Raw genomic sequence first — 57671 nt, forward strand, 5'->3', positions numbered from 1 at the left:
TTGCCAACATGGGCAAGGGCAAGAAGAAAGCCCGCAAGCTCAAGGTCAAGGAAGCGCTGAAGCTGGTGCGTGACGAAGAAGCCGGTCGCCTGGTCAACGATGAAGAGTTGAAGGCCAAGGCCCTGGAAGCGGTCGAGCAGCACGGCATCGTGTTCATCGACGAAATCGACAAGGTCGCCAAGCGTGGCAATTCCGGTGGCGTCGATGTATCCCGCGAAGGCGTGCAGCGCGACCTGCTGCCGCTGATCGAAGGCTGCACCGTCAACACCAAGCTGGGCATGGTCAAGACCGACCACATCCTGTTCATCGCGTCCGGTGCGTTCCACCTGAGCAAGCCGAGCGACCTGGTGCCCGAGCTGCAAGGTCGCCTGCCGATTCGTGTCGAGCTCAAGGCCCTGAGCCCTGAAGATTTCGAGCGCATCCTCAGCGAACCGCACGCCTCGCTCACCGAGCAATATTGCGCGCTGCTGAAAACCGAAGGCTTGGGCATCGAGTTCCAGCCGAGCGGCATCAAGCGCATCGCGGAGATCGCCTGGCAGGTCAACGAGAAAACCGAAAACATCGGTGCCCGTCGCCTGCATACCCTGCTCGAGCGCCTGCTCGAAGAGGTGTCGTTCAGCGCCGGCGACCTGGCCAGCGCCCATGACAGCAAGGTGATCCAGATCGACGCCGACTACGTCAACAGCCACCTGGGCGAATTGGCGCAGAACGAAGACCTGTCCCGTTATATCCTGTAGGTCATGTGACTCCTTGTAGGAGCCGGCTTGCCGGCGATGGCGGACCCGAGATCGCCATCGTCGGCAAGCCGACTCCTACAGGGGGCAGACCACGCATATCAACGGACATCCGGCCATGATCCCCACCGATATCAAACTGCACAAAGCCTCGAAAACCCTGTCGCTGAAATACGCTTCCGGCGAGGAATACACTCTGCCCGCCGAGTTCCTGCGCGTGCACTCTCCTTCCGCCGAGGTCCAGGGCCACGGCAAACCCATCCTGCAATTCGGCAAGATCAACGTAGGCCTGAGCAAGGTAGAACCGGCCGGTCAGTACGCACTCAAACTGACCTTCGACGACGGTCACGACAGCGGTCTGTTCACCTGGGAATATCTGTACGAGCTGGGGCGACGTTATGACGCACTCTGGGAAGATTATCTGGCCGAGCTGAAAGCCGCTGGAAAAACCCGCGATCCGAACGAATCCGTCGTCAAGCTGATGCTCTAATCCAAGCCTCTCGCTCTTTAGAGGGCATTTTCTAATTTCATCTGTTTGAATGCTCCGCTCCAGGGCCGTCGATTGGCCTGCTTGCGAAAAAAATTAAACTCGGGTAACCAATGGAACTGGCAAGTTCCCTGCAGTGCTCTCTGCGAACAAAAAGCAGCGATGCAGTATTAACGGTCACCCGAGCAGCAGTACCTGGAATTGATTGTGTGACTGCACAGCAGGACCCGGGTACTCGTCTCAGGACATTGGAGCGTCGTAGATGAGTAACAAGAATAACGATGACTTGAAGCAGCAAGCCTCCGAAAACACCTTGGGGCTTAATCCTGTCGTTGGATTGCGTGGAAAAGATCTACTGGCTTCTGCTCGCATGGTGCTCAGGCAGGCCATCAAACAACCGATTCACAGCGCAAAGCATGTCGCTCATTTCGGCCTTGAACTCAAGAACGTACTGCTGGGCAAATCCGAGCTGCTGCCGAACAGCGATGACCGTCGCTTCGCCGATCCGGCCTGGAGCCAGAACCCGCTCTACAAACGTTATCTGCAAACCTACCTGGCGTGGCGCAAGGAACTCCACGACTGGATCGACGACAGCAGCCTGCCGGCCAAGGACGTCAGTCGCGGCCACTTCGTGATCAACCTCATGACCGAAGCCTTCGCCCCGACCAACACGGCGGCCAACCCGGCGGCGGTCAAACGCTTCTTCGAAACCGGCGGTAAAAGCCTGCTCGACGGCCTTTCGCATCTGGCCAAGGACCTGGTACACAACGGCGGCATGCCGAGCCAGGTCAACATGGGCGCGTTCGAGGTCGGCAAGACCCTGGCCGTGACCGAAGGCGCAGTGGTGTTTCGCAACGACGTGCTGGAGCTGATCCAGTACAAGCCCATCACCGAACAGGTGCACGAACGCCCGCTGCTGGTGGTACCGCCGCAAATCAACAAATTCTACGTTTTCGACCTCAGCCCGGAAAAAAGCCTGGCGCGGTTCTGCCTGCGCAGCAACGTGCAGACCTTCATCGTCAGCTGGCGCAATCCGACCAAGGAGCAGCGCGAGTGGGGCCTGTCGACTTACATCGAGGCGCTCAAGGAAGCGGTCGACGTGGTCACGGCGATCACCGGCAGCAAGGACGTGAACATGCTCGGCGCCTGCTCCGGCGGCATCACCTGCACCGCGCTGCTGGGCCATTACGCAGCGATTGGCGAGAACAAGGTCAATGCCCTCACCCTGCTGGTGAGTGTGCTCGACACCACCCTGGACAGCGATGTGGCGCTGTTCGTCGATGAACAAACCCTCGAAAGCGCCAAGCGCCACTCCTATCAGGCCGGCGTGCTGGAAGGCCGCGACATGGCGAAAGTCTTTGCCTGGATGCGCCCCAACGACCTGATCTGGAACTACTGGGTGAACAATTACCTGCTGGGTAACGAGCCACCGGTATTCGACATCCTGTTCTGGAACAACGACACAACCCGGTTACCGGCCGCGTTCCACGGCGACCTGATCGAAATGTTCAAAAGCAACCCATTGATTCGTCCGAATGCACTGGAAGTGTGCGGCACGCCGATCGACCTGAAGCAGGTCACCGCCGATATCTTTTCCCTGGCCGGGACCAGCGACCACATCACTCCGTGGCGCTCCTGCTACAAATCGGCGCAACTGTTCGGCGGCAATGTCGAGTTCGTGCTGTCCAGCAGCGGGCATATCCAGAGCATCCTGAACCCGCCGGGCAATCCGAAATCGCGCTACATGACCAGCACTGAAATGCCTGTCAACGCCGATGACTGGCAGGAAGAGTCGACCAAGCACGCCGATTCGTGGTGGCTGCATTGGCAGGCCTGGCAGGCACAGCGTTCGGGCAACCTGAAAAAAGCTCCGCTGAAACTGGGCAACAAGGCTTACCCGGCGGGTGAAGCTGCACCAGGCACATACGTGCACGAGCGCTAGACCCGCAGACCTGTAGGAGCCGGCTTGCTGGCGAACGCATCACCACGGTGAGACTGGCAAACCGAGGTGACCGCATCGCCAGCAAGCCGGCTCCTACAGAATACGTGTCAGGAACCAAGATCCACCCACAGGGCCAGAAGCATGCCGCAACCCTTCATATTCCGTACCGTCGATCTGGATGGCCAGACGCTCCGCACGGCAGTACGCCCCGGCAAGCCTCACTTGACGCCCCTGCTGATTTTCAACGGCATCGGCGCCAACCTGGAGCTGGTATTCCCGTTCGTCGCGGCACTGGACCCGGACCTGGAGGTCATCGCCTTCGACGTACCCGGCGTCGGCGGTTCGTCGACGCCGAACCGGCCGTATCGCTTTCCTGGGTTGGCCAAGCTCACGGCGCGGATGCTCGACTATCTCGACTACGGGCAGGTCAACGTCATCGGCGTGTCCTGGGGTGGCGCCCTGGCCCAGCAGTTCGCTTATGACTATCCGGAACGCTGCAAGAAGCTGGTGCTGGCCGCCACGGCGGCGGGTGCGGTGATGGTGCCGGGCAAGCCGAAGGTTTTATGGATGATGGCCAGCCCGCGACGCTACATCCAGCCGTCCCATGTGATCCGCATTGCGCCGATGATCTACGGCGGCTCTTTCCGCCGTGACCCGACGCTGGCCGCGAGCCACGCCGCCAAGGTGCGTTCGGCGGGCAAGCTCGGTTACTACTGGCAACTGTTCGCCGGCCTCGGCTGGACGAGCATTCACTGGCTGCACAAGATCCGCCAGCCGACCCTGGTGCTGGCCGGCGACGATGACCCGTTGATCCCGTTGATCAACATGCGCTTGCTGGCCTGGCGGATTCCCAACGCCCAGCTGCACATCATCGATGACGGCCATCTGTTCCTGATTACTCGGGCCGAAGCGGTGGCGCCGATCATCATGAAATTCCTCGAAGAGGAACGCCAGCGCGCGGTGATGCATCCGCGTCCGGCGCCATTGGGCGGCTAAACGCTGCATTCGCGGTCGGCAGGACGCCACGCCGCGCAGCAACCCGCTACAGCGTCTATGGTGTTCTGGTTCAGTGTGTTTGTTTTTGGCCTGAAGACGAAGGAGTGTTCAATCATGCGCGAGAAACCAGCGAGGGATTCCCTACCGACTCCCGCCGCCTTCATCAATGCACAGAGTGCGATTACCGGCCTGCGTGGTCGGGATCTGCTGTCGACCCTGCGCAGTGTGGCCGCCCATGGCTTGCGCAATCCGCTGCACAGCGCCCGACACGCCCTCAAACTCGGTGGTCAGCTTGGCCGTGTGTTGCTGGGTGAAACCCTGCACCCGACCAACCCGCAGGACGCCCGTTTCGCCGATCCGGCGTGGAGCCTCAACCCGTTTTACCGGCGCAGCCTGCAGGCCTATCTGAGCTGGCAGAAACAGGTCAAGAGCTGGATCGACGAGAGCAACATGAGCCCGGACGACCGCGCCCGTGCGCACTTCGCCTTCACCCTGCTCAACGACGCCGTATCGCCGTCCAACACCTTGCTCAACCCGCTGGCGGTCAAGGAACTGTTCAATTCCGGCGGCAACAGCGTGGTGCGCGGCATCAGCCATCTGGTGGACGATCTGCTGCATAACGACGGCCTGCCCCGACAAGTCACCAAGCAGGCGTTCGAGGTCGGCAGGACGGTCGCGACCACCACCGGTGCCGTGGTGTTTCGCAATGAGCTGCTGGAGTTGATCCAGTACAAGCCGATGAGCGAAAAGCAGTATTCCAAGCCCCTGCTGGTGGTGCCGCCACAAATCAACAAGTACTACATTTTCGACCTGAGTCCGCACAACAGCTTCGTCCAGTACGCCCTGAAAAACGGCCTGCAAACCTTCATGATCAGCTGGCGCAACCCGGATGTGCGTCACCGCGAATGGGGGCTCTCGACCTACGTGGAAGCCGTGGAGGAGGCCATGAACGTCTGCCGGGCGATCACCGGCGCTCGCGAAGTCAACCTGATGGGCGCCTGCGCCGGCGGGCTGACCATTGCCGCGCTGCAAGGCCACTTGCAGGCCAAGCGGCAGCTGCGCAGGGTGTCCAGTGCGACTTATCTGGTGAGCCTGCTCGACAGCCAGATGGACAGCCCCGCCACGCTGTTCGCCGACGAGCAGACGCTGGAGGCGGCCAAGCGCCGCTCCTATCAGAAAGGTGTGCTGGACGGCCGCGACATGGCCAAGGTCTTCGCCTGGATGCGCCCCAACGATTTGATCTGGAGCTACTTCGTCAACAACTACCTGTTGGGCAAGGAGCCACCGGCGTTCGACATCCTCTACTGGAACAACGACAACACGCGCCTGCCGGCCGCCCTGCACGGCGACCTGCTGGACTTCTTCAAGCACAACCCGCTGACCCACCCCGGCGGCCTGGAAGTGTGCGGCACGCCGATCGATTTGCAAAAGGTCACCGTCGACAGCTTCAGCGTCGCCGGCATCAACGATCACATCACGCCGTGGGACGCGGTGTATCGCTCGACGCTGTTGCTCGGTGGCGAGCGGCGCTTCGTGCTGTCCAACAGCGGGCATGTGCAAAGCATCCTCAACCCGCCGAGCAACCCGAAAGCCAACTACATCGAGAACGGCAAACTGAGCAGCGACCCCCGTGCCTGGTACTACGACGCCAAACATGTCGACGGCAGTTGGTGGACCCAATGGCTGAGCTGGATTCAGGAACGCTCCGGCGCACAGAAGGAAACCCACATGGCGCTCGGCAACCAGAACTATCCACCGATGGAGGCAGCACCCGGTACTTACGTGCGCGTGCGCTGACGTTCAACGAGCCACGGCCGCTGTCGGCCGTGGCAAGACCCGATCATTAAGAAGACTGGATGAAAACCCGCGACCGGATCCTCGAATGTGCCCTGCACTTGTTCAATCAAAAGGGCGAACCGAATGTCTCCACCATGGAAGTTGCCAACGAAATGGGTATCAGCCCGGGCAACCTCTACTACCACTTCCACGGCAAGGAACCGCTGATTCTCGGGCTGTTCGAGCGCTTTCAATCCGAGCTGCAACCGCTGCTCGACCCACCGTCCGACGCCGAACTGGGCCCCGAGGATTACTGGCTGTTCCTGCACCTGATCGTCGAACGCCTGTCCCACTACCGGTTTCTGTTCCAGGACCTGTCGAACCTCGCCGGACGCCTGCCGAAACTGGCCAAGGGCATTCGCAATCTGCTCAATGCACTCAAGCGCACACTGGCGTCGTTGCTGGCGCGCTTGAAGGCTCAAGGGCAGTTGGTCAGTGACACTCAGGCGTTAGGGCAACTGGTGGAACAGATCACCATGACCCTGCTGTTTTCACTGGATTATCAGCGGATTCTTGATCGCGAAGGTGAGGTGCGGCTGGTGGTTTACCAAATCATGATGCTGGTGGCGCCGCACTTGCTGCCGGCGATGAAGGTGGCGACTGAACAGATGGCGATGGAGTATCTGGACGACCACGAATAACTCTGGCCACCGCTCCCACAGGGGATTGTCATTCACAAACAAAAACGCCCGACCTTGGCAGGCCGGGCGTTTTCTTGAGTCCCGAAAAATCAGGACTGACTGGTTGGCGTCGATGGAGCTGGCGCGACAGTCGGGGTGACCGCAGGGGTCGGTGCAGTAGCGGAGTTCGACGCACTGACCGGAGCTGCTGCCGGAGTTGCCGGTTTGGCAGCTGCCACTGCCGGCTTGGCGGCGGCCTTTGGCGCAGCCGGTTTTTTCACCGCTGGTTTCTTTGCAGCAGCAGGCTTGGCCGCTGGCTTGGCGGCTGCAGTTTTTGCGGCTGGCTTGGCGGCTGGCTTGGCGGCTGGCTTCGCTGCCGGTTTGGCTGCTGGCTTGGCGGCAGCTTTGGCGGCGACCGGTTTGGCGGCCGGCTTGGCTGCTGCAGGTTTTGCCGCGGCAGTTTTGGCGGCTGGTTTGGCAGCCGGTTTCGCCGCTGCTTTTACCAGTGGCTTGGCTGCGGTTTTGGCGGCCGGCTTGGCAGCAGGCTTGGCTGCCGCGGTTTTCGCCGCAACAGGCGCAACCTTGGCACCGGTCAGTTTTTCGATTTGCTTGGTCAGGGTTTCGACCTTGCTGTGCAGTGCCTTGACTTCATTGCGGCTCGGTACTCCCAGACGCGAAATGGCACTGTTGAGACGCTTGTCGAAAGCGCCTTCGAGCTCATCCCACTTGCCCAGTGCGCGATCTTTCACGCCGCTGATGCGCGACTTGGCCGAAGAAGCGGAGTCCTTGGCGGCGTCGACTTTTTTGCCCACGGCACTCTTGGTGAGCTTCTCGGCTTTCTCGCCGTCCTTAACCAATGCATCGAAGAGTTTGCTGCCGTCAGTGTCGATCTTCGAGTACACGCCCAAACCAGCCAGCCAGATTTTTCGGGAGTAATCTTCAACTTTCCCGATCCACGAGCTGCCTTCTTTTTCGGTGTTCTTTTTAACAGCCATCCCGTTCTCCTTAAGATTTACGCGCGACACGTTCGAGCAATGCCGTCAGCTCATCGAGCTTAGCAGAGAGTGTCTCAACGTCATGTTTAGACGGAATGCCGATACGATTCAAGGCACTTGCGACACGCGTGTCGAACGCCTTCTCGACCTTGTCGAGTTGAACTTCAACCTTGCCTTTGAAAGTACTGACTTCACTCTTGACGTCATCAATCTCGGCATTGGCCGCTTCAAGTTTCTCAGCGACTACTTTTTTGCCTTTCTTTTCAACAGTTTGACCAGCTTTTACCAACTCTTGAAAGTAGTCGGCGCCCTCTTGGCCGACCTTGGCGTAGGCACCCAGGCCTGCCAGCCAGATCTTGCGGGCATAGGATTTGACGTCGCCCAGCGTGCTGGTCGATGCGTCGGTTTTTTTCTTCAAAATAACTTTGGCCATGGTGCACCTCACGCGCAGAAGGTTTGAGGAACTGCCCGGACAAGTGTCGGGCTCTGGCATAAAGTAGGGAGAAAAATTAGAAACGGCACCCTAACAAATGACATAAACAGCAAGCAGGGCAAACACGAAACCTGTGGGAGCGGGGCTTGCCCGCGATGGCGGTGGGTCATCCAATAAAGATGCTGGATGTGCCGACCTCATCGCGGGCAAGCCCGCTCCCACAGGGACCTCATTTCATGGAAAGCACCTGATCAGACCAGCGCTTTATCCAGCGCCTTCTCGATTTCCGCCTTGATCATGCCGCTCATGGCCGACATCATCAGGCCCAGCTCCACGTCGACCTTGATCGAATCTTCACTGACATGCACCGCGCCCTTCACACCCGAGCGCTTGAGGTTCAGGGTGTCGCCGGACCACTGCGGCTCCAGGCCATATTGATCGGACAGTTTCTGCGCCAGCTTGTCGGCCTTCTCGCGAGCTGCTTCCTTACCCAGGCCATGGGCACGTTCAACACTAATACGGGCCATCGAATGACTCCTGCTTTATGGATGCTTTCCCCAGGCATCTTGACCTCTGCTGCGTCAAAACGTCCCGATGGTTGCCCATCTTACCTTCAGCCTTGCCAAGACAAAGCATGCCTTGGGGATTAGAATGTCGCGCATTCTCTTTTGGTGACAGCGATATGACTGATCAGCGCAAAGGCAGCGATGCCGAACCCACCACTCACTTCGGCTTCAAAAACGTTCCGGAAAGCCAGAAAGCGGAAAAAGTCGCTGAGGTTTTCCACTCGGTAGCCGCCAAGTACGACCTGATGAACGACCTTCTGTCGGGCGGCATGCACCGTCTGTGGAAGCGCTTCGCGATCGAACTGTCGGGCGTGCGCACCGGTAACCGCGTGCTGGATATCGCCGGCGGCACCGGCGACCTGACCCGCAAGTTCTCGCACCTGGTAGGCCCGACCGGCCAGGTGGTGTTGGCCGACATCAACGAATCCATGCTCAAGGTCGGTCGTGACCGCCTGCTGGACCTCGGTGTCGCCGGCAACGTCGAATTCGTCCAGGCCGATGCGGAAAAACTGCCGTTCCCGGACAACCATTTCGACTGCGTGACCATCGCCTTCGGCCTGCGCAACGTGACCCACAAGGAAGATGCCCTGCGCTCGATGCTGCGCGTGCTCAAGCCGGGCGGCCGTCTGCTGGTGCTGGAATTCTCCAAGCCGACCAACGCGCTGATGTCCAAGGCCTACGACGCTTACTCGTTCGCCTTCATGCCGCTGATGGGCAAGCTGATCACCAACGACTCGGAAAGCTATCGCTACCTGGCCGAATCGATCCGCATGCACCCGAACCAGGAAACCCTGAAGTCGATGATGGTCGAGGCCGGTTTCGACCGCGTGACCTATCACAACATGACCGCAGGCATCGTTGCCCTGCACCGCGGCATCAAGCCCTGATGCTGCTCGCCGGCCTGCTCGCCAGCGTTGAACTCGGCCTGAACCGGGTGCTGCGTCTCGACAGCACGGCGCTGCCGCGGCTCGCGCATCTGACCGGCAAGGTGATTGCCGTCGATTGCCGCAGCCCGGCGCTGCAACTGTTCATCCTGCCCAGCGACGAAGGCCTGATGCTCGCCTCCCAGTGGGAAACCGGCGCCGACTGCACCTTGCGTGCACCGGCCTCGAGCCTGCTGAAGCTGGCCATGAGCAAGGACAAGACCTCGGTCCTGCATGCTCCTGAAGTCGAACTCGACGGTGACAGCGGCGTGCTGCTGGAACTGGCGGCGATCCTCCAGGACCTCGAACTGGACTGGGAGTACGAACTCGCACGCGTGCTTGGCCCGGTGGCCACGCAACTGGTCGGCGGTCACCTGCGCAGCCGCGCCCGTTGGTATCAGCAAGGATTTGCCAGCCTGGGCCAGAACCTGGGCGAATACCTGGCCGAAGAATCGCGCACCCTCGTCGGCCAGCGCGAAGCCGAAGCCCGATTCAGTGAACTGGACCAGATCAAGCTTGATCTGGAACGTCTCGAGGCGCGTTTCGAGCGCCTTTCCCGATCCCTCGACCCAAGCGATAACGCATGAAGCTGCTTGCCGTCCGCCGTTTGTTGCGCATCCAGCGCGTCGTGATCCGCTACCGCCTCGATGACCTGCTGTTCGCCCTGCCGCTGCCCTGGTTCTTGCGGGCGCTGCGTTATGTGCTGCCGTGGCGCTGGTTCCCGCGCAAGACCCTGGACCTGAGCCGTGGCGCGCGCTTGCGCCTGGCGCTGCAGGACCTTGGACCGATTTTCATCAAGTTCGGGCAGATCCTGTCCACCCGCCGCGACCTGTTGCCTGAAGACATCGCCGATGAGCTGATGAAGCTGCAGGACCGCGTCCCGCCGTTCGATTCGCAAGTGTCGGTCAACCTGATCGAAGAACAGCTCGGCAAGAAAATCAGCGAAGTGTTCAGCCGTTTCGACGTTGAACCGCTGGCCTCGGCGTCGGTGGCACAGGTGCATGCCGCGCAACTGAAAACCGGCGAAGAAGTGGTGGTCAAGGTGATCCGCCCGGGCCTCAAGCCGGTCATTGCCCAGGACCTGGCGTGGCTGTTCATCCTCGCCGGCGCCGCCGAAAAACTCTCGGCCGATGCGCGCCTGCTGCACCCGGTGGACGTGGTCAGCGATTACGAAAAAACCATCTACGACGAGCTCGACCTGCTGCGCGAGGCGGCCAACGCCAGCCAGTTGAAGCGCAACTTCGAAGGCTCGCCGCTGCTGTACGTGCCGCAAGTCTATTGGGACTGGTGCCGGCCGAAAGTGCTGGTGATGGAGCGCATCTACGGCATCCAGGTCACGGATCTCGCGACCCTGGCCGACCAGCGCACCGACATGAAAATGCTCGCCGAGCGTGGCGTGGAGATCTTCTTCACCCAGGTTTTCCGCGACAGCTTTTTCCACGCCGATATGCACCCGGGCAACATCTTCGTCAGCACCGTGAATCCGTGGAGCCCGCAGTACATTGCGATCGACTGCGGCATCGTCGGCAGCCTGACCCCGGAAGACCAGGATTACCTGGCGCGCAACCTGTTCGCCTTCTTCAAGCGCGATTACCGGCGCGTGGCGCAGTTGCACATCGATTCGGGCTGGGTGCCGGCGGAAACCAAACTCAACGAATTCGAAGCGGCGATCCGTACCGTGTGCGAGCCGATCTTCGAAAAACCGTTAAAAGATATTTCCTTCGGCCAGGTGCTGATGCGCCTGTTCCAGACCGCGCGGCGCTTCAACATGGAAGTGCAGCCGCAGTTGGTCCTGCTGCAAAAAACCCTGTTGAACATCGAAGGCCTGGGCCGTCAGCTGTACCCGGACCTCGACCTGTGGAACACCGCGCAACCGTTCCTCGAGCGCTGGATGCGTGAGCGGGTCAGCCCCAAAGCCCTGCTCGGCAACGTGCAGAGCCAGTTCGAACAGCTCCCGCACCTGGCCAACATGGCCCGCGACCTGCTCGAACGCATGTCCCAGCCCCATGCCTACGACCCGCCGCCACCGTGGCATCGACGCCGCGACGAGTGGTTCCTGCGCCTGCTCGGCACGGCGCATCTGGCCGGTGGCGCGATCCTCGCCGCTGGCGGTCCGCTGAACCAGTTGGCGTATTGGCCGGCCGGCATCATGATGGCCGTCGGTTTGTATCTGGTCGTTCGCCGATAGCCAGTTGTGTTGCGCACTGGCACACTGTTTCAACGCCTGAGCTCGGCTATTGAAGTGTCGAGCCCGCTGTCGGAGTCAAAGATGAAAAACTGGCTGGACGAGATCAAGTGGGACGCAGATGGCCTGGTGCCGGCGATTGCCCAGGATCACAAGACCGGGCGCGTCCTGATGATGGCCTGGATGAACCGCGAAGCACTGCAACTGACCGCTGCCGAGAACCGCGCAATCTACTGGTCGCGCTCGCGTGGCAAGCTGTGGCGCAAGGGCGAAGAGTCCGGCCATGTGCAGACCCTGCACGAGATGCGCCTGGACTGTGACGCCGACGTCATCATCCTGATGGTCGAGCAGATCGGCGACATCGCCTGCCATACCGGCCGCCAGAGCTGCTTCTACCGCGTTTACGAGAACGGCGACTGGACAACCGTCGACCCGGTCCTCAAAGATCCGCACGCCATCTATTCCGCAGGACATAAACATGAGTGACACTCTCACCCGCCTGGCCCAGGTGCTGGAAGAGCGCAAAGGCGCCGCCGCCGACAGCTCGTATGTCGCCAGCCTGTACCACAAGGGCCTGAACAAGATTCTGGAAAAAGTCGGCGAAGAGTCGGTCGAAACCATCATTGCCGCCAAGGACGCCGCCATCAGCGGCGACTGCAGCGATGTGATCTACGAAACCGCCGATCTGTGGTTCCACAGCATGGTCATGCTCGCCCAGTTGGGGCAGCATCCACAGGCTGTACTCGATGAACTGGACCGTCGTTTCGGTCTCTCCGGACACGCCGAGAAAGCCTCGCGCCCGTCCGCCTGAATAACTATTAGAGAGGAGCAGCAGCATGGGCATTTTTGACTGGAAACACTGGATCGTCATCCTGGTCGTCGTGGTACTGGTGTTCGGCACCAAGAAACTGAAAAACCTCGGCACCGACGTCGGCGAATCGATCAAGGGCTTCAAGAAAGCCATGAACGACGATGAAAAACCGGCCGACCCGAATGCGACCCCGGCCCAACCGGTACCACCGGTGCAGCCACAGGCTTCCGTGAACCAGCCGCACACCATCGACGTGCAGGCCCAGAAAGTCGAAGAGCCGATCCGCAAAGACGTGTGAGCACTGACTAATGTTTGGTATCAGCTTCTCTGAACTGCTGCTCGTCGGCCTCGTCGCCCTGCTGGTGCTGGGCCCCGAGCGCCTGCCGGGCGCTGCGCGCACCGCCGGCCTGTGGGTCGGGCGCCTGAAGCGCAGCTTCAACGCAATCAAACAGGAAGTTGAACGTGAAATCGGTGCCGACGAGATTCGTCGGCAACTGCACAACGAGCACATCCTGTCGCTTGAGCAGGAGGCGCGGAAAATCTTCACGCCAGTCCAGCAGGAGCCAACGCCGGTGGAGCATGTGGGCGCGCAGACGATTCATGCGCCTGCCGCTGCCGCCGAGCCGACACCTGCTCCCGTTGTCGTGCCGGTCGAACCTGCGCCTGTTGTTGCAGCCACTCCGGTTGAACCTGTTGCACCTGCGGCTGCGCCCGTTGCGCCGGCCCCTCATGACCCAACACTGCCGCCGCGAGCCCCATGAGCGATCTTCCTGAAAACGACCAGCACATGCCGCTGGTTTCGCACCTCACCGAACTGCGTACCCGACTGCTGCGCTGCGTAGCGGCGATCTTCATCATCTTTGCCGGGCTGTTCGCCTTCACCCAGCAGATCTACACCTTCGTCTCGACTCCGTTGCGTGCGTACCTGCCCGCCGGCGCGACGATGATTGCCACCGATGTGTCGTCACCGTTCCTGACGCCACTGAAGCTGACGATGATGGTCTCGCTGTTCCTGGCCATCCCGGTGATCCTGCATCAGATCTGGGGTTTCATCGCCCCGGGCCTGTACAAGCATGAAAAGCGCATCGCCGTGCCCTTGCTGGTTTCCAGCATCTTTCTGTTCTACGCCGGCATGGCCTTCGCCTACTTCCTGGTGTTCCCGCTGATCTTCAAGTTCTTCGCCGCCGCCACCCCGGCCGGTGTGGAAATGATGACCGACATCACCAGCTACCTCGATTTCGTCATGACGCTGTTCTTCGCCTTTGGCGTGGCGTTCGAAATCCCGGTGGCCGTGGTGCTGCTGGTGTGGATCGGCGTGGTCGACGTCAAATACCTGAAGAAGATCCGCCCGTACGTGATCATCGGCTGCTTCGTGGTCGGCATGATCCTGACCCCGCCGGACATCTTCTCGCAGACCCTGCTGGCAGTGCCGATGTGGCTGTTGTTCGAGATCGGCATCCTGTTTGGCAGCCTGATCAGCAAACGTGGCGAGCATCCGGACGACCAACCGGCTGACGATCACAACGACCAGCCGCCAGCGACCCAAGCGTGAACCTGCTGCTCCTCATCGATGCCGATTTCATTGCGGCCGACCGGGTGGTCCTGCGTGATCGCCGGTTGACCCACATGCAGGAAGTCCACCGCTGCGAAGTCGGTGACAGCATGCGCGTCGGGCGGATCGGCGGGTTGATGGGCTCGGCCGAAGTGCTGCGCCTGGACGCCGACGAAGCGGAATTGCGCGTCACCCTCGACCAGCCACCACCGGCCAAGCTGCCATTGACCCTGGTATTGGCCCTGCCACGCCCCAAGATGCTGCGCAGGGTGTTTCAGACCGTGGCCGCCATGGGAGTGCCACGGATCGTGCTGGTCAACAGCTATCGCGTCGAGAAGAGCTTCTGGCAAACGCCGTTTCTGGAGCCGGAAGCGATTCGCGAGCAGTTGATCCTCGGCCTCGAACAGGCGCGGGACAGCGTGCTGCCGGAAGTGGTCATCGAGAAACGCTTCAAGCCGTTCGTCGAAGACCGTTTGCCGGCGATCACCGAGGGCACCCTCGGCCTGGTGGGGCACCCGGGCAACTACCCGCCCTGCCCTCGCGCCTTGAGTGAACCCGTGACCCTGGCCATCGGCCCCGAGGGCGGCTGGATTCCCTACGAGATCGACCTGCTGGGCAAGTCCGGCCTGCAACCGGTGCAACTGGGCGAGCGCATCCTGCGCGTCGAAACCGCCGTGACTGCGCTGCTGGCACGACTTTTCTAAACTCCTCGCCACAGATCACCACACATCTGAAAAATCCTGTGCACCTATAGATCCACACAGCTCTGCCGATACACCCCCCATAAAACCAAATTGTGGGACGGGGAGTTTCAGCATGTATCAATGGCTAGCCGAGAATCTGGGAAACGTCAGCGTCAAGCGCAAACTGGGGATCGGCTTCGGTCTGGTGCTGCTGCTGACCCTGCTGATCACCTTCACTGGCTGGAGCGGCCTGAACGGCGTGACTAGCCGTGGCGACAAGCTGGGGTTCATCGCCAGCCTAAACGACCTGACCAAGGACCTGCGCATTGCACGCCTGGATTACGAGATGCGTCGCGGCGAACAAGGTCCCGGCGCCGTCAATGACCTGCTGGGCAAGCTCGAAAGCGGTCTGCAGACCGCTCGCGGGCTGATCGAGCAACCGGCGGATACGGCCATGGTCGATCAACAACTGGCCGCTGTCGCCGAGTACCGTCGTGCATTCGGGGACATGACCCAGGCCGGCGCCCACCGCGAAGACGCGCGCAGCAAACTCGGCGCCACCGCCGACAATGCCGTGGCCCGCGTTGCCGAAGTGGAAAAATCCATGCTGCAAGGCGAGAGCGTGACGGCGTTCAACAGCGTGATCGATCTGAGCAAACTGATCCAGCAGGCGCGCTTCCAGGTTCGCGGCTACACCTACAGCGGCAAGAGCGAAGCCGAACAACCGGCCCTCGACGCGATCGACAATGCCCTGAAGAACCTCGAAAGCCTGCCGGCCAAACTGCCTGAAGAACACATCGCCAACCTGCAGCAGGCGACCGACTCGCTGAAAGCCTATCGCCTCGCCGTCAGCCAGTTCCGCGACTCCCAGGTGGCCAGCGCCAAGGCGCTGGTACGCATGGCTGCCCAAGGCGACATCCTGCTGGACATGAGCCAGAAACTCACCGCCTCGCAAACCGTCGTGCGTGACGCCGTTGCCGCCAACGCCAGGAACATGCTGACCCTCGCCACGCTGCTGGCCATCGCTTTCGGCCTGCTGGCCGCCTGGGCGATCACCCGGCAGATCATCATTCCGTTGAACCAGACCCTGGCCGTCGCTGAACGCGTCGCCAGTGGCGACCTGACCCACAACCTGACATCGAAGCGCCGCGACGAGCTTGGCCAGTTGCAGCGTGCCATGCAGAGCATGACCCAAGGCTTGCGTGAACTGATCGGCGGCATCAGCGATGGTGTCACGCAGATCGCCAGCGCTGCCGAAGAGCTGTCCGCCGTTACCGAGCAGACCAGCGCCGGGGTCAATAGCCAGAGGGTCGAGACCGATCAGGTCGCCACCGCCATGAACGAAATGGCCGCCACCGTGCAGGAAGTTGCGCGCAACGCCGAAGAGGCCTCGGAAGCCGCCGTCGCCGCCGACCAGCAGGCCCGTGAGGGCGACAAAGTGGTCGGCGAAGCCATCGCCCAGATCGAACGCCTGGCCGCGGAAGTCGGCCACTCCACCGAAGCCATGGGCGAGCTCAAGCGCGAAAGCGACAAGATCGGCAGCGTGCTCGACGTGATCAAGTCCGTAGCCCAGCAGACCAACCTGCTGGCGCTCAACGCGGCGATTGAAGCCGCCCGCGCCGGTGAAGCCGGGCGTGGTTTTGCCGTGGTGGCCGACGAAGTTCGCAGCCTGGCCCAGCGCACCCAGAAGTCCACGGAAGAGATCGAAGAGCTGATCGTCGGCCTGCAAAACGGCACCCAGCAAGTCTCGGCCATCATGGACAACAGTCGCATCCTGACCGACAGCAGTGTCGAACTGACCCGACGCGCCGGCGGCTCGCTGGAAAGCATCACCCGCACCGTCTCGGCGATTCAGGCGATGAACCAGCAGATCGCCGCTGCCGCCGAACAGCAAAGCGCCGTGGCCGAAGAGATCAACCGCAGCGTGCTGAACGTGCGCGATGTGTCGGACCAGACCTCGGCAGCCAGTGAAGAGACCGCCGCCTCCAGCGTCGAGCTGGCGCGGCTGGGGACGCATCTGCAGATGCTGGTGGGCAAGTTCAGGGTTTGAGGTGATGCGCACACCTCGGCCGAATAAAGACCGCGGTGATGCCTTCGCGGGCAAGCCCGCTCCCACAAAATTTCCGGTGTTCATGCGGTTTGTGTAACACCACCGAACCTTGTGGGAGCGGGCTTGCCCCGGGCGGCGTTCCGACGATGGCGTCCGACCAGACGCTGCTGTTACAGAGTCTGATGCAAGTTCAAGAACAATCTTGAAGCCATAAAAAAACCCGCTTTCGCGGGTTTTTTCATTACGCCATCTGAGGCTGTACGCTCATCGGCTTGAGCGGCAACAGCGGGGCGTGGGGGTCGGCATTGACCGACTTGCGCCATGCGCCCAGCCACTCGGCGTGGCCCTCGCTCCAGACCTGCTCGTGCAGGCGAGCCAAGGCAACCGGATCGCTCAGCAGTTGCACTTTCTCGTTGTTGGTCAGGCCTTCAGGTCCGACCTTCATCGCGTGCCGCACCCGCTCGATCCGCAGCCATTCGATCGGCTCGGCCTGATTGTGCCGGGAGGTCGCCAACGAGCACGCCAGGGCGTTCTGCTGTGGATCGACCACCGAACGGACGAAGCCGTCGTTCAGCGCGTGCCAGCGGTTTTCGTGGGTGTACTGGTCAGTGGCCAGCAACGCCTGCGGCGGATTGTATTCCTCAGGGATCAGGAACAGGCTCTCGTCACGGGACTTCAGGCCCAGGCCGACACGGCTGGAGATCACCGACACCGGGATCGACAGCATCAGCGAACCGACGATCGGCACCAGCCACCACAGGAAGCTCGGGTTCAGCCAGATCACCAGCATGGCCCAGAAAAAGCCCAGCAGGGTTTGCGGACCATGGCGCTTGATCGCTTCGCTCCACGGCGTGGAGTCGTCGTCACGTTGCGGCGAGTTCCAGGTCGCGGCCCAGCCGAGGAACGCGGCGAGGACGAAGCGGGTGTGGAAGATCATCCGCACCGGCGCCAGCAGCATGGAGAACAGCATCTCCAGCAGCATCGACAGGGTCACCTTGAACTTGCCGCCGAACTCTTTCGCGCCCTTGGCCCAGATCAGGATGATGCTCAACAGCTTCGGCAGGAACAGCAGCACGATGGTGGTCGAGAACAACGCAATCGCCTTGTCCGGGTGCCATTGTGGCCACAGCGGATAGAGCTGGCGCGGTTCGAGGAAGTACTGCGGCTCCATCAGCGTGTTGACCGCCAACAGCGCTGTCGACAACACCAGGAAGAAGAACCACAACGGTGCCGACAGGTAGGACATCACGCCGGTCAGGAACACCGCGCGGTGTACCGGGTGCATGCCCTTGACCAGGAACAGGCGGAAGTTCATCAGGTTACCGTGGCACCAGCGACGGTCACGCTTGAGTTCGTCCAGCAGGTTCGGCGGCAGTTCTTCATAGCTGCCCGGCAAGTCGTAGGCAATCCACACGCCCCAGCCGGCACGGCGCATCAACGCGGCTTCAACGAAGTCGTGGGACAGGATCGAGCCGGAGAACGCGCCTGTACCCGGCAACGGCGCCAGGGCGCAGTGGTCGATGAACGGCTTCATGCGGATGATCGCGTTGTGGCCCCAGTAGTGCGACTCGCCCAGTTGCCAGAAGTGCAGGCCGGCGGTGAACAGCGGGCCATACACGCGAGTGGCGAACTGCTGCATGCGCGCATACAGGGTGTCCATGCCCGACGCACGTGGCGCGGTCTGGATGATCCCGGCGTCCGGCGTGGCTTCCATCAGGCGCACCAGACTGGTCAGGCACTCGCCGCTCATCACGGAGTCAGCGTCGAGTACGACCATGTACTTGTAGTCACCGCCCCAGCGACGGCAGAAGTCGTCGAGGTTGCCGCTTTTACGTTTTACGCGACGACGACGGCGGCGATAGAAGATCTTGCCGAAGCCGCCGGCTTCGCGGCAGACGTCCAGCCAGGCCTGCTGCTCGGCAACACAGATATCGGCGTCGTTACTGTCGCTGAGGACGAAGAAGTCGAAACGATCCAGGTCACCCGTGGCCGCCACCGACTCGAAGGTCGCGCGCAGGCCGGCGAATACCCGGGGCACGTCTTCGTTGCAGATCGGCATCACCAGGGCGGTGCGTGCATCCTTCGGAATCGGCTCGTTGCCGGCACTTTTCCCGGAGATACGGTATTTATCGTGACCGGTGAGCAACTCGAGGAAGCCCATCAGAGCGGTCCAGAAACCGGCCGAGACCCAGCAGAACAGAATCCCGAACAGGATCAGGATGCTGGTCTGCAAGGCATACGGCAGCACTTGCGTGGCGGTTTGCAGCAGCGGTTGGTGCAGCACTTCGTTGAGGTCGACGAACGACCAGCCCTGGTACGGCATGATGCCTTTCATGTACCAGCCGGCGACGATGGTCTGGCCGAGCATCAGCAACAGCAGAATGTAGCGACGGATCGAACCAACGGTACGCCAGCGCGCAGCCGGCAGGACACGTTCGTCCTTCGGCGGCTTCGGCGGGTTGGTACGACCGGTCATCCGGCGCCAGCCACGCACCAGAATGTTGGTGCGCCACGGCTCCGGCACGACCTTGGTCCGCCGGATCGGCGGGGTCGCCTTGAGGCAGACCCGGCCGTTGGCGTCGAGCACCAGCATTTCCGCGTCCTGCAGCTCTTCGGCCGTGCTCAGGGTCAGGCGTTTGCCGACCGAAGCCTGGGCGGCTTCGGTCGGGGCGTCGAACGTCGAAGACGACAGGCGTTCGTGCAATTCGCTGAAAGACTGGCAGCCCGCGAGTTCCGCGCGCTGCTGGTCGGTCATCGGCAGATGCGCCAGATACTCCGAAAGAGTTTCTGGCCGTACTTGAGAGTTACTCATCGGCAGGCAACTGATAGCTCCAGGTCTCGGTCAGGACTTCTTCAGTCGGGGCCGATTCCGGTGTGGCTGGGGCCGCGTCGGCAGCGACAGGCTGCTTGGCGTCTGTATTGGCCTTGTCCTTGGCATCTGCAACAGGCTTGGCTTCGGCCTGCTTGGCTTCCGCTTGCTTGGCTTCCTTGTCCGCTTTCTCTTGTTGCTTGGCGGCGACCTTGTCGGCCTTGGCAACCGACGAGTTCGACGACGGAATCGACGTCTTGGCCAGGTCCGCAGGCACGATGTTCTGCACCAGCGCGGCACGCATCTCGGTGGACTTGCCCGGATCCTTGATCTTCATCCGCAGGGTCAGGCGCCAGCCCTTGGTTTCAGGGTTGTAGCGCACGCTGTTTTCCACCAGCTCGGCGTTGTCGCCGACGCTGACCTGGCTGCGAACTTCCGCATCGGCCGGCAATGCCGCCAGGGACGGGCCTTCGAAGTCCACCAGGTAGGCAACGCTGCCATCCGGCTGACGAATCAGGTTGGACTGCTTGACGTCACCGGTCGAACGCAGGGTCTGCTTGACCCAGGCGCTGTCCGGCGCGTGAATCGAGGCTTCATCCATGGTCCAGTGCATACGATAAGCGACATCGAGCGGCTGGCCGGGTTCCGGCAATTTTTCAGGGTTCCAGAAAGCAACGATGTTGTCGTTGGTTTCGTCGGCGGTCGGAATTTCGACCAGGTCGACCGTACCCTTGCCCCAATCACCCTTCGGCTCGATCCAGGCGCTTGGGCGCTTGTCGTAGCGGTCGTCGAGGTCTTCATAGTGGCTGAAGTCGCGACCACGCTGCAGCAGACCGAAGCCGCGCGGGTTCTCTACCGAGAAGTTGCTCACGGCCAGGTGTTTCGGGTTGTTCAGCGGACGCCAGATCCACTCGCCGTTGCCGGCATGGATCGCCAGGCCGCTGGAGTCGTGCAGCTCGCGACGGTAGTTGAGTACTTTCGACGGCTGGTTGGCGCCGAACAGGTACATGCTGGTCAACGGGGCGATACCCAGCTTGCCGACCTTGTCACGCAGGTACATCTGCGCCTTGACGTCGACGATGGTGTCGCTGCCCGGACGCAGGGTCAGGCGATAGGCGCCGGTGGCACGAGGAGAATCGAGCAGGGCGAAGATCACCAGGTGCTTGTCGCCTGGCTTGGGCTGCTGAATCCAGAACTCGCGGAAACGCGGGAATTCTTCGCCGGACGGCAATGCGGTATCCAGCGCCATGCCGCGAGCGGACAAACCATAGACGTGACCCTTGCCGACGACGCGGAAGTAGCTCGCGCCGAGCATGGTCATGATTTCGTCTTGCTTGTCGGCCTTGTTGATCGGGTACAGCACACGGAAACCGGCATAACCCAGTTGTTCAGTGGCCTTGGGATCGAACTGCATGTCGCCGAAGTCGAAACGACTCGGGTCGTATTTGATCTCTTCGACGGTGTTCGCCGTGATTTCGTTGATTTTCACCGGCGTATCGAAATGCATGCCCTGGTGATAGAAGGACAGCTTGAACGGCGTCTTCTGATCAGCCCACTCGGCTTTTTCCGTCAGAAAACGAATTTTCTGATAGTCCGCGAATTTCATGTCGCGGAACTCGTTCGGCAGGTTACTGCGCGGCGCTTCGTACTTCTGCGCGGCCAGCTCTTTTGCCTTGACCGATACATCGTCCAGACTGAATGCCCAAAGCTGGCCGGCGCTGAGCAGGCAGAGCAGTGCAGAGCCCGCTACCAGGGCGCTGCGTAACCGTTTGGCAGACAATTTTGGTGCGTTACAGGGACTAACAATCACGAGCAACCCTCGCCGAAAACAGATCAAAAAACCAACGGCCAGTTAAAGGGTCTGCACGGTGTACGGTATGAAAAAACCGCCCTTGCAAACCACTCTTGCCAAGTTGGCGAGCATTGTTCCGACTCCGCTGGGGCGAAATGATTCCCCAATCGGATCCAGACAAGTCTCTACCTAAGTCAAAATGGACCAACGAACGCTGATCCCCGTAGCGCGCGATTATCTAGCAGGCCGCGTTACAACGCATCAGGGGTAACAAAGTATTTATCGAGATAAAGCCCTGTTTTCAGTCGAAATGAGCCTAAAAACTTGTTTCAAGCGCTTTCAGGTCTGTAACAGGAAGGTTACCGGGCCATCATTGACCAGGTGCACCTGCATATCCGCGCCGAATCTACCTGATGCCACAGTGCCATGCACCTGTTTCGCTTTGCTTAATAGATAGTCGAACAACTCCTCTCCCAACGCCGGAGGGGCCGCCGTCGAGAAACCGGGACGCAGCCCGCTTCTGGTATCGGCAGCCAGGGTGAACTGAGAGACCAGCAGCAGCCCGCCGCCCACATCCGCCAGGGACAGATTCATCTTGCCCTCGGCGTCACTGAACACACGATAGTTAAGCAGCTTATTGAGAAGTTTGTCGGCGCTGGCCCGCGTGTCGTCGGGCTCCACCGCCACCAGGACGAGCAATCCCTGATCGACGGCACCCACGACCTCGCCCGCCACCTCGACTCGCGCGCCACGCACCCGTTGCAGCAGGCCCTTCATGCTTCGTCAGGCGCCAGATCGAGCAGACGTCGCGCCATCTGATCAGCGGCGCGGACCAGCGCGTCGGTGATGCCCGGCTCGGAAGCGGCATGTCCGGCGTCGCGGATGACCTGCAGTTCGCTGTTCGGCCAGGCTTGGTGCAATTCCCAGGCGTTGTCCAGCGGACAGATCACGTCATAACGGCCATGGATGATCACGCCGGGCAAATGGGCGATCTTGCCCATGTCGCGGATCAACTGGTTCGGCTCCAGGAAGGCGTTGTTGCTGAAGTAGTGGCATTCGATGCGGGCAATCGACAATGCACGCTGTGGCTCGGAGAAGCGGTCGACCACCAGCGGGTTCGGACGCAGGGTCGCAGTACGGCCCTCCCAGGTGGACCAGGCCTTGGCCGCATGCATCTGGGCAATCTGGTCGTTGCCGACCAGGCGTTTGTGGAACGCGGTCAGCAAGTCGCCGCGCTCATCCAGCGGGATCGGCGCGATGTAGTCCTGCCAGTAATCGGGGAACAGACGACTGGCGCCAGCCTGGTAGAACCATTCGATTTCCTGCGGCCGGCACAGAAAGATCCCGCGCAGGATCAGCCCGTGAACCCGCTCAGGGTGGGTTTGCGCGTAAGCCAGTGCCAGGGTCGAACCCCAGGAGCCGCCAAACAGCACCCATTTGTCGATGCCCAGGTGCTGGCGGATTCGCTCGAGGTCGGCGACCAGATCCCAGGTGGTGTTGTTTTCCAGGCTGGCGTGTGGCGTGGAACGACCGCAGCCGCGCTGATCGAAAGTGACAATGCGATACAGGTTGGGATCGAAGAAGCATCGACTCTGGGCATCACATCCGGCACCGGGGCCGCCGTGGATGAACACCACCGGCAAACCTTCCGGTGAACCGCTTTCGTCGACGTACAGGGTGTGGGTCGCATCGACGGCCAGATCGTGCCGGGCGTAGGGTTTGATCTGCGGGTACAAAGTCTGCATTGCGCGCTCCGTAAGGGGTCGAGGTCATCCCTGGGGGGACTTCTATTATTCTGCCGTGGGGCATCATAAACCCGAATTACGTCAATGAGCATGTACATGTAGGAGCGAGCCTGCTCGCGAAGAACGTGAGGACGCCGCTTTCATCCAGATAGCCCACGTCATCGTTAACGTCCATCGCGAGCAGGCTCGCTCCTACAGGCTTCAGTGCTTGTAGTGTTCCTGCCCCCAGGCGAGCAAGCCTTGCAGCAACTCCTTCAACACCACCCGCGTCGGCTCCGCCAGGTCCGGGCGATAACGGAACGGCTCGAACTCTTCCATATAAGTGCACTGGCCCAATTCCAGTTGCACGGCGTGGATGTTCTCGGCCGGGTTACCGTAATGGCGGGTGATGTGGCCGCCCTTGAAGCGTCCGTTCAATACGTGGGTGTAATTGTCGTGACGCGTGCAGATCGCTTCCAGTTGGGTCGCAAGTTGAGGGTCGCAACTGGCGCCATTGAAAGTGCCGAGGTTGAAGTCCGGCAGCTTGCCGTCGAACAGGTGCGGAATGATCGAGCGGATCGAGTGCGCATCGAACAGCAGGGCGTAGCCGAACTCGGCTTTCAGACGCGCCAGTTCGTTTTGCAGAGTGCTGTGATAAGGCGTCCAGACCTTTTCAAGATACGTGGCGCGCTCTTCTTTCGAAGGCTCCAAGCCCTCTCGGAACAACGGAATTCCGTCAAACAATGTCGCCGGATACAGGCCAGTGGTCGCGCCCACGTACAAAGGCTTGTCGTCGGACGGCCGGTTCAGGTCGATGACGAACCGCGAATACTCGGCGGCCAGGGTACTGGCGCCCAGTTCGGCGGCGAAATCGTACAGCTGCGGAATGTGCCAGTCGGTGTCCGGCAGGCTTTTCGCGTCAGGGATCAATCCGGCTTCGACCGCCGGGGTCAGGCGCACACCGGCATGCGGCATGCTGATCAGCAGCGGTACGCGGCCTTGTTTGAAGTTCAGAACCTTATCCACAACTGCTCTCCTACAGATTTGTCTCGACGCCGTGGCGCACGACGCGTTTTTCCAGGTCACCGCCCAACCAGTAAGACAGGTCGGCCGGACGATCGATTTGCCAGGCGACGAAGTCCGCGACCTTGCCGGCCTCCAGCGAGCCGTGCGTATCGGCCATGCCCAGCGCGGTAGCGGCGTGAATCGTGGCGCCAGCCAAGGCTTCTTCCGGGGTCATGCGGAAACAGGTGCAGGCCATGTTCAGCATCAGGCGCAACGACAGTCCGGGCGAGGTGCCGGGGTTGAGGTCGGTGGAAATGGCGACTTTTACACCGTGCTTGCGCAGGGCTTCCATCGGCGGCAGCTGGGTTTCACGCAGGAAGTAGAACGCGCCGGGCAGCAGCACAGCGACCGTGCCGGATGCGGCCATGGCGATGGCGTCTTCCTCGGTCATGAATTCCAGGTGATCGGCCGACAGTGCGTGATAACGCGCCGCCAGGCTCGAGCCGTGCAGCGACGATAATTGTTCGGCGTGCAGTTTTACCGGCAATCCGAGCTTGCCGGCGCTGATGAACACCCGCTCGACTTGCGCCGGGGAAAACGCCAGGTACTCACAGAATGCGTCCACGGCATCCACCAGTCCCTCGGCGGCCAGCGCCGGGAGCATCTCGGTGCAGATGTGCTCGATGTAGTCATCGGCGCGGTCGGTGTATTCCGGCGGCAAGGCGTGGGCCGCCAGGCAGGTGCTGCGCACGCTGACCGGAAGCTCGGCACCAAGGCGTCGGATGACCCGCAGGGTCTTGCGTTCGTTGGCCAGGTCCAGACCGTAGCCGGATTTCATTTCGACCGTGGTCACACCATCACGCATCAGACTTTTCAGGCGCTTGGCGGCACTGGCGAACAGCTCATCTTCGCTGGCCGCGCGCGTGGCGCGCACGGTGCTGGCGATGCCGCCACCGCTGGCGGCGATTTCCGCGTAGCTGACGCCTTGCAGGCGCTTTTCGAATTCGCCGCTGCGGTTACCGCCGAACACCGTATGGGTGTGGCAGTCGATCAGGCCCGGCGTGACCCAGGCTCCTTGCAAATCGTTGACCAGCGGGTACTCGCCCGCCGGCAGGTCAGCGCGCGGGCCGACCCACTCAATGAGCGCACCTGACGTCACGATGGCCGCGTCCTCGATGATCGAGTAGACGCCTTGCGCCATGGTTGCGACGTGGCAGTGTTGCCAGAGAGTTTTCATCCGTGGCCTCCGTTAGGTTATCGATGAGAAAAAGTAGGGTCCTGCGTCACCAGGGCTGCCTGGCCCGCCGCCGGTTTCACCCACGTCAGGTAAGCCAGCACCAGCAACACGATCCAGACCACGCCGACAATCAGCGCTGCTTGGGTGTCCGGGAAGTAGCCCAGCACGCCGAAAATGAACAGCATGAAGGCAATCGCCGCCGCCGGCGCATAGGGCCAGAGCGGTACCGGGAATTTCAGTTGTGCCACCTGCTCGGCGCTCATGGAGCGGCGCATGGCCACTTGGGTCACCAGAATCATCATCCAGACCCACACCGTGGCAAAGGTCGCGATGGACGCGATCAGCAGGAACACGTTTTCCGGGATCAAATAGTTCAGCAACACGCCCAGCAACAGCGCGGCACTCATCACCACGACCGTCATCCATGGCACGCCATTGCGCGACAGGCGGGCGAAGCCCTTGGGTGCATGGCCTTGCTGGGCCAGACCGAACATCATGCGGCCAGCGCCGAAGATGTCACTGTTGATCGCCGAAATCGCCGCCGTGATCACCACGATATTGAGAATGGTGGCCGCCGAGCTGATCCCCAGCTTGTCGAAAATCTGCACGAACGGGCTGCCCTGGCTGCCGATCTGCTGCCATGGAAAGATCGACATCAGCACCAGCATCGTCAGCACGTAGAACAGCAGGATCCGTAACGGCACGGCATTGATCGCCCGGGGCAGCACGTGCTGCGGGTCCTTGGCTTCACCTGCCGTTACACCGATGATTTCAATACCGCCAAACGCAAACATCACCACCGCGAACGACGCGATCAGACCGCCCATGCCATTGGGCATGAAGCCGCCCTGGGTCCAGAGGTTACTGATGTCGGTCGCCTGGCCTGGGGCCGAGCTGATGCCGAACCACATGATGCCGAAACCGCCCAGGATCATCGCGACGATGGCCGCGACCTTGAGCAGCGACAGCCAGAACTCCATTTCACCGAAGACTTTGACGTTGCACAGGTTCAGGCCGCCGACGATGGAAACGACACCCAGCACCCAGATCCAGCGGGAAACCTCCGGGAACCAGAAGCCCATGTAGATACCGAATGCGGTGACATCGGCCATGCCGACGATGACCATTTCGAATGCGTAGGTCCAACCGAGGATGAAGCCCGCCATCGGTCCCAGATAGGTGCTGGCGTACTGGCCAAAGGAACCGGCCACCGGATTGTGCACCGCCATCTCACCGAGGGCGCGCATGACCATGAACACCGCCGCGCCACCGATCAGGTACGCAAGCAGGACCGCAGGCCCGGCCATTTGAATGGCCGAGGCAGAACCGTAAAACAGCCCGGTGCCGATAGCCGACCCCAGCGCCATGAAGCGAATATGTCGGGCAGAGAGCCCGCGTTTCAAACCCTTTTCAGACTGTTGCATTTCTCGTCCCTAATTATTGTTATTCGACGTTAAATCGAATCGCCGGCAAGCCGGCTCCTGTAGGAGCTGGCTTGCCGGCGAGGGGCCCTTACAGGCTAGGCAGCAACTTCGCCGCCACCAGCTCGTTCAGGCAACGCGAGGCCAACAGCTCAGTCGCCGCATTGATGTCCGGCGCGAAGAAGCGGTCCTTCTCGTAGAACGGCACTTCGTTACGCAGGATGGCACGGGCCTTTTCCAGTTTCGGTGAGGTCTTCAGGCCGTTGCGCAGGTCCAGGCCCTGGGCCGCCGCCAGCCATTCCACGGCGAGAATGCCACGGGTGTTCTCGGCCATTTCCCACAGACGCTTGCCCGCTGCCGGCGCCATCGACACGTGATCTTCCTGGTTGGCGGAGGTCGGCAGGCTGTCCACCGAATGCGGATGGGACAACGCCTTGTTCTCGCTGGCCAGTGCCGCCGCGGTCACCTGGGCGATCATGAAGCCGGAGTTCACGCCACCGTTGGCCACCAGGAACGGCGGCAGTTGCGACATGTGCTTGTCCATCATCAGCGAGATACGGCGCTCGCTCAGCGAGCCGATTTCGGCGATGGCCAGGGCCATGTTGTCAGCGGCCATGGCCACCGGTTCGGCGTGGAAGTTGCCGCCGGAGATCACATCGCCTTCAGCGGCGAACACCAACGGGTTGTCCGAGACGGCGTTGGCTTCGATCGCCAGCACTTCGGCGGCCTGGCGGAACTGGGTCAGGCAGGCGCCCATCACTTGTGGCTGGCAGCGCAGGGAGTACGGGTCCTGGACCTTCTCGCAGTTTTCGTGGGAATCGGACACTTCGCTGCGCTCACCCAGCAGATCGCGATAAGCGGCGGCTGCGTCGATCTGGCCTTTCTGGCCTCGGGCGGCGTGGATGCGTGCGTCGAACGGCGAGCGCGAGCCCAACACGGCTTCAACGGTCAGGCCGCCGAGGGCCAGGGCACCGGCGAACAGGTCTTCACCTTCGAACAGGCCACGCAGGGCAAACGCGGTGGATACCTGGGTGCCGTTGAGCAGCGCCAGGCCTTCTTTCGCGGCCAGGGTCAGCGGGGTCAGACCGGCAACTTTCAGCGCTTCGGTGGCTTCCATCCACTCGCCTTTGTAGCGCGCCTTGCCCTCGCCCAGCAGCACCAGCGACATGTGCGCCAAAGGCGCCAAGTCACCGGAAGCACCGACCGAGCCTTTCAGTGGAATGTGCGGGTACACCTCAGCGTTGATCAGGGCGATCAGCGCGTCGATCACCACGCGGCGGATGCCGGAGAAACCACGGCTCAAGCTGTTGACCTTGAGCACCATGATCAAACGCACCAGCTCGTCGCTGATCGGCTGGCCGACGCCGGCGGCGTGGGACAACACCAGCGAGCGCTGCAGGTTTTCCAGGTCTTCGCTGGCGATGCGGGTCGAGGCCAGCAGGCCGAAACCGGTGTTGATGCCGTAGGCGGTGCGGTTCTCGGCGAGGATCTGTTCCACGCAGGCCACGCTGGCTTCGATCTGGGCCGAGGCGCTGTGGTCGAGGGTCAGCTTCACCGGCTGCTGATAGACGTCGCGCAGTTGGGCGAGGGTCAGTTGGCCGGGAATCAGGTTTAGCGCAGTCATTTTGTGCTCCTTTTGAGAGTTAGCTATTAACTAACCAGACGCTCCGGAGATGTCCGTTGTCCGTCGCTTCCCCCTTTTTGAGGAGGGTGGCGCCTTGGCACGCTGGTTTTGTAGGGAAATCAGTGCAAATTCGGTAAGGCTTTCTGCAGCAAGACAGGGTCTTTCAGAACACTGGCAGCAGCGGCGATGTCGGGTGCCAGCCAACGGTCCTGGTCGTAGGCAGGAACTCGTTCACGCAGCAGACGCCAAGCGGTATCGGTGCCCGCGCCGAAGCGTTGTTCTTTCAGGAATTCAAATGCCTGGGCCGCGAGCAAATACTCGATGGCGAGGATCTGCGTGCAGTTTTCCAAGGCACGATGCAGCTTCAGCGCAGCGTTGGTGCCCAGGCTCAGGTGATCTTCCTGAAGGCCGGAAGTGACGTAGTTGTCGAGCACCGCCGGTTGCGCCAGTTGACGGTTTTCCGCACACAGCGAAGCGGCCACGTATTGCACGATCATCATCCCGGAGTTCACCCCCGGGTTGGCCACCAGGAACGCCGGCAGGCCGCTGACGTGCGGGTTGATCAAACGGTCCAGGCGACGCTCGGCGATGGAGCCGATTTCCGCCATGGCGATCGCCAGCAAATCCGCCGCCATTGCCACGGACTGACCATGAGGGTTGGCCTGGGACACCACGCGATAGTTGTCCGCGGTGCCCAGCACCAGCGGGTTGTCGGTGGCGCCGTTGAGTTCGGTTTCGATCTGCTTGATCGCGTGTACCAGTTGGTCGCGAGCGGCGCCGTGCACCTGCGGGATCGAACGGATGCTCAGGGCATCCTGGGTGCGAATGCCTTTGCTCTGGGCGATCACTTCGCTGCCGTCGAGCAAGGCCCGCAGGTTGATCCCGACCTGTTGCATGCCCGGGTGCGGCTTGAGCGCGATGATCTCGGCATCGAACGCGTCGATCTGCCCGCGCTGGGCTTCGAAGCTCATCGCGCCGATCACGTCCGCCCATTCCAGCAGGCGCGTGGCATCGGCAATCGCCAGGCAGCTGAGGCCACTCATGCACGGCGTGCCGTTGACCAGGCACAAACCGTCCTTGGCACCGAGCTTGACTGGTTGCAGGCCTTCTTCGGCCAGCGCTTGCTGCGCGCAAATGATCTGCCCGCGATAGCTGACATTGCCCACGCCCAGCAGCGCGATGCCGATGTGGGCCATGTGGGTCAGGTAGCCCACGGAACCCTGGGACGGCACCTGCGGGGTGATGCCCCGGTTGAGCAGCGCCAACAGCGCTTCGACGACCTGGCGGTGCAGGCCGGATTTGCCGTGGCTGTAGTTGACGACGGCGGCGCACATGATCGAGCGGGTCTGCTCGTTGGTCAGTGGGGCGCCGACGCCACAGGCGTGGCTGAGCAAGGTGTTGCGCGACAACTGGCTGAGTTGTTCGTCCTGCAGCGAGATGTTGCACAGCGCGCCCAGGCCGGTGTTGATGCCGTAGGCACGTTCGCCGCTGGTGACGATGCGCTGGACGATCGCCTGCGCGTTTTCGATGCGCGCCCAGATCGGTGCCGACAGCTCAAGCTGTGCGCCATGACGAGCAACGGCGACCACGTCCTGCCAACTGACCTGAGCCTCGGTGATAACGATTTTTTCAGCCTGGGACATCTTCAACCTCATCCAAATATTGATGCAGCTTCACCGCCGCCATCGCTGGCAAGCCAGCTCCCACAGTGTTCTGGGGGGTGCACACAATATGTGCAACACAACCCACTCCTGTGGGAGCTGGCTTGCCAGCGATGGGGCCGGCACAACCACCGCAAACTTCTTAAACCACCGCCGCCCGACGCTGCACAAAGCGGTCGACATACTCATCCGCCGGCGAATGCAGGATCTCTCGCGGCGTGCCGACCTGGATCAGGCGGCCGTCCTTGAGGATGGCGATGCGGTTGCCGATGCGCACGGCCTCGTCGAGGTCGTGGGTGATGAAGACGATGGTCTTGTGCAGGGTCTTTTGCAGTTCCAGCAACTGGTCCTGCATCTCCGCGCGGATCAGCGGGTCGAGGGCGCTGAACGCTTCGTCCATCAGGATGATGTCGGTGTCCGCCGCCAGGGCGCGGGCCAGGCCCACACGCTGGCGCATGCCGCCGGAGAGCTGGTGCGGGTATTTGTTTTCGTAGCCCTTGAGGCCCACGGTGTTGATCCAGTGCAGCGCACGCTCGGTGCACATGGCTTTGCTTTCACCACGGATCTTCAGGCCGTAGGCGACGTTGTCGAGCACGCTCTTGTGCGGCAACAGGCCGAAGCTCTGGAACACCATGCTGATCTTGCGCCGGCGAAATTCGCGCAGGGCTTCCATGTCGTATTGCAGGATGTCCACGCCGTCCACCAGGATCGCGCCGCTGGTCGGGTCGATCAGGCGGTTGAAGTGGCGGACCAGGGTCGACTTGCCGGAACCCGACAGGCCCATGATCACGAAGATCTCGCCGCTGCCGATGCTCAGCGACAGGTCGTTCACGCCGACCACGCAGCCGGTTTCGGCCAGCACCTGATCCTTGGTCTTGCCCTGGCCGACCATGGCCAGCGCTTCCTTGGCACGGTTGCCGAAAATCTTGAAGACGTTCTTGACTTCGATCTTGCTCACGGTTGCGTTGTTCATTTGCTCACCTCATGCCGTGCGCGACCGTACGCCTGTGTAATGCGGTCGATCACCACAGCCAGAATCACGATCGCCAGACCGGCTTCAAGGCCGCGTCCGACGTTGAGGGTCTGAATGCCCACCAGCACGTCTTCACCCAGGCCACGGGCACCGATCATCGAAGCGATTACCACCATCGACAGGGCCATCATGGTGGTCTGGTTGATGCCTGCCATGATGCTCGGCAGGGCCAGCGGCAGTTGCACGCCGAACAGTTGCTGCCAGCGGTTGGCACCGAAGGCGTTGATCGCTTCCATCACTTCGCCGTCGACCTGGCGAATGCCCAGGTCGGTCAGGCGGATCAACGGCGGCGCGGCATAGATCACGGTGGCGAAAATCGCCGGGACCTTGCCCAGGCCAAACAGCATCAGCACCGGGATCAGGTACACGAAGCTCGGCATGGTCTGCATGATGTCCAGCAACGGCATCAGTATCGAACGCAGGCGGTTGCTGCGCGCCGAGAGAATGCCCAGCGGAATGCCGATCAACACCGAGATGATCGTCGCCACCATCATCAGCGCCAGGGTCTGCATCAGCTTGTCCCAGAGGCCGACCGCACCCACCAGGAACAGCAAACCGACGATGACGGCAGTGGTCACGACCTTGCGGGTCGCGTGCCAGGCCACGCCCGCCACGATTGCCAGCATCAGCCACCAGGGCGCTGCGCGCAGCACGCTTTCAAGATTGACGATGGCCCACAGCAGGGTGTCGGAAATGCTGCGGAACACGTCGCCGTAGTTGGTGACCAGCGAATCGACCCAACCGTTGACCCAGTCGGCGATGGAAAAGGTAAAGCTTTCGGGAAACATAAGAGACTCTCAATCAAGGGGTTGCGATCAAGCATCCGACTGTCGTTGCCGACAGCCGGAGAAGCCCAACCTACAAGGCCGCGTCGATTTTCTTGGCTGCGTCTTCGCTCACCCATGCGTGCCAGACTTCAGGATGTTCCTTAAGGAAGATCTTGGCCAGTTTTGGTGATTCGATCCGCTCTTTGGTCATGCGTCCCAGGTTCTGGTTCAGCAGGTCGATTGGCACGTTGACCTTTTCCAGCACGGCCACCAGTTCCGGCGCTTCGTCGTGGAACGTCTTGGACAGGCCGACCTTGATGGTCACGGTCTTGTTCACGCCTGGCTTCTCTTCGAGTTTCACTACGTCAACCTGGCCCATCAGCGGGGTTGGCGACCAGTAGTAGAACAGGATCGGCTCGCCACGCTTGTAGCTCGACAGCACGGCGGCATCCAGCGCCGGGCCGGTGCCTGGGCGGAAGTTGGTGTAGGTGCTTTCCAGACCGTAGCTCTTGAGCATTTCGCTGTTGTCCAGCTCACAGGTCCAGCCGGCGGGGCAGTTGTAGAAACGGCCCTTGGAGGGCTCTTCGGCGTCCTTGAAGATCGCCGAGTACTTGCCCAGGTCAGCAATGTTCTTCAGGTCCGGCGCTTTAGGTTCCAGCTTGCGCTTGGCGTCGCCTTCGATCACGTAGCGCGGCACGTACCAGCCTTCGATCGCACCAACAACCGGCGCGCCGACACCGACGACCTTGCCGGCCTTCTCGGCCTTGTTCCAGACTTCGCTGCGGCCGACCCATTCTTCGGCAAACACTTGAATATCGTTGCTGCCCAGGGCGTTTTCCATGGTGATGGAGTTGCCTGGCAGGCTGTCGGTCTTGCAGTCGTAGCCTTTCTCCAGCACGACTTGCATCACGTCGGTCAGGAGCATGGCGCTTTCCCAGTTCAAACCGGCGAATTTCACCGGTTTGCCCGATTCGCACCAACCCGCCGCCTGAGTGGCACCGGCGCTGGCCAGCAGGCCCATGGAAAGCAATGTGGTCAGCAGGGTCTTGTTCGATTTCATTGTTGTGACGCTCCTAATCATGAATTGGCTTACGGCAGTCAAGAGGCATCCAGCCCTGTCCACGTCCAATCAGGCCTGCGCCGCAGCGCGACCCACATTCAGCTTTTGTTCGGTGACCGCGTCCTGCTCGACCGGCAGGATCAAACGATCAGGCACTGAGCCGTGCCATTTTTTTGCGCATACGTAATACAGGGCGGCGGGAAGCACCAGACCGATGACCCAGGAAATATCCACATCACCCAGGGCAGCCACCAGCGGACCGGTATAGAACTTGGTGGAGATGAACGGCAGTTGTACCAGCACACCGAACACATAGACGCTGATACCAAGCAGGTTCCAACGACCGTAGCGGCCATTCGGATCGGCCAGGGCCGGTACGTCATAGCGTTCGCGAGTGATGCAGTAGTAGTCCACCAGGTTGATCGCGCTCCAGGGAGTAAAGAACGCCAGCAAGAACAGGATGAAAGACTTGAACGCACCGAGGAACGAGTGCTGGCCGAGCAACGCCATCAGGGTCGCGGCACCGACGATGACCAGCACGAAGACCAGACGCTGCAAGCGCGTTACCTTCAGGTCACCACGGAAACCGCTGATGATGGTCGCAATGCACATGAAGCTGCCGTAGGAGTTCAGCGTGGAGATGGTGACCTTGCCGAACGCGATGCTGAAGTACAGCAGCGCAGCAGTGGCACCGGTACCACCCAGACCCACGATGTAGGCCACTTCGTGGCCGGCGTATTGCCCGTTGGCCGAAGCGGCCGCGAACACACCGAGGACCATCGCCACCTGCGCACCAATGACCGAACCTGCGCCTGCGGCAAAAAAGGTTTTCAGCGCGGACGTCTTGCTCGGCAGGTAGCGAGAATAGTCAGCCACATAAGGGCCGAAAGCGATCTGCCAGGACGCCGCGAGCGACACCGCAAGCAGGAAACTGCTCCAGCTGAAGTGGCGGATTTGCAGCAGTGCGCCAACGTCAACCTGGTTCATCAGACGGCTGAACAGATAAACAAAGGCAATCACGCCAATGACACTGGCAATGCGGCCGATCCAATGGATCACCCGATAGCCGAGCACCGTGACCAGCACAATGACACTGGCGAAAATGAGGATGCCGACGGTGTCGCTGACGCCAAACAACTGGCCCAGCGCCTGGCCGGACAACACGGTTCCCGTTGCGGTGAAGCCCAGGTACATCAAGCAGACCAGCACGATCGGGATGGCCGCGCCGTATACACCGAACTGTACCCGGCTGGAAATCATCTGCGGCAGGCCAAGCTTGGGACCTTGCGCCGCATGCAGCGCCATCACGCCGCCACCCAGCAATTGACCGATCAACAGACCGATCAACGACCAGAACACATCACCGCCAAGGACCACCGCCAAGGCACCGGTGACAATCGCGGTGATTTGCAGGTTGGCCCCCATCCACAGGGTGAACTGGCTTAACAGACGACCGTGTCTTTCCGCTTCCGGGATGTAGTCGATCGAACGCTTCTCGATCAACGGCTTGTTGCTTGCACGATCGCTGTTAACAGCCATGGTTCAACCTCTATGGATTGTTATTGTCGGTTTACTCAATCCCTGTGGGAGCTGGCTTGCCAGCGATGACGTCAGCACCTTCAACATCAATTCCAGCAGTGCCACCGCTATCGCTGGCAAGCCAGCTCCTACAGGGCAAGCATTACTTGCCGGTAATCATCGGCAGGTTCAGCCCTTGTTCCTTGGCGCAGTCGATGGCGATCTGGTAACCGGCATCGGCGTGACGCATGACGCCAGTGGCCGGGTCGTTGTGCAGCACGCGAGCGATACGCTCGGCCGCTTCGTCAGTACCGTCGCAGACGATCACCATGCCCGAGTGCTGGGAGAAGCCCATGCCGACGCCGCCGCCGTGGTGCAGGGAAACCCAGGTCGCGCCGCTCGCAGTGTTGAGCAGAGCGTTGAGCAGTGGCCAGTCGGACACGGCGTCGGAACCGTCCTGCATCGATTCGGTTTCGCGGTTAGGGCTGGCTACCGAACCGGAGTCCAGGTGGTCGCGACCGATCACGATTGGCGCCGACAGCTCGCCGCTGCGCACCATTTCGTTGAACGCCAGGCCCAGCTTGGCGCGCAGGCCCAGGCCAACCCAGCAGATACGTGCCGGCAGACCCTGGAAGCTGATGCGCTCGCGAGCCATGTCCAGCCAGTTGTGCAGGTGGGCGTCGTCCGGGATCAGTTCTTTGACCTTGGCGTCGGTCTTGTAGATGTCTTCAGCGTTGCCCGACAGTGCAGCCCAACGGAACGGGCCGATACCGCGGCAGAACAGTGGACGGATGTAGGCCGGTACGAAACCAGGGAAGTCGAATGCGTTTTCCACGCCTTCTTCCTGCGCCATCTGACGGATGTTGTTGCCGTAGTCGAAGGTCGGTACGCCCATTTTCTGGAAGTCCAACATCGCTTTGACGTGCACGGCCATCGATTGCTTGGCGGCTTTGATCACAGCGGCTGGTTCGGTCTTGGCGCGTTCGCGGTACTGATCCCAGGTCCAGCCGGCTGGCAGGTAGCCGTTGAGCGGGTCGTGGGCGCTGGTCTGGTCGGTGACCATGTCCGGGCGCACGCCGCGCTTGACCAGTTCCGGCAGGATTTCTGCCGCGTTGCCCAGCAGCGCGATGGAGATCGCCTTGCCTTCAGCAGTGTATTTGGCGATGCGAGCCAGCGCGTCGTCGAGGTCGGTAGCCTGCTCGTCGACATAGCGGCTTTTCAGGCGGAAATCGATGCTGACCTGCTGGCATTCGATGTTCAGCGAGCAAGCACCGGCCAGGGTTGCAGCCAGAGGCTGAGCGCCACCCATGCCGCCCAGGCCAGCGGTCAGTACCCACTTGCCTTTGAGGTCATCGTTATAGTGTTGGCGACCGGCTTCGACGAAGGTTTCGTAGGTGCCCTGGACGATGCCCTGGCTGCCGATGTAGATCCAGCTGCCGGCGGTCATCTGGCCGTACATGGCCAGGCCTTTGGCGTCGAGTTCGTTGAAGTGCTCCCAGCTCGCCCAGTGCGGAACCAGGTTGGAGTTGGCGATCAGTACGCGCGGGGCATTGCTGTGGGTCTTGAACACGCCGACCGGCTTGCCGGATTGCACCAGCAGGGTCTCGTCGTCGTTCAGGTTGGTCAGGCTTTCGACGATCTTGTCGTAGCATTCCCAGTTACGCGCAGCGCGACCGATGCCACCGTAAACCACCAGTTCCTTTGGGTTCTCGGCGACTTCAGGGTCGAGGTTGTTCATCAGCATGCGCAGCGGCGCTTCAGTCAGCCAGCTCTTGGCGGTCAGCTTGTTACCGCGTGCAGCGCGGATTTCAACGTCACGAAATTTAGTCACGAAAAGAACTCCTCAGCAATCAATCCAAAACCAACCCAGGCAGTGGGCGAGCAAGCCAATGGGCATCAGTGCACACCGGCGAATCAGTGGACGATGGTTGAGTCCTCGTGACTCATACACATACGTCTTTACTTGTACATACAAGCATATGCAATCAAGCGGCCAACTTGTTGGATGAGCATTCAAGAAAAATTCTGAAATGGCTGGAGAGCGCCTGGAACAAGGGTTCTGGCGTAGATGAAATTTTTTGAGGGGGATTTTTGTGGGGAGAGGCTTTTGTTACTTGAACGTGGTTTTGCGCCACGCTGGGGCGTTCGGTAACAAGTTGGTGCGCGATGGGAAACGGCTTTGAAGTGGCAAAAAGCATCGCGGGCAAGCCCGCTCCCACAATGATCGTGGCTGGATCATAAACATACAATCCAACCCAAAACCTGTGGGAGCGGGCTTGCCCGCGATGGAGGCGACTCGGTATTGAATCAGTGCGCGGACAGTTCGATCACGCAGCACGGGGCGTTGACGGAGATTTCCAGCAGGTCGGTGTTACCGTCCAGTTGCAGGCAGTCATGACGACCCAATTGCTGGGCACTGTTACCGACCTTCAACTCCAGCGCATCGCTGATGCTGAACACCAACACCGTACCCGCCGAGCTGAAGAACCGCTGCTCGCCCGACAACCACTGCAACCGCGCAGCGTAACGCTGCGGCGCATAAATGAGGTTGAAATCGCGAATCGGACCGTCGAGCAATGCGCAGGCGACCTTGCTCTCGCCGCTGAAGGCATACGGGTCCAGCGGTAACAGTGGCCGCGTGTTCTGACCGTCGACCGACAGGGTCATACCGTCGCCTTGCAATACGGTGATCACCCGCTCGTAGCCAGCGAACGTGGAAAACCCGCCCGACTCGCCAATGTCGGCAATCGACAGGCGCCAGCCAAAGCCATCCAGGCCGGTGCCGGCATCACGGGTGATTTCTTCGGTGCTGCCGCCGCCGTTTTTCCACGGCATGCGCGGGTAATCTTTGGCACGTAGAACTTTCAGACTGATCATTTGTGAAACCGACCTTCCAGACGATGACGGGAACCGGGGTGGATCAAGCGAGCGGCGGTCACCGGCTGACGACCGGACCAGGTGCGGCGACGGATCAGCAGGCACGGCTCGCCTTTTTCAATCTGCAGCAATTTGCATTCGGACGACTCGGCCAGGATCGCCTCGACCACGTGCTCGCCTTCGGTCAGCGGCGCAACCTGGTTCAGATAGGCGTAGGGCGTTTGCAGGGTGAAGTCCTGCTTGAGGTAGTCCGGCGCCACCAGCGCATTGACGAAACGGTCTTCGATTTGTACCGGAATATCGTTTTCGAAATGCACGATCAGCGAGTGGAACACCTTCTGCCCTTCACGCATGTCCAGGGCCAGGGCGCGCTCCGAGCCGGCGGCCTCTTCTTCAAGGGTGATCACCTGACAGGTATGGCGGTGCCCGCGCGACGCGATCTCGTCGGCGATGTTGTGCACTTCGAACAGGGCGGACTGGCTTTTCGGCTCGGCGACGAACGTACCGACGCCTTGCATGCGCACCAACAGACCGTCGGCAGTCATCTCGCGCAGCGCGCGGTTGATGGTCATGCGGCTGAAGCCCAACTGGCTGACCAGCTCGCTTTCCGAAGGAACGCGGTAGTGCGGCGGCCAGTTTCCGCTGTCGATTTGCTGGGTGATCATCTGTTTGACGCGGGCGTACAAGGGCGCCGGACTGTCGCCCATGTTCGCGGCCAACGGAGAGACTGGAGGCGGAGTCGGCACGGTTAATCCTTGGTCGTTTAGTGAATGTCGCTAGCTTGCCGGAGTTTACCGGGCAGGCAAACGTCTGTATATGTATATACAAATAACACACGATGGGGTGCTGAACCATGTCCGCCTTCTTTGCCGAACGCGCGCTGCTGCCTAGTGGATGGGCCAACAATGTACGTCTTGAGGTCAGCGCCGACGGCGTATTGACCCATATCCAGGCCGATTCCCACGCAGATGGCGCCGAGCGGTTAAGCGGTCCGCTGCTGCCTGGCATGCCGAACCTGCACTCCCACGCCTTCCAGCGGGCCATGGCCGGGCTGGCGGAAGTGGCGGGCAATCCGAACGACAGTTTCTGGACCTGGCGCGATTTGATGTATCGCCTCGTCGGAAAAATCAGCCCGGAGCAACTCGGCGTCATCGCCCGTCAGCTGTACATCGAAATGCTCAAGTCCGGTTACACCTCGGTGGCGGAATTTCACTACGTGCACCATGACGTTGACGGTCAACCTTATGCCGACCCGGCCGAACTGGCACTGCGTATCAGCCAGGCCGCCAGTTCCGCCGGTATCGGCCTGACGCTGCTGCCGGTGCTCTACAGTCACTCCGGTTTCGGTGGCCAGGCGCCAAACGACGGTCAGCGGCGCTTTATCAACAGCACTGAAAACTACCTCAAGCTGCAATCGCGCTTGCAGCCGATCCTTGCGCAACAAAAAGCGCAGTCGCTCGGTTTGTGTTTCCACTCGTTGCGCGCGGTCACGCCGCAGCAGATCAGCGAAGTGCTGGCGGCCAGCGACAAGCAATGCCCGGTGCACATCCACATCGCCGAACAGCAAAAAGAAGTCGACGACTGCCTGACCTGGAGCGGTCGTCGGCCGCTGCAATGGCTGTATGAAAACGTCGACGTCGATCAGCGCTGGTGCCTGGTCCACGCCACCCACGCCAACCCGGAAGAAGTCACCTCGATGGCCAAGAGCCGCGCCATCGCCGGCCTGTGCCTGACCACCGAAGCCAACCTGGGCGACGGGATTTTCCCGGCGGTGGACTTCCTCGCCCAGGGCGGCCGCATGGGCATCGGTTCCGACAGCCATGTGTCGCTAAGCGTGGTGGAAGAATTGCGTTGGCTGGAATACGGCCAGCGTTTGCGCGACCAGCGGCGCAATCGGCTGTATGGCGCGGATCAGCCAATGGTCGGCCGTACGCTGTTCGATGCGGCGCTGGACGGCGGCGCTCAAGCCTTGGGCCAGCCGATTGGCGCGCTGCAAGTCGGCAAGCGCGCCGACTGGCTGGTGCTCGACGGCAACGATCCGTATCTGGCGACAGCCAATGGTGACGGGATTCTCAATCGCTGGCTGTTTGCCGGTGGCGATCGTCAGGTGCGGGACGTGCTGGTGAACGGCCAGTGGGTTGTGCGTGATGGACGGCATGCGGGCGAAGAGGAAAGCAATCGCGCGTTTACCAAGGTCCTGCGCGAACTCCTGGGCTGATACAAAACCCTTGTAGGAGCCGGCTTGCCGGCGATGGCGGACTGTCAGGCAACATTGATGTTGAATTTGACGGCGCCATCGCTGGCAAGCCAGCTCCTACACAGGGTATGCGTGATCAGTTCGAGGTCTTCGCCATCTGCTGTTCCGACGCCCGCCAGATCAGCCGCGTGGTGTCATAACCCTGCTGACGCGCCCTGCTCAGCAGCTCTTCACGCACCACACCATTGACGGTCGGCGTGCGCGACAGCAGCCACAAATACTTGCGGCTTGGATCACCGACAATGGCGGTCTTGTAGTCATCGCTGACATACAGCACCCAGTAATCGCCCTTCGCCACCCCAGGAATCAGCCTGGAGAACCAGGTGTCGAACTCGACCCGCAGCTTGTCGTTCTTGCCGGGTACCTCTGGATACGCCGTGCCCTTGACCTCTTCCCATTGCCACTGCGCCGTCAAGCAGCGGTTCAATACCGCGACGGTGCCGTCGGGCTTGAGCGTGTAATGGGCTTCGGACTGCGCACAGTCGCGCTGGAAGTACATCGGCAGACGGGCCAGCTCGTACCAGGTGCCCTGGTAGCGCTTCAGATTGACATTATTGGCAGTCTTGGGTGCCAACGGGTCCTGGCCAGACGTGGCACAGCCGGCCAACACCAGGCCGGCAAAAAGGATGATAAACAACCGCTTCATTATTTTTTTCTCCCGTGGGCAACACGCCCCGGTTTACTTCAGGCCTTGGCCGGAAAACATCAGCACTTTGTCACCGGCATACTGCACGCTGATAAAGCTGTTCTTGTCGCCCCAGGTGCAGCTGGACATGCCGAGCGCGCCTGAACAATCGGCGGGTTTGCCCAACAGGGTTTCCACGTCGGCCTTGGCCATGCCGGCCGAGAGCTTCGAGTAGTTTTCCTGATTGACCTTGCTGCAGGCAGCGAGCAATACGCAGAACGAAAGCAGGGCGATGGAACGCAGCGACATGGTGGAACTCCGGGGGCGTAGGGGATTGGCATGGCTGCCAAGCTGAAGCTTAGAAGAGAAAACCCCTGTCAGGTTCCCTGCCCGGCAGGCTATTTGTCGGGCCACTCGTCTACCTTTTGCCGAAAATCAGCCAATTTCCGTTCTTACCGAGCATTTCGTCACCTTTGAGAAAATCCGCCTAATCTTTGGCGCCGCCCGGTCGACATAAATGCAACGCAAAACCACGTCGGTGGCATTTGCTCCTCCTTTTGTAGACCCGACCCTCTGCGGTAGCTCATCCATGACCCGAAACATGAAGTTCAGCCACAAGATCTTGTTGGCTGCCGCCCTCGTGGTGGCCGTCGCATTCGCTTGTTTCATCCTGTTCAACGACTATCGCCAGCGCGAAACCCTGCGCAACAGCACAGAAGCCTCGATGCAGGAACTCGGCAGCCTGACTACCAGCAACATCCAGACCTGGCTGGAAAGCCGCATGCAATTGCTGCAGTCGATGGCCCAGCAGATCACCACCGATGGCAATGCGCCCGCCGGCCTGAAACGGATCATCGACCTGCCCGCCTACACCGGCAACTTCCAGCTGAGCTACTTCGGTGGCGCCGACGGCGTGATGTTCTCGGTCCCGGCGGGCAACCGCGCGGCGGACTACGACCCGCGCGCCCGTGGCTGGTACAAGGCGGCCAATGGCGCACAACAGACCATCGTCACCGAACCCTACATCGCTGCGTCCTCGGGCAAACTGGTGATCACCGTGGCCACCCCGGTGCAGCACCAAGGGCAGATGATCGGCGTCGCCGGCGCCGACATCGATCTGTCCAGCGTCAGTGCGATCATCAACTCGCTGAACTTCGGCGGCCACGGCCATGCGTTCATCGTCGGCGCCGACGGCAAGATCCTGATTCACCCGGACAGCAAGCTGGTGCTCAAGAGCCTGGCCGAAGCCTATCCGGGCGATACGCCGAAAGTCAGCCCGGGCATGCAGGAAGTCGAGATCGACGGCAAGCGCCAGTTCATCTCCTTCACCCACGTCAACGGCGTGCCCTCGGCGGACTGGTATGTAGCGCTGGTGCTCGACCAGGACACGGCGTTCTCGATGCTCAGCGAATTCCGCACTTCGGCGATCATCGCCATGGTGATTGCCGTGGTGATCATCATCGTCTTGCTGGGCATGCTGATCAGCCTGCTGATGCAGCCGCTGCTGACCATGGGCCGCGCCATGCACGACATCGCCGAAGGCGAAGGTGACCTGACCAAACGCCTGACCATCCACGGCCACGACGAATTCGGCGCGCTGGGGCTGTCGTTCAACCGCTTCGTCGAACGCATTCACACCTCGATCATCGAGGTGTCCTCGGCCACCGGCCAGGTCAACGAAGTGGCGTTGCGTGTAGTCGCCGCCTCGAACTCGTCGATGTACAACTCCGACCAGCAAGCCTCGCGCACCAGCAGCGTGGCCGCGGCGATCAACCAGCTCGGCGCCGCCGCCCAGGAAATCGCCCAGAACGCCGCCCTCGCCTCGCAGCACTCCAGCGATGCCCGCAGCCTGGCCGAAGACGGCCAGCAGGTGGTGGATAAAACCATCGCGGCGATGCAGCAACTGTCGGCCAAGATCAGCGATTCGTGCGGCAACATCGAAACCCTCAACAGCAACACGGTCAACATCGGGCAGATTCTGGAAGTGATCACCAGCATCTCCCAGCAGACCAACCTGCTGGCACTGAATGCCGCCATCGAAGCGGCACGGGCCGGTGAAGCCGGTCGTGGTTTTGCCGTGGTGGCCGATGAGGTGCGCAATCTGGCCCACCGCACCCAGGATTCGGCGCAGCAAGTGCAGACGATGATCGAAGAGCTGCAGGTCGGCGCCCGCGCAGCGGTGGGCATCATGACCGACAGTCAGCGCCAGAGCGAAAGCAGCGTCGGCATCGCCAACCAGGCCGGTGAACGCCTGGGCAGCGTGACCCAGCGTATCGGCGAGATCGACGGCATGAACCAGTCGGTTGCCACCGCCACTGAGGAACAGACCGCCGTGGTCGAGTCGATCAACGTCGACATCACCGAGATCAATACGCTGAACCAGGAAGGCGTGGAGAACCTGCAGGCCACCTTGCGTGCGTGTGCCGATCTTGAGCAGCAGGCGGCGCGGTTGAAGCAGTTGGTGGGTAGTTTCAGGATTTAAAAGCATCGCTGGCAAGCCAGCTCCCACAGGGATCTTTATTGCACTGGAGATCTACTGTAGGAGCTGGCTTGCCAGCGATGGCGGCATCAGCAACAACAAAAATTCAGAACCGAGAGCCCGGCTTCGACAGAAACTCGAGCTCCTCAGCCGTAGACTCCCGCCCCAACACCGCATTGCGATGCGGAAACCGTCCAAACTGCGCAATCACCTTCTGATGCCGCTCGGCATAGTCCAGGTAATCACTGAACAACGCCCGATCGCTGGCTGGCTGCTGCGCCACCAGTTCGATATAACGCGAGATGCATTCGTTCTGCACCGCAAGGTTCTCGCTGTGCTCGAACACCAGGTAGATGAACACCCGCTGGATCGGTTGCAATTGCCGATCGAAATCCGCAGCAATGCCTTGGGCTACCAGCTTCTGCGCCCGGAGATCGCCGGAAAAGGCTTTGGGAGATTCGCGAAAGATCATTCGCGGAAGTTGATCGAGCAGCAGCACCAATGCCAGCCAACCTTCGGGACGTTGCGCCCACTCGGTCAATCCGCCGGCCAGTGCCTGCTCGACCCAGTCCCCGAAACGCTCGCGCGCTTCGAGGTCCTGGCTGTCGCGCTTGCCGAACCATAACTTGCCCTTGTCAGCCGCGATTGCCCTGGAGGTTTCGGCTGTACCGAACCACCAGTCAAGCAACGGCTGCCAGGGCGCGGTCATGGTTTATTCCTTGTGGTAAGCCGTGACGCGGGCCACTTCTTCTTTCGAACCGAGGAACACCGCTACACGCTGGTGCAGGCCTTCGGGCTGGATGTCGAGGATGCGCTGGTGACCGTCGGTGGACGCGCCGCCCGCTTGTTCCACCAGGAACGACATCGGGTTGGCTTCGTACATCAGGCGCAGTTTGCCCGGCTTGGAAGGCTCGCGGCTGTCGCGCGGGTACATGAACAGACCGCCACGGGTCAGGATGCGGTGCACGTCGGCGACCATCGCGGCGACCCAGCGCATGTTGTAGTTCTTTTTCAGCGGGCCTTCATCGCCTGCCAGCAATTCGCCGACGTAGCGCTGTACCGGGGCTTCCCAGTGACGCTGGTTGGAGGCGTTGATGGCAAATTCCTGGGTGGCCTCAGGAATGGTGATGTTTTCGTGGGTCAGGACGAAGCTGCCCATTTCACGGTCCAGGGTGAAGCCTTTCACGCCGTCGCCCAGGGTCAGGATCAGCATGGTCTGTGGACCATAGATCGCGTAGCCGGCGGCCACTTGCTGGGTGCCTGGCTGCAGGAAGGCCTTTTCGTTCAAAGGCTCGTTCTGGCTCAGGTATTCGTTCGGGCAACGCAGTACCGAGAAGATGGTGCCGACCGGGGCGTTGATATCGATGTTCGACGAACCGTCCAGCGGGTCGAATACCAGCAGGTACGCGCCTTTCGGGTATTTGCCAGGGATCTGGTAGGCGTTGTCCATTTCTTCGGACGCCATGCCGGCCAGGTGACCGCCCCATTCGTTGGCTTCGAGCAGGATCTCGTTGGAGATCACGTCGAGCTTCTTCTGCACTTCGCCCTGGACGTTTTCAGTGCCCATGCTGCCCAGAACGCCACCGAGGGCGCCTTTGGACACGGCGTGGTTGATCTCCTTGCAGGCACGCGCCACCACTTCGATCAGGAAGCGCAGATCGGCAGGAGTGTTGTTGCTGCGGGTCTGCTCAATCAAATAGCGACTCAAGGTAACGCGGGACATGGAAGGCTCCGGGGGAATGGGGGGCTAAAAACCCGCGCAGTTTAACGCGAGTCGGGGCGCATTTCCTCCTATCAGACGTGATCGACCGAAGAGAGTTCATGTGCGGGGTTGAGCGTAGATGGAAATGGGCTGGATGTGAGGCGCCGATAAATGGCAATTTCGATAATTTAGTGTCAGCTCCGACGCCATCGCGAGCAAGCTCGCTCCCACAGGGACAGCGTAATACCTGTGGGAGCGAGCCTGCTCGCGATTGGGTGCGCAGCACCCACTATCAGGATTTGGCTGATGGCTTGCGCAGCAAACTGAACGCCATCGCCGCCAGGAACACGACACTGAGCAACAACACCGCCCACAAGCCGAACTTCTTCCAGTGGGTCTCGATCGGCGCAGAGGCGGCGCTTGTAGACGGCATCGTGGCCACCGCCCCGACATCCACCCTGGCCCGGCCCAAAGTCGCGAGCTTCGCCGGGCTGTAATCGGGAATCAGCGTCGACAGCGGCAAGTTCGCGGCCTTAGCCGTCGCATTCCCCACGACCAGCGTGTAAGGCCCAGGCCCACGCGCCAGGAACACCAGTTGCGTGGCGCGCACGGCAAACTTCAGGGTCGGCGCCTGATCACCCAGGCCGCCGCCGCGTTCGTCTACGGTCAGCTTCAACTGCCGGACGATTTGCCCCGGCAGCTGCAATTGGTTCTGCACCACGTCCTGACCGTTCTGGGTCAGGCGATAGAGCAAGCCACTGGCCAATGGCTGCCAGGGCAGGCTGCTGTCGCGCCGCCCGGCCAGGTTCACCGGTGCCAGGCTGTTGGGCTGGTTCAACTCGACCTGCACCCGCTCGACATTCAGTCCCATTGGCAACTGCCAGGTGTATTCCCCCGCCTTCTCGCTGCTGCCGGTCAACGCCTGCGACCAGACCAACGGCAGCGGCAGGCTGCGGGTAGTGGTGCTTTGCAGCTGCACCGAAGTCAGTGTCGGTGCTGAATGCGGTGCAATCCACAACAACCGCAAGTAGCGCGCCGATTGGCCCGGCAGGCTGATTTCATGCTGCTCGACCCGCTCGTCGGCAAAGGTCAGGCGCGCCACCTGCCCTTCACCCCACGACTGCCAATGCTGCAAATCGTCGCTGGCTTCAAGGGTGAAGCGCTGGAAGCCGTCACGCTCGCTGGTCCAGTCGAGCATCAATCGCTGCAACGGCGCCTTGATCGCGGAAGCGTCGAGCAACCAGCCGTGCAACTCCTCCTCGCCCGCCTCCAACTGACTGGACGGCTGTACCTCGACCAAGGTGCCGTTGGCGCTCGACTGCACCCGTACGCTCGGCGCGGTTTCAGTGGCGTCCACCGAGTTGTACAACGGAAACCATTTCACCTCGGTCATGGTGGGCGTTTCATTGCTCTGCGCCGACTCCCGGGCCAGGGCATACGCCTGAACATCGCCCACGGCATTGAACACACGCACATCGCTCAGGTCGGCCTGGCGTGCATTCAGTTGCACGCTCAGGGGCAGTTCAAGGCGATACCAGGGGCCTTCGCCCGTCACCGACAAGGGCACCTGGGTGGTGAAGTCCGCCGGTTTTTCCTGGGCAGCCACCGACAACACCACAGCCATGGCAACAGCGCCCAGCCAACCCGGGTTCAACTTCTGACTCAAGACGACACTCCTTCGGATGGCGCGACCGGTTTGCCGGCATCCGGCACCGCTTCGGCACGCTTGGGCGGCAGCGGGGCGAAATAGCCCACCACCAGCAGCAACACGCCGACTCCAATAAACGACACGATTCGCGCCAGCCCGCCGCGATTACTCAATTCGACAAAAAACAACTTGGCCACGACCACGCCGATCAGGGCCGCACCGATCAGCCAGACCTCGCGGCGGCCACGCAAATGGCCGCCGATCATCAGGCTCAGGGCCATCAAGGTCCAGACAATGGACAGGCCGGCCTGCACGCGCATCGACTCCAGCAACGGATCCAGCTCGAACGGCACCCCGCTCCAATGGTGCGCCGTGCGCATCACCAGTGCGGTAAAGAACACGAACAGCGAGGCGCCTGCGATCCCCTGCGTGGCGATGGCGGCGTAATCCTCGCGGACCGCCAGTTGCGTCATGCTGTTGCGCGACCAGACATAGACGCCGAACAACGCGAACAACAGGCCCAGCTCCAGCGGGTTGATCAAAGGCACGTAGGGCAGTGGCTCGGCGTTGCCGTCGCTGGCGACATTCGCCAGCCAGAACCAGCCGAGCATCAGCAACGCCAGCGGCGCGGCGGCGTACACACGGTATTCACGCGAATACGCCGACACCGGCCATGGCCACGCGCGGGGTGCCGCCATCAGCAGCAGATACAGGCTTGGCAGGATCGCCCAGCCCAACCAGCGCCAGGCATTGTATTGCTCGGACAACAGCAGCAAGGCGTAACGCAGTTCCAGGGCCAGAACCCCCATCAACAGCCAGCAGCCGAGCACATGAGCGACGCTCGTCACGCGCGCCGGCAGCATGGACGCCAAACGTCGCAGAGAGACGAAATGCACGACGAACACAGCGGCCCACGCCAGCCAACCAAAATCGGCCGCCGGGTGATAACGCGGGTGCCAGGCCGCCAGCAGCACCAGCGCAGCCGCCGGCATCAACACCGTGCAGAGCACGCCCAGTGACGGCCATCTCAGGCGCAGCGCCAATACCGTCCACAGCGCCACACTCACGGCAGCGATGCCCAACAACAAAGTCGCCTGCAGCGGCAACGGCGCAAAATTCATTACTTCGATGACCCACGCCAGCACCCACCAGCCTGCACCCCACACCAGCAACGCCTGGGACAACCGCAACAGACTCAGGCCTTTGAACGCGTCGAGCGAATGGCCGATCTGCAAACGCCAGGCCCCCACCATCGCGGCCAGCCCCAACAGCAGAGGCGCCCAGAACCCGCCATGGGTCATAGGTTGCAGGGCGTCACTGAACTGCGGCCCGACCGCCAGGAACAGCGCGCCAGCCAATAGTTGTACAGCGAGTGCGGTGAACACGAACGTGCGTGATCGCAGATGCAAGCCGGCAAACAGCGTCAGCATCCCGGCCAAGGCCCAACTGATCACCGTACCGTGGCTGAAGAAAAACAACGGCGCCAGCAAATAGAGAAATGCCAGCCCGAGGCATGCCAGGACAGGCAGGCCTTTGAGCTCCCATGGCCTGATCTGATCCGGCAAGGCTTTACGCAACTGGTAGAAGCTGAACAGCAACGCGATGCCCAACAGGAGCGCACCCAAGGGGACACCGCCGACCAGGCTGCTCTCGCTGCTGTGCAACTCGCTGAGAAACGTCAGCGCCGCCCCCAATTGCAGCAGCAACGCAAAGGCCCGACCCACAGGCCTTTGCTGGCGCAGACCGAGCCAGAAGATTCCCGCGCCCTCCACCGCCCACGCCGCCGTCGTCCAGCGCGCATCAAGCCCCAGGGGAATCGCCAGACTGGCGAAGATCACGCCCAGGGCCAGGCAGGTTTCCCCCAGTAACACAGTGCGCCCGGCCATCAGCCAACGGGCGAGCCCCATGTAGATCATGCCCAGCGCCAAGGCACTGAACGCCGCCGCGAACTCCAGATGTTGCACCAATGCGAACTGCAAGCCGAACCCCACCAGCGGCGGGCCGAACAGCAGCGTGCCGTCGACGTAGTCACCCTTGCGCGCCGACCACTGCAGCAGCGCTTCGCGACTGCCCTGTACCGGTGCATCGCTCATCTGCATCAGCTTGCGCCGGGCATACAGCAGACCAATGGCCAGGTACATCAGGAAAAACAAAATCAGAAACGGCTCGGTACTCCACAACTGCTCCGGCGAGTAGGAGCGCACACCCCAGGCGAAACCGATGCCGAAGGTGCCGGTGAAGCCGATGACATTCAACAACCGCCAGGCCTTGAACCAGGCGATGGCCAGAATGCCGGCGTTGAGCAAGGTGAAATAGCTGAACAGCGCGACGTGGCTGCCGGCGCCGGTGGAGGCCAGCAGCGGCGCGGCGAATCCGCCCAGTGCGGCAGCGGCGGCCAGTCCCAGGGAGTCCTGAGTAATGGCGAGAATCGCCGAACAGACCGTCACCGCCACCAGCAGGCCGAACCCCGCCGAGGGATCGAGCAGCGGATGCAGGCGCATCGCGGCAAACACCGTCAGGTACAACACGGCAATCCCGGCGCCCTGCAGAATCAACGCGTAGTTGCTGTTGCGAACTCGCAACCACCAACCCAGCCCGAGCAACCCCAAGGCTGCGGCCGCCACGCCGGCGTAGCGCAACTCAAGCGGCACCACCACGCCTTCGGTGGCGTAGCGCAGCAAAAAGGCCAGGCCGAGGAACAGCAGCACCACACCGACCCGCAACACGGTATTGCCGCCGAACAACCAGGCGCGGGCGCGACCGATGGCGCGGTTGATGAGGTTCGGGCCACGCGGTTGCGCTTGGCGAACGGTCGGCTCGGGCCTCCAGGCATCGGCGGGCTGCGGACTGTTGGTTTCGGTGGCTACTGCGGCAATCGGTTCGAGTTCCGGCGGCAGTTCCCAGAGCAACTCTTGGGCTGCGGCAGGTGCTTGATCAAGGAGGGTTTCAGGTGACACCAGCGGTTCGGTGGCTTGCGTCGTCTTGACGCCTGACGCTTCGAGCGTCGCCAGCCGTTGCTCGACCGCTTGCAGCAGGCGTTGCTGCTCCACCGCTTTAGCGTCCATGCGCGTTATGCGAATCGCCTGGCCGATACCCAATCCGAGTAATGCGCCCAGCAGTGCATCACTGAATGACTCGTCGAGTATCCAGCCGAGTACCAGCCCGATCAGCATGAAAATCCATTGCATGGTTGATATCCCTAAGCGGCCCCTTCATGAGGCAAGTCCGGGTGTAAAGCCTCAGTCTAGTGGCCAGACACCCGGAATCCAGTGCACCACCACCCCCCATGTGGGAGCGTCGGTGGCGCTTAGTATATCGACCAGCGCGTGAAACTACTCCAGTGCCTTCCAGATCTCCGTGGCGTACTCGCGAATGGTCCGGTCCGACGAGAACCAACCCATCCGCGCCGTGTTCAACACCGCTGAACGCCACCACTCCTTCGAGTCGTGCCAATGGGCTTCGACGCGCATCTGCGCGTTCCAGTACGAGTCGAAATCGGCGCAGACCAGGAAGCGGTCGTAATCCACCAGCGAATCGATCAGCCCGGTGTAACGGGACGGATCATCCGGCGAAAACACCCCGCCACGAATCGCTTGCAGCACATCGTTCAGACGGTGGGACGCGGCGATGTCCGGTGCCGCATGGAACTCATGATTCTGTTTACGCGCTTCCACCTGCTGCGCGCTGAGACCAAAGATGAACATGTGCTCGACGCCGATGCGTTCGCTCATTTCCACGTTGGCGCCGTCCAGGGTGCCGATGGTCAGCGCGCCGTTCAGGCCGAACTTCATGTTGCTGGTGCCGGACGCTTCGAAACCGGCGGTGGAGATCTGCTCGGACAAATCCGCCGCCGGAATGATGCTCTCCGCCAGGCTGACGTTGTAGTTGGGCAGGAACACCACTTTGAGCAAGCCGCGCACGGTCGGGTCGTTGTTGACCACCCGGGCGATATCGTTGGTCAGCTTGATGATCAGTTTGGCCTGGTGATAACTCGCGGCTGCCTTGCCGGCGAAGATTTTCACTCGTGGCACCCAGTCGATTTCCGGTTCCGCGCGGATCGCCTGGTACAGCGCCACGGTGTGCATCAGGTTGAGCAACTGGCGTTTGTATTCGTGGATGCGCTTGACCTGCACGTCGAACATCGCCGCCGGGTTGACCGCCACGCCCAGCCGCTCATGAATCAGATAAGCCAGGGCTTTCTTGCTGTGCAGGCGTTGCTCGGCGAATGCCTTGCGGAATGCACTTTTTTCGGCGAACGGTTCGAGGCCAAGCAACAGTTCTTCCGGGTTATCCAGCACTTCGGGCCCGAGGGTATCGACCAGCATCGAGGTCAGCTCGGGGTTGGCCTGGTACAACCAGCGGCGAAAGGTGATGCCGTTGGTTTTATTGTTGATCCGGTCCGGGTAGAGCTTGTGCAGTTCGGAGAACACCGTTTGGCGCATCAGTTGCGTGTGCAACCCGGACACACCGTTGATGCTGTGGGAACCGAGGAACGCCAGGTTGCCCATGCGCACCCGGCGACCGTTGTCCTCCTCGATCAACGACACCGCGCGCAGCACGTCGAAGTCGTGAATGCCCTTGGCCCGCAGGGAGTCGATGTGCTGGGCGTTGATCAGGTAAATGATCTGCATGTGCCGTGGCAGCATGCGTTCCATCAAGCCGACCGGCCAGGTTTCCAGCGCCTCGGGCAGCAACGTGTGGTTGGTGTACGAGAGCGTATCGACGGTGACTTGCCACGCCGCATCCCATGCCACGTCATAGACGTCGACCAGTTGCCGCATCAGTTCAGCCACGGCAATCGAGGGGTGGGTGTCGTTGAGCTGGATCGACGCATGATCGCCCAGGGTCAGCACCGAAGTGTGCATGTTGCGATGGCGGCGCAGCAGGTCCTGCAACGAGGCGGCGACAAAGAAGTACTCCTGGCGCAGGCGCAGCTCCTGGCCGGCCTCGGTGCTGTCAGCCGGGTACAGCACCCGGGAGATGCTTTCGGCCCGGGCCACTTCGGCCACCGCGCCCAGGTGGTCACCGGCGTTGAAACGCTCCAGGTGCAGATCTTCCATGGCCCGGGCGCGCCACAGGCGCAGTGTGTTGACACTCGCCCCGCGCCAGCCGACCACCGGCGTGTCATAGGCAATCGCCCGCACCGTTTCCGCCGGGGACCAGATTTGCCGGGTTTTGCCGGCGTCGTCGGTCAGCGTCTGGACGCTGCCGCCGAAACCGATGGTGTAGACGACTTCCGGCCGTTCGAACTCCCACGGGTTGCCGAAATCCAGCCAGTGTTCGGTCTGTTCCTGCTGCCAGCCATCGACAATCGCCTGGCGGAACAACCCGTGCTCATAACGGATGCCGTAGCCATGACCGGCGATGCCCAGGGTCGACATGCTTTCCAGGAAACACGCCGCCAGTCGCCCCAGGCCACCGTTGCCCAGGGCCGCATCGGGCTCCAGCAAGCGGATGCGCTCCAGGTCGACACCAAGCTCGGTCAGGGCTTCGCGGGCAACGTCGAGCAGGCCGAGGTTGCTCAGGCTGTCGAACAGCAGCCGGCCGATGAGAAATTCCAGGGAAAGGTAATAGACGCGTTTCTGACCTTTGCGATAGATCTGCCGCGTGTGGTCCATCCAGTGCTCGACCATGTGGTCCCGCGCCGCCAGGGCAATGGCTTCGAACCAGTCGTGGTCAAAGGCGTGATCCGGGTCTTTACCCACCGCGTAGGTGAGTTTGGTCAAGACGGCGTCGCGGAATGCGGCCACCTCTGCTTCGCGAACAAGTGGTTCTTGAGTCATCGATAGGACCTCGAGCGAGCTTGGAGTTGTCTGAGCCTAGACGGTCTGACAGGCGGTAGAGGCTCTGGTTCGGCAGTTTTTCCTGTAAGTGCGAATCGGCTCGGCAATACATAGTCGTGTGCCTGATTCAATGCAGGGGCCGTGCCGGATTAGCGGTTTATTGGCCGGCAGTGAAAAAATCTGGCGAAAGGTTGTTCAAAAATCCACCAGTCCCGGTATGATCGCGCGCCCTGATGCACACGCTGGTAACAAACGATGATGAAGCCGAACCTGATCGCTGCCGCAGAGATCGACCGCCTCGATACCTGGGCCAAGTACTCTGCCCCGATGTGCGGCTCATGCATGTCCAGCTGCTGCACCCTGCCCGTCGAAGTCAAGATCAAGGATCTTGTGCGCATCGGCGTGGTCGATGAATTCGAGCTGGGTGACCCGCCGAAAAACATCGCCAAACGCCTGCAAAAGGAAGGTCTGGTCGAGCGCTTCAATCAGAAGTCAGGAATCTTCACCCTCCAGCGCATGAGCAACAACGATTGCTACTACCTGGATCGTAAGAGCCGTCTGTGCACTATTTATGAAAAGCGCCCGGATACTTGCCGCAACCACCCGAAAATCGGCCCGCGGCCAGGGTATTGCGCGTACAAGCCGAAGGAAGTGGAGCGCGACCGGAGTTCGCGGGCGATTGAGCGGTTCTGACTTTTCCGGATTTATTTGGGGACTGATAAGCCGCCATCGCTGCGATGCGGCGACCCGACAAGCCAGCTCCCACAGGGTTCAAGGTGAAACACAAATTGTGTGAACACCAAAATTACTGTGGGAGCTGGCTTGCCAGCGATGAGGCCGGCACAAACACCACACAAATCGCAGACAAACAAAAACGCCCCCGGCCTTTCGACCGGGGGCGTTTTCGTTAAGCCGGGCTAAATCTTATGCCTTGGCTTTCTTGGCAGCGCGGGTACGCTCGCTTTCGTCCAGGATCTTCTTGCGAAGACGGATGGACTTAGGAGTGACTTCACACAGCTCGTCGTCCTGGATGAATTCCAGAGCCTGTTCCAGGGTGAAGCGAACAGGTGGAACCAGAGCGATGGTTTCGTCTTTACCCGAAGCACGCATGTTGTCGAGCTTCTTGCCCTTGGTAGGGTTGACGCCCAGGTCGTTGTCACGGCTGTTCAGACCAACGATCTGACCGTTGTAGATTTCCTGACCGTGTTCTACGAACAGCTTGCCACGCGCCTGCAGGGTTTCCAGGGAGTAGGTCAGTGCCTTACCGGTTTCAACCGAAACCAGAACGCCGTTCTGACGGCCGGACATGTCGCCCGACTTCATCACGTCGTAACGGTCGAAGATCGAGGTCAGGATGCCAGCGCCGTTGGTCAGGGTCAGGAACTGGTTACGGAAACCGATCAGACCACGAGCAGGGATGTTGTATTCCAGACGTACACGGCCCTTGCCATCCGGCACCATGTTGGTCAGGTCGCCCTTACGCAGGCCCATCTCTTCCATCACCTTGCCCTGGGATTCTTCCGGCAGGTCGATGGTGACGTTTTCGAACGGTTCGTGCTTCACGCCGTCAACCAGACGGATGATCACTTCCGGACGGCCTACAGCCATTTCGAAGCCTTCGCGACGCATGGTTTCGATCAGTACCGAGAGGTGCAGCTCACCACGGCCGGAAACCTTGAACTTGTCAGCCGAGTCGCCTTCTTCAACGCGCAGAGCAACGTTGTACAGCAGCTCTTTGTCCAGACGTTCCTTGATGTTACGGGAAGTCACGAACTTGCCTTCTTTACCGCAGAATGGCGAGTCGTTTACCTGGAAGGTCATGGAAACGGTTGGCTCGTCGACGGTCAACGGCTTCATCGCTTCAACGGTGTCCGGGTGGCACAGGGTGTCGGAGATGAACAGCGAGTCCATACCGCTGATGCACACGATGTCGCCTGCAGCAGCTTCTTCAACGTCTACACGGTGCAGACCGTGGTGACCCATCAGCTTCAGGATACGACCGTTGCGCTTCTTGCCGTCGGCGCCGATAGCGACAACCGGGGAGTTCGGCTTGATGCGACCACGAGCGATACGGCCAACACCGATAACACCCAGGAAGCTGTTGTAGTCCAGTGCGGAGATCTGCATCTGGAACGGACCGTCACGGTCAACAGCCGGCGCCGGTACGTTGTCGACGATCGACTGGTACAGCGGGGTCATGTCTTCAGCCATTTCGTTGTGGTCCAGACCGGCAATACCGTTCAGGGCCGAGGCGTAGACGACTTTGAAGTCCAGCTGTTCTTCGGTGGCACCCAGGTTGTCGAACAGGTCGAAGATCTGGTCCAGAACCCAGTCCGGACGCGCGCCTGGACGGTCAACCTTGTTGATGCACACGATCGGACGCAGGCCGGCTTCGAAAGCCTTCTTGGTCACGAAACGGGTTTGCGGCATAGGGCCGTCTTGAGCGTCAACCAGCAGCAGAACGGAGTCGACCATCGACATTACACGTTCAACTTCGCCGCCGAAGTCGGCGTGGCCCGGGGTGTCCACGATGTTGATGTGGTAGCCGTTCCAGTTGATGGCGGTGTTTTTCGCCAGAATGGTAATACCGCGCTCTTTTTCCTGGTCGTTGGAGTCCATCACGCGCTCGTCGTTGAGCTCGTTGCGCTCCAGGGTGCCGGATTGACGCAGGAGTTTGTCTACCAGGGTGGTCTTACCATGGTCAACGTGAGCAATGATGGCGATGTTGCGTAGATTTTCGATCACTTGTGTATCTCGATCAGAGGATTCGGTGTGCTGACAAGTCTTGGCAGCGATTAACAGTAGCGTCCGTGAAAGCCGTTACAGCTTGACGGCGGCATCGGGGGGCCGGTGACGCAGGCCACAGGCAAACAGCCCCGGGCACTTAGCTCGGTCGATAAACGCGCACATTGGCATGCCCCTCACTGAGCAAATGGTGGGCATGCAGGCGACTCATCACGCCTTTGTCGCAATACAGCAGGTACTGGCGAGTAGGGTCCAGTTCCTTGAAACGAGCGTTCACTGCATAAAACGGCATCGTTTGTACCTCGATGCCAGCCAGCTCCAGCGGGTCGTCTTCAGCGGCATCCGGATGACGGATGTCGATGACGATCTGACCGGCCAGCGCTTCGCTGACTTCTTCAATCTGCAAGTCCTGGCCCAATTCGTCGATCACGCGATCGATCGGTACCAGTTTGGCGTTTTCGAGCGCACGCTCGAGTACCGCCATATCGAATTCTTTCTCTTCGTGCTCGACACGATGGCGCTTGGCCGCGGTCTTCGGATTGACCGAGATGACGCCGCAGTATTCCGGCATGTGCCGGGCGAAATCGGCGGTGCCGATCTCGTTGGCCGTGTCGATGATGTCCTGCTTGTGCGCGACGATCAGTGGGCGCAGGACCAGCTTATCGGTCACGCAGTCGATCACCGACAGGTTCGGCAGCGTCTGGCTCGACACCTGGGAGATCGCCTCACCGGTGACCAGTGCGTCGATGTGCAGTCGATCGGCAATTTGGGACGAAGCGCGCAACATCATACGCTTCAATACTACGCCCATATGACTGTTATCGACTTTGCCGAGAATTTCTCCCAGCACTTCCTCGAACGGCACACTGACAAATAGCACGCGTTGGGAGCTGCCGTACTTCTTCCAGATGAAATGCGCGACTTCCATGACGCCCAGTTCGTGGGCACGTCCACCCAGGTTAAAGAAGCAGAAATGCGCCATCAGGCCGCGGCGCATGATCTGGTAGGCCGCCACGGTGGAGTCGAAACCACCGGACATCAGCACCAGCGTTTGCTCCAGTGCACCCAGCGGATATCCGCCGATGCCGTTGTGCTGGCTGTGGATCACGAACAACCGTTGGTCGCGAACTTCGATCCGGACTTCGATTTCCGGCTTTTTCAGGTCGATCCCGGCGGCACCGCACTGACGGCGCAACTGGCTGCCGACATATTTTTCGATATCGATGGAGCTGAACGGGTGCTTGCCGGCGCGTTTGCAACGCACCGAGAAGATCTTGCCGGCCAGTGCATCACCGTAGTGCTGTTTGCACTTTGCAACGATGTCGTCGAAATCGCCCAGCGGGTATTCGTCGATCTGCAGGAAATGCGCGACACCCGGCATGCAGCTCAGGCGCTCGCCCATCTCCTTCAAGGCCTTGGGATCGCTGACGCGGGTTTCCAGCTCGAGGTTGTCCCACACGCCGTTCACCACCACAGCCGGATCCAGATCGCGGAGCACGGCACGGATGTTCTTGGCCAATTGGCGGATGAAACGCATCCGTACCGGGCGGCTCTTGATGGTGATCTCGGGGAAGACTTTTACGATTAATTTCATGGAAACAGCGCGCGCGAGGCCTGCCGAAAAAGGGGGGCGCGGATTATAGCGGAAATTGCTCAAGGTTTAACCAGTTTATGTGCAGAAGGTTTTGCGTGCACCAAAACAGGTCACTTATTGGATTTAACGCCACATTACAGGGCGAGATTTTCTCCTTTAAAGCGCAAAACGCCCTCACAAGTGTGTTTTTGGGGCAAAAAACCCATGCTGGGGCACTGGCATGCAATTTGCTCCCTTGTGAGGCAGGTTGCCTTGGCAGAGTATTCGCGCCGGCATCACCCACATTTAAGGGCATCCACTACTAGCCCGAAGCCACCCGGAGGACACTATGTCGAAGTCGGTTCAACTCATCAAAGATCATGACGTCAAATGGATTGATCTGCGCTTCACGGACACCAAAGGCACTCAGCACCACGTGACCATGCCGGCTCGCGATGCGCTGGATGACGACTTCTTCGAAGTCGGCAAAATGTTCGACGGTTCCTCCATCGCTGGCTGGAAAGGCATCGAAGCCTCCGACATGATCCTGATGCCGGACGACTCCACCGCCGTTCTGGACCCGTTCACCGAAGAGCCGACCCTGATCCTGGTCTGCGACATCATCGAACCTTCGAGCATGCAAGGCTACGACCGCGACCCACGTGCGATCGCCAAGCGCGCCGAAGAGCACCTGAAAGCCACCGCTATCGGTGACACCGTATACGCCGGCCCAGAGCCAGAGTTCTTCATCTTTGACCAGGTGAAGTTCAAGTCCGACATTTCCGGTTCCATGTTCAAGATCTACTCCGAACAAGGTTCGTGGATGTCCGACCAGGACATCGAAGGCGGTAACAAGGGCCACCGTCCAGGCGTCAAAGGCGGCTACTTCCCGGTTCCACCGTTCGACCACGACCACGAAATCCGTACCTCCATGTGCAACGCACTGGAAGAAATGGGCCTGACCGTCGAAGTTCACCACCACGAAGTGGCGACTGCCGGCCAGAACGAAATCGGCGTCAAGTTCAACACCCTGGTGAAGAAAGCCGACGAAACCCAGACCCTGAAGTACGTCGTGCACAACGTTGCCGACGCTTACGGTCGCACCGCTACCTTCATGCCTAAGCCTCTGTACGGCGACAACGGCTCGGGCATGCACGTGCACATGTCCATCTGGAAAGATGGCAAGAACACCTTCGCTGGCGAAGGTTATGCCGGCCTGTCCGACACCGCCCTGTACTTCATCGGCGGTATCATCAAGCACGGTAAGGCCCTGAACGGCTTCACCAACCCGGCGACCAACTCCTACAAGCGTCTGGTTCCAGGCTTCGAAGCTCCGGTAATGCTGGCCTACTCGGCTCGCAACCGTTCCGCTTCGATCCGCATTCCTTACGTGTCGAGCCCGAAAGCCCGCCGTATCGAAGCACGCTTCCCGGATCCGGCTGCCAACCCGTACCTGTGCTTCGCCGCACTGTTGATGGCTGGCCTGGACGGCATCCAGAACAAGATCCACCCTGGCGA

General features: G+C 61.0%; 48 protein-coding genes and 2 pseudogenes (2 of these 50 only partly in view). 22 read left to right on the forward strand and 28 right to left on the reverse strand.

Annotated elements, in window-relative coordinates; translation table 11 throughout:
- The 6 genes from hslU to EI969_RS28520 form a co-directional block, all read left to right on the forward strand.
- On the forward strand, nt 1-737 hold the 3' portion of the coding sequence (gene hslU, locus EI969_RS28495; protein WP_160390637.1) for an HslU--HslV peptidase ATPase subunit. Its footprint begins 601 nt before the window's first position; 737 of the gene's 1338 nt are visible here — the last part of the coding sequence; its start codon lies beyond the left edge, outside the window; its stop codon occupies nt 735-737.
- Between the two features lie 115 nt (nt 738-852).
- Entirely contained in the window at nt 853-1224 is a 372-nt protein-coding gene (locus EI969_RS28500) for a gamma-butyrobetaine hydroxylase-like domain-containing protein (RefSeq protein WP_160390638.1), read from the forward strand.
- Nucleotides 1225-1483: 259 nt separating this feature from the next.
- Nucleotides 1484-3163 carry a class II poly(R)-hydroxyalkanoic acid synthase gene (gene phaC / locus EI969_RS28505; protein ID WP_160390639.1) on the forward strand — a complete coding sequence of 560 codons (1680 nt, stop codon included), beginning with the start codon at nt 1484-1486 and terminating at the stop codon, nt 3161-3163.
- Nucleotides 3164-3304: 141 nt separating this feature from the next.
- Nucleotides 3305-4159 (forward strand): poly(3-hydroxyalkanoate) depolymerase, encoded by an 855-nt coding sequence (phaZ, locus tag EI969_RS28510; RefSeq protein ID WP_160390640.1) that lies wholly within the window; start codon nt 3305-3307, stop codon nt 4157-4159.
- A 114-nt stretch (nt 4160-4273) separates the two neighbouring features.
- Entirely contained in the window at nt 4274-5956 is a 1683-nt protein-coding gene (phaC, locus tag EI969_RS28515; RefSeq protein ID WP_160390641.1) for a class II poly(R)-hydroxyalkanoic acid synthase, read from the forward strand.
- A 59-nt stretch (nt 5957-6015) separates the two neighbouring features.
- Nucleotides 6016-6636, forward strand: coding sequence for a TetR/AcrR family transcriptional regulator (locus EI969_RS28520; protein ID WP_160390642.1), 621 nt, complete (start codon nt 6016-6018; stop codon nt 6634-6636).
- 89 nt (nt 6637-6725) lie between these two features.
- Here the strand turns inward: EI969_RS28520 and EI969_RS28525 are convergent, their stop codons facing one another.
- The 3 genes from EI969_RS28525 to EI969_RS28535 form a co-directional block, all read right to left on the reverse strand.
- On the reverse strand, nt 6726-7610 hold the full coding sequence (locus tag EI969_RS28525; protein WP_160390643.1) for a phasin family protein: 885 nt from the start codon (nt 7608-7610) through the stop codon (nt 6726-6728).
- A 10-nt stretch (nt 7611-7620) separates the two neighbouring features.
- Nucleotides 7621-8043, reverse strand: coding sequence for a phasin family protein (locus EI969_RS28530; protein ID WP_160390644.1), 423 nt, complete (start codon nt 8041-8043; stop codon nt 7621-7623).
- Nucleotides 8044-8294: 251 nt separating this feature from the next.
- Nucleotides 8295-8570, reverse strand: coding sequence for a polyhydroxyalkanoic acid system family protein (locus EI969_RS28535; protein ID WP_015093124.1), 276 nt, complete (start codon nt 8568-8570; stop codon nt 8295-8297).
- Between the two features lie 155 nt (nt 8571-8725).
- Here EI969_RS28535 and ubiE point away from each other — a divergent pair, with 155 nt between their 5' ends.
- From ubiE to EI969_RS31130, 11 genes and pseudogenes are all read left to right on the forward strand, one after another.
- On the forward strand, nt 8726-9496 hold the full coding sequence (gene ubiE, locus EI969_RS28540; RefSeq protein ID WP_007989286.1) for a bifunctional demethylmenaquinone methyltransferase/2-methoxy-6-polyprenyl-1,4-benzoquinol methylase UbiE: 771 nt from the start codon (nt 8726-8728) through the stop codon (nt 9494-9496).
- A complete protein-coding gene (locus EI969_RS28545) occupies nt 9496-10119 on the forward strand; it encodes an SCP2 domain-containing protein (RefSeq protein ID WP_160390645.1) in 624 nt (207 codons plus the stop codon). Before ubiE ends, EI969_RS28545 begins: the two co-directional genes overlap by 1 nt.
- Nucleotides 10116-11720, forward strand: a complete 1605-nt coding sequence (gene ubiB / locus EI969_RS28550; RefSeq protein ID WP_160390646.1) for a ubiquinone biosynthesis regulatory protein kinase UbiB — start codon at nt 10116-10118, stop codon at nt 11718-11720. Before EI969_RS28545 ends, ubiB begins: the two co-directional genes overlap by 4 nt.
- An 81-nt stretch (nt 11721-11801) precedes the next feature.
- The gene (gene hisI / locus EI969_RS28555; RefSeq protein ID WP_160390647.1) at nt 11802-12203 is read left to right on the forward strand and encodes a phosphoribosyl-AMP cyclohydrolase; all 402 of its coding nucleotides are present in this window, start codon (nt 11802-11804) and stop codon (nt 12201-12203) included.
- Entirely contained in the window at nt 12196-12528 is a 333-nt protein-coding gene (locus EI969_RS28560) for a phosphoribosyl-ATP diphosphatase (RefSeq protein ID WP_007899279.1), read from the forward strand. The genes hisI and EI969_RS28560 overlap by 8 nt, the downstream gene beginning before the upstream one ends.
- A 25-nt stretch (nt 12529-12553) precedes the next feature.
- On the forward strand, nt 12554-12826 hold the full coding sequence (locus EI969_RS28565; protein ID WP_007989280.1) for a twin-arginine translocase TatA/TatE family subunit: 273 nt from the start codon (nt 12554-12556) through the stop codon (nt 12824-12826).
- Nucleotides 12827-12836: 10 nt separating this feature from the next.
- A complete protein-coding gene (tatB, locus tag EI969_RS28570) occupies nt 12837-13289 on the forward strand; it encodes a Sec-independent protein translocase protein TatB (protein WP_160390648.1) in 453 nt (150 codons plus the stop codon).
- The gene (gene tatC / locus EI969_RS28575; protein WP_103397258.1) at nt 13286-14080 is read left to right on the forward strand and encodes a twin-arginine translocase subunit TatC; all 795 of its coding nucleotides are present in this window, start codon (nt 13286-13288) and stop codon (nt 14078-14080) included. Before tatB ends, tatC begins: the two co-directional genes overlap by 4 nt.
- Complete coding sequence (locus tag EI969_RS28580; RefSeq protein WP_150726555.1) at nt 14077-14784, forward strand: 16S rRNA (uracil(1498)-N(3))-methyltransferase; 708 nt, start codon at nt 14077-14079, stop codon at nt 14782-14784. The genes tatC and EI969_RS28580 overlap by 4 nt, the downstream gene beginning before the upstream one ends.
- Before the next feature lie 112 nt (nt 14785-14896).
- A pseudogene (locus EI969_RS31125) lies at nt 14897-15958 on the forward strand (methyl-accepting chemotaxis protein); the annotation flags it as partial.
- 141 nt (nt 15959-16099) lie between these two features.
- Nucleotides 16100-16813 (forward strand): methyl-accepting chemotaxis protein, encoded by a 714-nt coding sequence (locus tag EI969_RS31130; RefSeq protein WP_371926046.1) that lies wholly within the window; start codon nt 16100-16102, stop codon nt 16811-16813.
- Between the two features lie 241 nt (nt 16814-17054).
- On the opposite strand, the gene mdoH is transcribed toward EI969_RS31130, so the two are convergent.
- From mdoH to hutC, 16 genes are all read right to left on the reverse strand, one after another.
- Complete coding sequence (gene mdoH, locus EI969_RS28590) at nt 17055-19625, reverse strand: glucans biosynthesis glucosyltransferase MdoH (RefSeq protein ID WP_160390650.1); 2571 nt, start codon at nt 19623-19625, stop codon at nt 17055-17057.
- Nucleotides 19618-21432, reverse strand: coding sequence for a glucan biosynthesis protein (locus EI969_RS28595; RefSeq protein ID WP_160390651.1), 1815 nt, complete (start codon nt 21430-21432; stop codon nt 19618-19620). The genes mdoH and EI969_RS28595 overlap by 8 nt, the downstream gene beginning before the upstream one ends.
- 321 nt (nt 21433-21753) lie before the next feature.
- The gene (gene dtd, locus EI969_RS28600; RefSeq protein WP_015093112.1) at nt 21754-22191 is read right to left on the reverse strand and encodes a D-aminoacyl-tRNA deacylase; all 438 of its coding nucleotides are present in this window, start codon (nt 22189-22191) and stop codon (nt 21754-21756) included.
- Entirely contained in the window at nt 22188-23159 is a 972-nt protein-coding gene (gene pip, locus EI969_RS28605) for a prolyl aminopeptidase (protein ID WP_103397252.1), read from the reverse strand. The genes dtd and pip overlap by 4 nt, the downstream gene beginning before the upstream one ends.
- A gap of 201 nt (nt 23160-23360) precedes the next feature.
- Nucleotides 23361-24164 (reverse strand): N-formylglutamate deformylase, encoded by an 804-nt coding sequence (gene hutG / locus EI969_RS28610; protein WP_160390652.1) that lies wholly within the window; start codon nt 24162-24164, stop codon nt 23361-23363.
- 10 nt (nt 24165-24174) lie between these two features.
- Nucleotides 24175-25380 carry an imidazolonepropionase gene (gene hutI, locus EI969_RS28615; protein WP_160390653.1) on the reverse strand — a complete coding sequence of 402 codons (1206 nt, stop codon included), beginning with the start codon at nt 25378-25380 and terminating at the stop codon, nt 24175-24177.
- A gap of 17 nt (nt 25381-25397) precedes the next feature.
- Nucleotides 25398-26804 carry an amino acid permease gene (locus EI969_RS28620; RefSeq protein WP_160390654.1) on the reverse strand — a complete coding sequence of 469 codons (1407 nt, stop codon included), beginning with the start codon at nt 26802-26804 and terminating at the stop codon, nt 25398-25400.
- An 88-nt stretch (nt 26805-26892) separates the two neighbouring features.
- Entirely contained in the window at nt 26893-28425 is a 1533-nt protein-coding gene (gene hutH / locus EI969_RS28625; RefSeq protein ID WP_160390655.1) for a histidine ammonia-lyase, read from the reverse strand.
- A 119-nt stretch (nt 28426-28544) separates the two neighbouring features.
- Nucleotides 28545-30068 carry a histidine ammonia-lyase gene (gene hutH, locus EI969_RS28630; protein ID WP_160390656.1) on the reverse strand — a complete coding sequence of 508 codons (1524 nt, stop codon included), beginning with the start codon at nt 30066-30068 and terminating at the stop codon, nt 28545-28547.
- Between the two features lie 160 nt (nt 30069-30228).
- Nucleotides 30229-31059 carry a glycine betaine/L-proline ABC transporter ATP-binding protein gene (locus EI969_RS28635; RefSeq protein WP_160390657.1) on the reverse strand — a complete coding sequence of 277 codons (831 nt, stop codon included), beginning with the start codon at nt 31057-31059 and terminating at the stop codon, nt 30229-30231.
- A complete protein-coding gene (locus EI969_RS28640) occupies nt 31056-31907 on the reverse strand; it encodes a proline/glycine betaine ABC transporter permease (RefSeq protein ID WP_160390658.1) in 852 nt (283 codons plus the stop codon). The genes EI969_RS28635 and EI969_RS28640 overlap by 4 nt, the downstream gene beginning before the upstream one ends.
- A gap of 70 nt (nt 31908-31977) precedes the next feature.
- Nucleotides 31978-32946, reverse strand: a complete 969-nt coding sequence (locus EI969_RS28645; protein ID WP_160390659.1) for an ABC transporter substrate-binding protein — start codon at nt 32944-32946, stop codon at nt 31978-31980.
- 69 nt (nt 32947-33015) lie between these two features.
- Nucleotides 33016-34485 carry a cytosine permease gene (locus tag EI969_RS28650; RefSeq protein ID WP_160390660.1) on the reverse strand — a complete coding sequence of 490 codons (1470 nt, stop codon included), beginning with the start codon at nt 34483-34485 and terminating at the stop codon, nt 33016-33018.
- 142 nt (nt 34486-34627) lie between these two features.
- A complete protein-coding gene (gene hutU / locus EI969_RS28655; RefSeq protein WP_160390661.1) occupies nt 34628-36295 on the reverse strand; it encodes a urocanate hydratase in 1668 nt (555 codons plus the stop codon).
- A 476-nt stretch (nt 36296-36771) separates the two neighbouring features.
- Nucleotides 36772-37341, reverse strand: coding sequence for a HutD family protein (locus tag EI969_RS28660; RefSeq protein WP_160390662.1), 570 nt, complete (start codon nt 37339-37341; stop codon nt 36772-36774).
- Entirely contained in the window at nt 37338-38048 is a 711-nt protein-coding gene (hutC, locus tag EI969_RS28665) for a histidine utilization repressor (RefSeq protein ID WP_177336984.1), read from the reverse strand. The genes EI969_RS28660 and hutC overlap by 4 nt, the downstream gene beginning before the upstream one ends.
- A 146-nt stretch (nt 38049-38194) precedes the next feature.
- Here hutC and EI969_RS28670 point away from each other — a divergent pair, with 146 nt between their 5' ends.
- Nucleotides 38195-39559 (forward strand): formimidoylglutamate deiminase, encoded by a 1365-nt coding sequence (locus tag EI969_RS28670; RefSeq protein ID WP_160390663.1) that lies wholly within the window; start codon nt 38195-38197, stop codon nt 39557-39559.
- A 115-nt stretch (nt 39560-39674) separates the two neighbouring features.
- Here the strand turns inward: EI969_RS28670 and EI969_RS28675 are convergent, their stop codons facing one another.
- Nucleotides 39675-40244 carry a lipocalin family protein gene (locus EI969_RS28675; protein ID WP_160390664.1) on the reverse strand — a complete coding sequence of 190 codons (570 nt, stop codon included), beginning with the start codon at nt 40242-40244 and terminating at the stop codon, nt 39675-39677.
- Between the two features lie 33 nt (nt 40245-40277).
- The gene (locus tag EI969_RS28680) at nt 40278-40532 is read right to left on the reverse strand and encodes a hypothetical protein (protein ID WP_090328096.1); all 255 of its coding nucleotides are present in this window, start codon (nt 40530-40532) and stop codon (nt 40278-40280) included.
- A 292-nt stretch (nt 40533-40824) separates the two neighbouring features.
- Between EI969_RS28680 and EI969_RS31135 the strand changes: the two are divergent.
- Together EI969_RS31135 and EI969_RS31140 are read left to right on the forward strand one after the other, a co-directional pair.
- A pseudogene (locus EI969_RS31135) lies at nt 40825-41847 on the forward strand (cache domain-containing protein); the annotation flags it as partial.
- Between the two features lie 93 nt (nt 41848-41940).
- The gene (locus EI969_RS31140; protein WP_371317842.1) at nt 41941-42705 is read left to right on the forward strand and encodes a methyl-accepting chemotaxis protein; all 765 of its coding nucleotides are present in this window, start codon (nt 41941-41943) and stop codon (nt 42703-42705) included.
- Nucleotides 42706-42808: 103 nt separating this feature from the next.
- Here EI969_RS31140 and EI969_RS28690 read toward each other — a convergent pair whose 3' ends face one another.
- The 5 genes from EI969_RS28690 to EI969_RS28710 all read right to left on the reverse strand — a co-directional run bounded on the left by EI969_RS28690 (nt 42809) and on the right by EI969_RS28710 (nt 51835).
- On the reverse strand, nt 42809-43411 hold the full coding sequence (locus tag EI969_RS28690) for a DUF924 family protein (protein ID WP_160390666.1): 603 nt from the start codon (nt 43409-43411) through the stop codon (nt 42809-42811).
- Between the two features lie 3 nt (nt 43412-43414).
- Entirely contained in the window at nt 43415-44425 is a 1011-nt protein-coding gene (locus EI969_RS28695; RefSeq protein ID WP_015093094.1) for a class 1 fructose-bisphosphatase, read from the reverse strand.
- Nucleotides 44426-44696: 271 nt separating this feature from the next.
- Entirely contained in the window at nt 44697-46070 is a 1374-nt protein-coding gene (locus EI969_RS28700; protein ID WP_160390667.1) for a DUF3999 domain-containing protein, read from the reverse strand.
- On the reverse strand, nt 46067-49240 hold the full coding sequence (locus EI969_RS28705; protein ID WP_160390668.1) for a DUF2339 domain-containing protein: 3174 nt from the start codon (nt 49238-49240) through the stop codon (nt 46067-46069). The genes EI969_RS28700 and EI969_RS28705 overlap by 4 nt, the downstream gene beginning before the upstream one ends.
- 144 nt (nt 49241-49384) lie before the next feature.
- Complete coding sequence (locus EI969_RS28710; protein WP_160390669.1) at nt 49385-51835, reverse strand: glycogen/starch/alpha-glucan phosphorylase; 2451 nt, start codon at nt 51833-51835, stop codon at nt 49385-49387.
- 255 nt (nt 51836-52090) lie between these two features.
- Between EI969_RS28710 and EI969_RS28715 the strand changes: the two genes are divergently transcribed.
- Nucleotides 52091-52528, forward strand: coding sequence for a YkgJ family cysteine cluster protein (locus EI969_RS28715; RefSeq protein ID WP_150717381.1), 438 nt, complete (start codon nt 52091-52093; stop codon nt 52526-52528).
- Nucleotides 52529-52759: 231 nt separating this feature from the next.
- Here the strand turns inward: EI969_RS28715 and typA are convergent, their stop codons facing one another.
- Both typA and thiI read right to left on the reverse strand, forming a co-directional pair.
- On the reverse strand, nt 52760-54580 hold the full coding sequence (typA, locus tag EI969_RS28720) for a translational GTPase TypA (protein WP_046815270.1): 1821 nt from the start codon (nt 54578-54580) through the stop codon (nt 52760-52762).
- A gap of 139 nt (nt 54581-54719) precedes the next feature.
- A complete protein-coding gene (gene thiI, locus EI969_RS28725) occupies nt 54720-56174 on the reverse strand; it encodes a tRNA uracil 4-sulfurtransferase ThiI (RefSeq protein ID WP_160390670.1) in 1455 nt (484 codons plus the stop codon).
- A gap of 328 nt (nt 56175-56502) precedes the next feature.
- Between thiI and glnA the strand changes: the two genes are divergently transcribed.
- A protein-coding gene (gene glnA, locus EI969_RS28730) for a type I glutamate--ammonia ligase (RefSeq protein WP_008002929.1) crosses the window boundary here: on the forward strand, nt 56503-57671 show its 5' portion. 238 nt of this gene lie beyond the right edge of the window; the window shows 1169 of its 1407 coding nt (coding positions 1-1169); it begins with the start codon at nt 56503-56505; its stop codon lies off the right edge, out of view.

This window comes from Pseudomonas sp. PB101 (genome assembly GCF_009764265.1).
Taxonomy (GTDB): Bacteria; Pseudomonadota; Gammaproteobacteria; order Pseudomonadales; family Pseudomonadaceae; genus Aquipseudomonas.

Coding starts and splice junctions, on each gene's coding strand:
- EI969_RS28660 (WP_160390662.1), bottom strand. CDS start 37,341: ATGATCAGTCTGAAAGTTCTACGTGCCAAAGATTACCCGCGCATGCCG.
- pip (WP_103397252.1), bottom strand. CDS start 23,159: ATGCAGACTTTGTACCCGCAGATCAAACCCTACGCCCGGCACGATCTG.
- ubiE (WP_007989286.1), top strand. CDS start 8,726: ATGACTGATCAGCGCAAAGGCAGCGATGCCGAACCCACCACTCACTTC.
- EI969_RS28645 (WP_160390659.1), bottom strand. CDS start 32,946: ATGAAATCGAACAAGACCCTGCTGACCACATTGCTTTCCATGGGCCTG.
- EI969_RS28545 (WP_160390645.1), top strand. CDS start 9,496: ATGCTGCTCGCCGGCCTGCTCGCCAGCGTTGAACTCGGCCTGAACCGG.
- EI969_RS28635 (WP_160390657.1), bottom strand. CDS start 31,059: ATGAACAACGCAACCGTGAGCAAGATCGAAGTCAAGAACGTCTTCAAG.
- EI969_RS31140 (WP_371317842.1), top strand. CDS start 41,941: ATGTACAACTCCGACCAGCAAGCCTCGCGCACCAGCAGCGTGGCCGCG.
- EI969_RS28560 (WP_007899279.1), top strand. CDS start 12,196: ATGAGTGACACTCTCACCCGCCTGGCCCAGGTGCTGGAAGAGCGCAAA.
- EI969_RS28675 (WP_160390664.1), bottom strand. CDS start 40,244: ATGAAGCGGTTGTTTATCATCCTTTTTGCCGGCCTGGTGTTGGCCGGC.
- phaC (WP_160390641.1), top strand. CDS start 4,274: ATGCGCGAGAAACCAGCGAGGGATTCCCTACCGACTCCCGCCGCCTTC.
- EI969_RS28525 (WP_160390643.1), bottom strand. CDS start 7,610: ATGGCTGTTAAAAAGAACACCGAAAAAGAAGGCAGCTCGTGGATCGGG.
- EI969_RS28535 (WP_015093124.1), bottom strand. CDS start 8,570: ATGGCCCGTATTAGTGTTGAACGTGCCCATGGCCTGGGTAAGGAAGCA.
- EI969_RS28500 (WP_160390638.1), top strand. CDS start 853: ATGATCCCCACCGATATCAAACTGCACAAAGCCTCGAAAACCCTGTCG.
- EI969_RS28690 (WP_160390666.1), bottom strand. CDS start 43,411: ATGACCGCGCCCTGGCAGCCGTTGCTTGACTGGTGGTTCGGTACAGCC.
- EI969_RS28715 (WP_150717381.1), top strand. CDS start 52,091: ATGATGAAGCCGAACCTGATCGCTGCCGCAGAGATCGACCGCCTCGAT.
- EI969_RS28710 (WP_160390669.1), bottom strand. CDS start 51,835: ATGACTCAAGAACCACTTGTTCGCGAAGCAGAGGTGGCCGCATTCCGC.
- EI969_RS28650 (WP_160390660.1), bottom strand. CDS start 34,485: ATGGCTGTTAACAGCGATCGTGCAAGCAACAAGCCGTTGATCGAGAAG.
- EI969_RS28670 (WP_160390663.1), top strand. CDS start 38,195: ATGTCCGCCTTCTTTGCCGAACGCGCGCTGCTGCCTAGTGGATGGGCC.
- EI969_RS28695 (WP_015093094.1), bottom strand. CDS start 44,425: ATGTCCCGCGTTACCTTGAGTCGCTATTTGATTGAGCAGACCCGCAGC.
- hutH (WP_160390655.1), bottom strand. CDS start 28,425: ATGACTGCGCTAAACCTGATTCCCGGCCAACTGACCCTCGCCCAACTG.
- hutI (WP_160390653.1), bottom strand. CDS start 25,380: ATGAAAACTCTCTGGCAACACTGCCACGTCGCAACCATGGCGCAAGGC.
- phaZ (WP_160390640.1), top strand. CDS start 3,305: ATGCCGCAACCCTTCATATTCCGTACCGTCGATCTGGATGGCCAGACG.
- EI969_RS28620 (WP_160390654.1), bottom strand. CDS start 26,804: ATGCAACAGTCTGAAAAGGGTTTGAAACGCGGGCTCTCTGCCCGACAT.
- hutC (WP_177336984.1), bottom strand. CDS start 38,048: ATGGGCGACAGTCCGGCGCCCTTGTACGCCCGCGTCAAACAGATGATC.
- EI969_RS28530 (WP_160390644.1), bottom strand. CDS start 8,043: ATGGCCAAAGTTATTTTGAAGAAAAAAACCGACGCATCGACCAGCACG.
- EI969_RS28705 (WP_160390668.1), bottom strand. CDS start 49,240: ATGCAATGGATTTTCATGCTGATCGGGCTGGTACTCGGCTGGATACTC.
- EI969_RS31130 (WP_371926046.1), top strand. CDS start 16,100: ATGAACGAAATGGCCGCCACCGTGCAGGAAGTTGCGCGCAACGCCGAA.
- EI969_RS28565 (WP_007989280.1), top strand. CDS start 12,554: ATGGGCATTTTTGACTGGAAACACTGGATCGTCATCCTGGTCGTCGTG.
- tatC (WP_103397258.1), top strand. CDS start 13,286: ATGAGCGATCTTCCTGAAAACGACCAGCACATGCCGCTGGTTTCGCAC.
- phaC (WP_160390639.1), top strand. CDS start 1,484: ATGAGTAACAAGAATAACGATGACTTGAAGCAGCAAGCCTCCGAAAAC.
- hisI (WP_160390647.1), top strand. CDS start 11,802: ATGAAAAACTGGCTGGACGAGATCAAGTGGGACGCAGATGGCCTGGTG.
- EI969_RS28640 (WP_160390658.1), bottom strand. CDS start 31,907: ATGTTTCCCGAAAGCTTTACCTTTTCCATCGCCGACTGGGTCAACGGT.
- EI969_RS28520 (WP_160390642.1), top strand. CDS start 6,016: ATGAAAACCCGCGACCGGATCCTCGAATGTGCCCTGCACTTGTTCAAT.
- dtd (WP_015093112.1), bottom strand. CDS start 22,191: ATGAAGGGCCTGCTGCAACGGGTGCGTGGCGCGCGAGTCGAGGTGGCG.
- tatB (WP_160390648.1), top strand. CDS start 12,837: ATGTTTGGTATCAGCTTCTCTGAACTGCTGCTCGTCGGCCTCGTCGCC.
- thiI (WP_160390670.1), bottom strand. CDS start 56,174: ATGAAATTAATCGTAAAAGTCTTCCCCGAGATCACCATCAAGAGCCGC.
- hutH (WP_160390656.1), bottom strand. CDS start 30,068: ATGTCCCAGGCTGAAAAAATCGTTATCACCGAGGCTCAGGTCAGTTGG.
- ubiB (WP_160390646.1), top strand. CDS start 10,116: ATGAAGCTGCTTGCCGTCCGCCGTTTGTTGCGCATCCAGCGCGTCGTG.
- mdoH (WP_160390650.1), bottom strand. CDS start 19,625: ATGAGTAACTCTCAAGTACGGCCAGAAACTCTTTCGGAGTATCTGGCG.
- EI969_RS28680 (WP_090328096.1), bottom strand. CDS start 40,532: ATGTCGCTGCGTTCCATCGCCCTGCTTTCGTTCTGCGTATTGCTCGCT.